This is a genomic window from Leptolyngbya sp. FACHB-8 (genome assembly GCF_014695575.1).
In the GTDB taxonomy this organism is placed as follows: domain Bacteria; phylum Cyanobacteriota; class Cyanobacteriia; order Elainellales; family Elainellaceae; genus Vacuolonema.
In genome coordinates this window covers 1-57,671 of record NZ_JACJOO010000009.1, presented here as the reverse complement: position 1 = coordinate 57,671, position 57,671 = coordinate 1, and the positions used below count along the sequence as shown (strand labels likewise).

Annotated in this window: 46 protein-coding genes and 1 tRNA gene (1 of these 47 running past the window's edge); 23 read left to right on the top strand and 24 right to left on the bottom strand. The window is 51.6% G+C overall.

All coding sequences use genetic code 11. The features are described from left to right. The 6 genes from H6F91_RS01785 to trmB form a co-directional block, all read left to right on the top strand. Positions 1–59: the end of an ATP-binding protein gene (locus tag H6F91_RS01785; protein WP_190770430.1), read on the top strand. The gene continues 2,251 nt to the left of window position 1, outside the view; the window shows 59 of its 2,310 coding nt (coding positions 2,252–2,310); its start codon lies beyond the left edge, outside the window; it ends in the stop codon at positions 57–59. Then, positions 13–483, top strand: coding sequence for a response regulator (locus H6F91_RS01780; RefSeq protein WP_190770416.1), 471 nt, complete (start codon positions 13–15; stop codon positions 481–483). The genes H6F91_RS01785 and H6F91_RS01780 overlap by 47 nt, the downstream gene beginning before the upstream one ends. Then, a complete protein-coding gene (locus tag H6F91_RS01775) occupies positions 480–2,531 on the top strand; it encodes a response regulator (protein WP_190770415.1) in 2,052 nt (683 codons plus the stop codon). The genes H6F91_RS01780 and H6F91_RS01775 overlap by 4 nt, the downstream gene beginning before the upstream one ends. Positions 2,532–2,995: 464 nt before the next feature. Then, positions 2,996–3,307, top strand: a complete 312-nt coding sequence (locus H6F91_RS01770) for a hypothetical protein (RefSeq protein ID WP_190770414.1) — start codon at positions 2,996–2,998, stop codon at positions 3,305–3,307. A gap of 207 nt (positions 3,308–3,514) precedes the next feature. Beyond that, a complete protein-coding gene (locus H6F91_RS01765; RefSeq protein WP_190770413.1) occupies positions 3,515–4,141 on the top strand; it encodes a DUF1294 domain-containing protein in 627 nt (208 codons plus the stop codon). Between the two features lie 263 nt (positions 4,142–4,404). Continuing rightward, a complete protein-coding gene (gene trmB, locus H6F91_RS01760; protein WP_190770412.1) occupies positions 4,405–5,049 on the top strand; it encodes a tRNA (guanosine(46)-N7)-methyltransferase TrmB in 645 nt (214 codons plus the stop codon). Between the two features lie 84 nt (positions 5,050–5,133). Here trmB and H6F91_RS01755 read toward each other — a convergent pair whose 3' ends face one another. Further along, positions 5,134–5,949, bottom strand: a complete 816-nt coding sequence (locus H6F91_RS01755; RefSeq protein ID WP_190770411.1) for an ADP-ribosylglycohydrolase family protein — start codon at positions 5,947–5,949, stop codon at positions 5,134–5,136. Positions 5,950–6,585: 636 nt separating this feature from the next. Further along, positions 6,586–6,762: a DUF4278 domain-containing protein gene (locus H6F91_RS01745; RefSeq protein ID WP_190770409.1), complete on the bottom strand. Its 177-nt coding sequence runs from the start codon at positions 6,760–6,762 to the stop codon at positions 6,586–6,588. 376 nt (positions 6,763–7,138) lie between these two features. On the opposite strand from H6F91_RS01745, the gene H6F91_RS01740 reads away from it, so the two are divergent. Then, complete coding sequence (locus tag H6F91_RS01740; RefSeq protein ID WP_190770408.1) at positions 7,139–7,384, top strand: hypothetical protein; 246 nt, start codon at positions 7,139–7,141, stop codon at positions 7,382–7,384. An 83-nt stretch (positions 7,385–7,467) separates the two neighbouring features. On the opposite strand, the gene H6F91_RS01735 is transcribed toward H6F91_RS01740, so the two are convergent. After that, positions 7,468–8,382 (bottom strand): M23 family metallopeptidase, encoded by a 915-nt coding sequence (locus H6F91_RS01735; protein ID WP_190770407.1) that lies wholly within the window; start codon positions 8,380–8,382, stop codon positions 7,468–7,470. A gap of 281 nt (positions 8,383–8,663) precedes the next feature. Here H6F91_RS01735 and H6F91_RS01730 point away from each other — a divergent pair, with 281 nt between their 5' ends. Further along, a complete protein-coding gene (locus tag H6F91_RS01730) occupies positions 8,664–9,875 on the top strand; it encodes an HhoA/HhoB/HtrA family serine endopeptidase (protein ID WP_190770406.1) in 1,212 nt (403 codons plus the stop codon). Positions 9,876–10,044: 169 nt separating this feature from the next. Here the strand turns inward: H6F91_RS01730 and H6F91_RS01720 are convergent, their stop codons facing one another. Beyond that, positions 10,045–10,407, bottom strand: a complete 363-nt coding sequence (locus H6F91_RS01720; RefSeq protein WP_190770404.1) for a DUF760 domain-containing protein — start codon at positions 10,405–10,407, stop codon at positions 10,045–10,047. A 326-nt stretch (positions 10,408–10,733) separates the two neighbouring features. On the opposite strand from H6F91_RS01720, the gene H6F91_RS01715 reads away from it, so the two are divergent. Both H6F91_RS01715 and H6F91_RS01710 read left to right on the top strand, forming a co-directional pair. Next, positions 10,734–11,558: an SWIM zinc finger family protein gene (locus H6F91_RS01715; protein ID WP_190770403.1), complete on the top strand. Its 825-nt coding sequence runs from the start codon at positions 10,734–10,736 to the stop codon at positions 11,556–11,558. 116 nt (positions 11,559–11,674) lie between these two features. Continuing rightward, complete coding sequence (locus H6F91_RS01710; protein WP_190770402.1) at positions 11,675–14,863, top strand: GAF domain-containing protein; 3,189 nt, start codon at positions 11,675–11,677, stop codon at positions 14,861–14,863. Between the two features lie 116 nt (positions 14,864–14,979). Here the strand turns inward: H6F91_RS01710 and H6F91_RS01705 are convergent, their stop codons facing one another. Continuing rightward, the gene (locus H6F91_RS01705; RefSeq protein ID WP_190770401.1) at positions 14,980–15,726 is read right to left on the bottom strand and encodes a sucrose-phosphate phosphatase; all 747 of its coding nucleotides are present in this window, start codon (positions 15,724–15,726) and stop codon (positions 14,980–14,982) included. Positions 15,727–16,228: 502 nt separating this feature from the next. Between H6F91_RS01705 and H6F91_RS01700 the strand changes: the two genes are divergently transcribed. Then, a complete protein-coding gene (locus tag H6F91_RS01700; RefSeq protein WP_190770400.1) occupies positions 16,229–18,670 on the top strand; it encodes a sucrose synthase in 2,442 nt (813 codons plus the stop codon). Positions 18,671–18,717: 47 nt separating this feature from the next. On the opposite strand, the gene pyrE is transcribed toward H6F91_RS01700, so the two are convergent. Next, on the bottom strand, positions 18,718–19,314 hold the full coding sequence (pyrE, locus tag H6F91_RS01695) for an orotate phosphoribosyltransferase (RefSeq protein ID WP_190770399.1): 597 nt from the start codon (positions 19,312–19,314) through the stop codon (positions 18,718–18,720). Positions 19,315–19,801: 487 nt separating this feature from the next. Between pyrE and H6F91_RS01690 the strand changes: the two genes are divergently transcribed. Further along, entirely contained in the window at positions 19,802–21,496 is a 1,695-nt protein-coding gene (locus H6F91_RS01690; protein WP_190770398.1) for a hypothetical protein, read from the top strand. A gap of 81 nt (positions 21,497–21,577) precedes the next feature. Here the strand turns inward: H6F91_RS01690 and H6F91_RS01685 are convergent, their stop codons facing one another. Together H6F91_RS01685 and H6F91_RS01680 are read right to left on the bottom strand one after the other, a co-directional pair. After that, positions 21,578–22,993 carry a hemolysin family protein gene (locus H6F91_RS01685; RefSeq protein ID WP_190770397.1) on the bottom strand — a complete coding sequence of 472 codons (1,416 nt, stop codon included), beginning with the start codon at positions 22,991–22,993 and terminating at the stop codon, positions 21,578–21,580. 165 nt (positions 22,994–23,158) lie between these two features. Further along, the gene (locus tag H6F91_RS01680) at positions 23,159–23,443 is read right to left on the bottom strand and encodes a hypothetical protein (RefSeq protein ID WP_190770431.1); all 285 of its coding nucleotides are present in this window, start codon (positions 23,441–23,443) and stop codon (positions 23,159–23,161) included. Between the two features lie 87 nt (positions 23,444–23,530). Here H6F91_RS01680 and H6F91_RS01675 point away from each other — a divergent pair. Next, positions 23,531–23,603: transfer RNA gene (locus H6F91_RS01675), tRNA-Ile, on the top strand. 239 nt (positions 23,604–23,842) lie between these two features. Here the strand turns inward: H6F91_RS01675 and H6F91_RS01670 are convergent. Further along, positions 23,843–24,301, bottom strand: a complete 459-nt coding sequence (locus H6F91_RS01670) for an EVE domain-containing protein (RefSeq protein ID WP_190770396.1) — start codon at positions 24,299–24,301, stop codon at positions 23,843–23,845. Between the two features lie 862 nt (positions 24,302–25,163). Between H6F91_RS01670 and H6F91_RS01665 the strand changes: the two genes are divergently transcribed. Further along, positions 25,164–27,584 carry a right-handed parallel beta-helix repeat-containing protein gene (locus tag H6F91_RS01665; protein ID WP_190770395.1) on the top strand — a complete coding sequence of 807 codons (2,421 nt, stop codon included), beginning with the start codon at positions 25,164–25,166 and terminating at the stop codon, positions 27,582–27,584. Between the two features lie 355 nt (positions 27,585–27,939). Next, positions 27,940–29,547 carry a right-handed parallel beta-helix repeat-containing protein gene (locus H6F91_RS01660; RefSeq protein ID WP_190770394.1) on the top strand — a complete coding sequence of 536 codons (1,608 nt, stop codon included), beginning with the start codon at positions 27,940–27,942 and terminating at the stop codon, positions 29,545–29,547. 117 nt (positions 29,548–29,664) lie between these two features. On the opposite strand, the gene H6F91_RS01655 is transcribed toward H6F91_RS01660, so the two are convergent. Continuing rightward, positions 29,665–30,612, bottom strand: a complete 948-nt coding sequence (locus tag H6F91_RS01655; protein WP_190770393.1) for a glycosyltransferase family A protein — start codon at positions 30,610–30,612, stop codon at positions 29,665–29,667. A 232-nt stretch (positions 30,613–30,844) separates the two neighbouring features. Here H6F91_RS01655 and H6F91_RS01650 point away from each other — a divergent pair, with 232 nt between their 5' ends. Together H6F91_RS01650 and pgsA are read left to right on the top strand one after the other, a co-directional pair. Further along, entirely contained in the window at positions 30,845–31,657 is an 813-nt protein-coding gene (locus H6F91_RS01650) for a WecB/TagA/CpsF family glycosyltransferase (protein ID WP_190770392.1), read from the top strand. 110 nt (positions 31,658–31,767) lie between these two features. Continuing rightward, on the top strand, positions 31,768–32,289 hold the full coding sequence (pgsA, locus tag H6F91_RS01645; protein ID WP_190770391.1) for a CDP-diacylglycerol--glycerol-3-phosphate 3-phosphatidyltransferase: 522 nt from the start codon (positions 31,768–31,770) through the stop codon (positions 32,287–32,289). 171 nt (positions 32,290–32,460) lie between these two features. Here pgsA and H6F91_RS28190 read toward each other — a convergent pair whose 3' ends face one another. Further along, positions 32,461–32,586 carry a hypothetical protein gene (locus H6F91_RS28190; RefSeq protein ID WP_277874352.1) on the bottom strand — a complete coding sequence of 42 codons (126 nt, stop codon included), beginning with the start codon at positions 32,584–32,586 and terminating at the stop codon, positions 32,461–32,463. Here H6F91_RS28190 and H6F91_RS01640 point away from each other — a divergent pair. Then, complete coding sequence (locus tag H6F91_RS01640; RefSeq protein WP_190770390.1) at positions 32,585–33,046, top strand: YbhB/YbcL family Raf kinase inhibitor-like protein; 462 nt, start codon at positions 32,585–32,587, stop codon at positions 33,044–33,046. The two genes, H6F91_RS28190 and H6F91_RS01640, sit on opposite strands and share 2 nt — an antisense overlap. A 153-nt stretch (positions 33,047–33,199) precedes the next feature. Here H6F91_RS01640 and H6F91_RS01635 read toward each other — a convergent pair whose 3' ends face one another. Both H6F91_RS01635 and H6F91_RS01630 read right to left on the bottom strand, forming a co-directional pair. Next, the gene (locus H6F91_RS01635; protein WP_190770389.1) at positions 33,200–35,041 is read right to left on the bottom strand and encodes an N-acetylmuramoyl-L-alanine amidase; all 1,842 of its coding nucleotides are present in this window, start codon (positions 35,039–35,041) and stop codon (positions 33,200–33,202) included. Positions 35,042–35,253: 212 nt separating this feature from the next. Next, on the bottom strand, positions 35,254–35,850 hold the full coding sequence (locus tag H6F91_RS01630; protein WP_190770388.1) for a DUF1997 domain-containing protein: 597 nt from the start codon (positions 35,848–35,850) through the stop codon (positions 35,254–35,256). Positions 35,851–36,179: 329 nt separating this feature from the next. Between H6F91_RS01630 and pheA the strand changes: the two genes are divergently transcribed. Next, the gene (pheA, locus tag H6F91_RS01625; RefSeq protein WP_190770387.1) at positions 36,180–37,031 is read left to right on the top strand and encodes a prephenate dehydratase; all 852 of its coding nucleotides are present in this window, start codon (positions 36,180–36,182) and stop codon (positions 37,029–37,031) included. Between the two features lie 374 nt (positions 37,032–37,405). Here the strand turns inward: pheA and H6F91_RS01620 are convergent, their stop codons facing one another. The 9 genes from H6F91_RS01620 to H6F91_RS01580 form a co-directional block, all read right to left on the bottom strand. Continuing rightward, positions 37,406–38,068, bottom strand: a complete 663-nt coding sequence (locus tag H6F91_RS01620; RefSeq protein WP_190770386.1) for an LON peptidase substrate-binding domain-containing protein — start codon at positions 38,066–38,068, stop codon at positions 37,406–37,408. A 203-nt stretch (positions 38,069–38,271) separates the two neighbouring features. Further along, entirely contained in the window at positions 38,272–38,589 is a 318-nt protein-coding gene (rpsJ, locus tag H6F91_RS01615; RefSeq protein WP_018399487.1) for a 30S ribosomal protein S10, read from the bottom strand. A 148-nt stretch (positions 38,590–38,737) separates the two neighbouring features. Continuing rightward, positions 38,738–39,967: an elongation factor Tu gene (gene tuf / locus H6F91_RS01610; RefSeq protein WP_190770385.1), complete on the bottom strand. Its 1,230-nt coding sequence runs from the start codon at positions 39,965–39,967 to the stop codon at positions 38,738–38,740. A gap of 22 nt (positions 39,968–39,989) precedes the next feature. Then, a complete protein-coding gene (gene fusA, locus H6F91_RS01605) occupies positions 39,990–42,110 on the bottom strand; it encodes an elongation factor G (RefSeq protein WP_190770384.1) in 2,121 nt (706 codons plus the stop codon). A 126-nt stretch (positions 42,111–42,236) separates the two neighbouring features. Continuing rightward, positions 42,237–42,707 (bottom strand): 30S ribosomal protein S7, encoded by a 471-nt coding sequence (rpsG, locus tag H6F91_RS01600; RefSeq protein WP_190770383.1) that lies wholly within the window; start codon positions 42,705–42,707, stop codon positions 42,237–42,239. Between the two features lie 152 nt (positions 42,708–42,859). Continuing rightward, positions 42,860–43,237, bottom strand: a complete 378-nt coding sequence (gene rpsL, locus H6F91_RS01595; protein WP_190770382.1) for a 30S ribosomal protein S12 — start codon at positions 43,235–43,237, stop codon at positions 42,860–42,862. 140 nt (positions 43,238–43,377) lie between these two features. After that, positions 43,378–43,752 (bottom strand): iron-sulfur cluster assembly accessory protein, encoded by a 375-nt coding sequence (locus H6F91_RS01590; RefSeq protein WP_190770381.1) that lies wholly within the window; start codon positions 43,750–43,752, stop codon positions 43,378–43,380. Positions 43,753–43,977: 225 nt separating this feature from the next. Then, positions 43,978–44,391 (bottom strand): cupin domain-containing protein, encoded by a 414-nt coding sequence (locus H6F91_RS01585; RefSeq protein ID WP_190770380.1) that lies wholly within the window; start codon positions 44,389–44,391, stop codon positions 43,978–43,980. Positions 44,392–44,689: 298 nt separating this feature from the next. Beyond that, on the bottom strand, positions 44,690–46,576 hold the full coding sequence (locus H6F91_RS01580) for a phosphodiester glycosidase family protein (RefSeq protein ID WP_199307584.1): 1,887 nt from the start codon (positions 46,574–46,576) through the stop codon (positions 44,690–44,692). A gap of 704 nt (positions 46,577–47,280) precedes the next feature. On the opposite strand from H6F91_RS01580, the gene gltB reads away from it, so the two are divergent. Continuing rightward, on the top strand, positions 47,281–51,945 hold the full coding sequence (gene gltB / locus H6F91_RS01575) for a glutamate synthase large subunit (protein WP_190770379.1): 4,665 nt from the start codon (positions 47,281–47,283) through the stop codon (positions 51,943–51,945). A gap of 111 nt (positions 51,946–52,056) precedes the next feature. On the opposite strand, the gene H6F91_RS01570 is transcribed toward gltB, so the two are convergent. Continuing rightward, complete coding sequence (locus tag H6F91_RS01570) at positions 52,057–54,210, bottom strand: polyribonucleotide nucleotidyltransferase (protein ID WP_190770378.1); 2,154 nt, start codon at positions 54,208–54,210, stop codon at positions 52,057–52,059. 331 nt (positions 54,211–54,541) lie between these two features. On the opposite strand from H6F91_RS01570, the gene H6F91_RS01565 reads away from it, so the two are divergent. The 3 genes from H6F91_RS01565 to H6F91_RS01555 all read left to right on the top strand — a co-directional run bounded on the left by H6F91_RS01565 (position 54,542) and on the right by H6F91_RS01555 (position 57,036). Beyond that, on the top strand, positions 54,542–54,925 hold the full coding sequence (locus H6F91_RS01565) for a DUF2358 domain-containing protein (RefSeq protein ID WP_190770377.1): 384 nt from the start codon (positions 54,542–54,544) through the stop codon (positions 54,923–54,925). 408 nt (positions 54,926–55,333) lie between these two features. Then, entirely contained in the window at positions 55,334–56,515 is a 1,182-nt protein-coding gene (locus tag H6F91_RS01560) for a TRC40/GET3/ArsA family transport-energizing ATPase (RefSeq protein ID WP_190789195.1), read from the top strand. Further along, on the top strand, positions 56,512–57,036 hold the full coding sequence (locus H6F91_RS01555) for a hypothetical protein (protein ID WP_190770375.1): 525 nt from the start codon (positions 56,512–56,514) through the stop codon (positions 57,034–57,036). The genes H6F91_RS01560 and H6F91_RS01555 overlap by 4 nt, the downstream gene beginning before the upstream one ends. Before the next feature lie 3 nt (positions 57,037–57,039). On the opposite strand, the gene H6F91_RS01550 is transcribed toward H6F91_RS01555, so the two are convergent. Further along, positions 57,040–57,540, bottom strand: coding sequence for a glutathione S-transferase family protein (locus H6F91_RS01550; RefSeq protein ID WP_347279998.1), 501 nt, complete (start codon positions 57,538–57,540; stop codon positions 57,040–57,042). Between the last annotated feature and the right edge of the window lie 131 nt (positions 57,541–57,671).

The window sequence follows — 57,671 nt, the reverse complement described above, 5'->3', positions numbered from 1 at the left end:
GCGATCGCAACCATGCAAACGGACGCACGGCTCAAAACTATCCTTTTAGTCGAAGATAACCGGGGCGACATCCGCCTTATTCAGGAAGCGCTGAAGAGTACGTCAGCCGCCTGTGAGGTGGTGGTAACCCGTGATGGGATGGAGGCGATGACCTATCTGCGGCAGGATGGGGAGTACGAGGCGGCTATCCGCCCCGACCTCATCCTGCTGGATTTGAACTTGCCTAAAAAAGATGGCCGGGAGGTACTGGCAGAGATTAAAGCAGACCCGGATTTACAGCACATTCCCATCATTGTGCTGACTACCTCGCGCAGTGAAGAGGATATTTTCAAAAGCTACGATTTGCACGTCAACTGCTACATCTCTAAATCACGCAACCTGGCCCAGTTATTCAAGATTGTCCGGGGGATTGAGGAATTTTGGTTAGAAACAGCGATACTGCCCCCACCCGATCTGCCGCTGAGTCATGGGGAGCAGCAATGAATTCGATGGGGCCAAATCCAGCGGGGGTTAACGTTCTGCTGGTAGAAGACAACATTGCAGAAGCTCGCATGCTTCAGGAAACCCTGAAAGGCACGCTGCACCAGCGGTTTACTTCAACTCATGTGAAGCGATTAGGGGAGGCGATCGCCCACCTCCAAGCCGAACCCGTGGATGTGGCTCTCCTGGACCTGACCCTGCCGGACAGTACGGGCCTGGATTCGTTGGATACTTTAATCCAGGCCAGGCCCAGCCTTCCCATCGTGGTGCTGACCAATACTAACGATGAGGACTTGGCCTTAGAAGCAGTGCGGCGCGGCGCGCAAGATTATCTGCTGAAGCGCCAGGTGAACCAGGAGTTGTTGGTGCGATCGCTCCGGTATGCCATCCAACGTAAACAGGCAGCCGAAGCCCTGCGGGAAGCCAACGAAGTCTTAGAAAACCGAGTACAGGAACGTACAGCAGAGTTAAAAGAGGCCAACGACCAACTACGCCAGCAAGTAGAGCAGCGGCAACGCATTCAGGAACGCCTGGAGCTTGCTCAGAAGGCTGGAAAAATCGGCACCTTTGAGTGGGACTTGGAAACCGATACCTTCATCTGGAGCCGTGATCCTCATTCCCTGGGGCCAATGCGTCCTGGTTCTTTTGCTGGTTCTTATCACACCTGGTTGCAAAGCCTTCACCCAGAGGATTGCGATCGCACTAACGAAGAACTGTGGCGAACGGTTAACCACGGCCAGGTGCTTGATACCGAATTCCGTATGGTGGGCGAGAAGGGCGATACTCGTTGGATTGCCATCAAAGGTAGCGCCTTTCATGATGAAGCGGGATGCCCCCGGCGAATGATGGGTATCCACATGGACATCACCGAGAAGAAACAATTAGAGGCCCAATTTCTTCGTGCTCAGCGCTTAGAGAGCTTGGGAACTCTGGCCAGCGGGATTGCCCATGACCTTAACAACATCCTGACACCCATGCTGGTAGTGTCACAGTTGCTACCCATGAAGCTTCCTGCGTTGAACGACGACACCCGACGCATTTTGGAGACTCTGGAGACCAGTGCCCATCGGGGAGCTAATCTAGTAAAACAAATTCTGTCCTTTGCCCGTGGGGTTGAGGGCCAGCGGGTCAGCCTCCAGCTCAATTACTTACTGGATGAGGTGACGCAAATTTTGGAGCAGACGCTCCCCAAGTCGATCATTATTCGCAACGAAATCGACCCAAGTCTCTGGAGCCTGTTGGGGGATGCGACCCAACTGCATCAGGTGTTCATGAATCTCTGTGTCAATGCCCGAGATGCAATGCCTCAAGGCGGCACATTAGAGATTACGGCCCAAAATCTGTGGTTAGATGACCGTCAGGCTCGTCGTTATTTAGATGGATCGGCAGGGGCCTATGTCGTGGTTTCGGTATCAGACACCGGCACTGGCATGACATCCGATGTTCTCCATCGAATTTTTGACCCATTTTTCACCACTAAGGAATTAGGGCAGGGCACCGGGCTAGGATTGTCGGCTGTACTGGGCATTGTTAAAAGCCATGAGGGCTTTGTGGATGTTCGGAGCCAGGTCAATCACGGCAGCGAGTTTAAAGTGTTTTTGCCAGCCTGTGATGTGGAACCCACTCAGATGGAGAATGCTCTAGATTTGCTCTTCGGCCAGCAGGAGTTAATTTTAATCGTTGATGATGAAGAAGCCATTCGCGAAATTACGCGAACGACCCTGGAAACCTACAATTACCGCGTTCTTACAGCCCATAACGGAGAGGCTGCGATCGCCCTTTTTAACGAGCACTACAACGAGATTCACTGCGTCTTAATGGATGTAATGATGCCCTTAATGGATGGTCTGGCAACCATTCCTATCCTGAAATCTATACACCCCGAAGTTTATGCTATTGCGATGAGTGGATTGAGTTCCGTGGATGCGATCGCTGAAGCAGAACGTGCTGGTTTTAGTCGCTTTCTGGCTAAGCCCTTTACAACAGAAGACTTGCTCCACGCTCTCCAGCAGAAACCTCAAAATGTTTCGGCTCCTGCATCACAGTCCTGAACGCGATCGCAGCAGTTTTTGCTTCCCAGCTTCAATGCGATCTCCGGTTAAAGAACCATAATGTGTAATGGTTTTTTAACCAGCTTTGATATTTGCTATAAGTTGCTATAAACAATACTCTGCACAGTTTTTCTGAAACCCTTGATTTTGCGTGCGCTTCGCACACGCAAAATCAAGGGTTTCAGAAAAACCGTCCGAACTAATGTATAAAAAAACATTTGGGTTGAGCTTACTTATACCGGTTCAATATGAAGCTGCACAGGCAGAATGTAGATAAGGTCCAGCTTATGTTGAAATTGAGATTGGAAAGGCTTACATCACCTTTGAGCCTTAGCCTGAGGCAATCTCACAAATCATTTCGGACTGTGACAGCCCGATAAAGACTGATGTAAGTATGAAGATAAGTATGAGCGAGGCCGATCATCAGGTCTGTAATACGTTGCAATTTATCTCATCCTGATCCTATGCAGCTCACAGCAAACGAGGCGGGACAACAAGCACTTGCTTTTCTCCTGGACGCCTGGAGCCTTTCGCTTGAGTATCAAGAATGGTTTACCATTCGCAGCGCTCGCCCCCTAGGAGAGGACTGGTACGTTGTCGAAATTGGCTTTGAAGGTTTACCCGATGAGTGGATTATTCAGGTGTATGACTCCGGCGAATGCGAACCGTCCTACACCTTCCGCTCCCCAATCCTTCCTTCCAATGGCTACACCGATCTGGACAGCATTCCCGAAAATCTAGCAGATGTGCTGATTGCTGAACGCAACGCTCGTTAAAGAGATGATTTTACAGGCAAGATCTACTATCAAAATCGAGCTCTCAAAAGCTATTTGAAAAGATTGATTTTCTGTGCCCTTCAATCACGAAAATTGGTCTTGTCAAAAGAATATTGTTGGAATGAATTACGACAAAAAGAAAGAGTTTTAGATATTTTTTTAGGCTAGGGAAACCTACAGTAAGGAGTATAGCCGTGAAGGTGTGCTATGTCTGTTCTCCAGAAGGGACAACTGACAGCCTGGAAAGATGCAAAGGGTTTTGGATTTATTCGCCCTGCTGATGGCAGCCAGGATGTTTTTCTGCATATTTCTGAATTAAAAGATTCAACACGTCGACCGCAAGTTGGAGACGTCATCTATTACTATTCAACGCTTCAAGAAGGTAAGCTTCGTGCACAAAATGCCTTTATTCAAGGGGCACGGTGTAAGCCGTCTCCAGAATCTTCTCGACACCCGCCTAAATTCTCTTTTCCTGTAGTCGAGCTCTTGCTGCTTTCCATTCTGCCGCTGGCGGGGTCCCTACATTTTGCCTGGTTGACCATGAACATGTTGCCCCTCCTGCTCTATCCCGGAATGAGCTTGTTAACCTTTGCCTGCTATGCCAACGATAAATCCTCTGCCAAACGAAGAACCCGGAGAATTCCAGAAAGAACATTGCATGTTCTAGAATTCGCGGGTGGATGGGTAGGAGGCTTCGTTGCCCAGCGAAAACTTCGCCATAAAAGCAGAAAAGAGTCCTATCAGATTGAATTTTGGGCCATTGTTATCCTTCACCAACTCTTTTGGATTGTGTGGTTAGGTTGGGCACTTTCCGGCCGGTTTGAAGTCAGTTAAATCAACATTTCTGCGTTCTCATTTTGGCATCCAACCCGAAAACCGCTCGCTCCACGCGAGCAGTTCGGGCTTCAACGCCAAGAGTTCGTGCCCGTAAGGCACGAACTCTTGGCGTTGAAGCCCACAATGAGAATTGCTGGAAAGGGTTATAGCTATGTAGGGTGTATCCCACTTTTGTAAAAGTGGGATACACCCGCTATATATAGGTGTCAGAAAATTGCTGTAGCCTGGAAAAGGCTTATTTTCAACAGGAGTGATGAAATTTGTCAATCGTTCGAGTACGGCAGCACGTAAACCCTCTTAGTCAGAAATATCAGACTCCGATTCAGCCACCGAATTGGTCACAAATCTATGCCTCGCCCCAACAGCCGCTGCTGCTTGACATTGGTTGTGCACGGGGTAGCTTCCTTTTAGAAATGGCGGCCCAACAACCTGACTGGAACTTCCTGGGGCTGGAAATTCGTGAACCTTTGGTTATCCGGGCTAACGATGCATGTCAAGAAGCCGGTCTGAAAAACTTGCATTACCTCTTTTGCAACGCCAATAATGCTCTACACCCCCTACTAAGTTCACTACCAGTCGGGGTGTTCCAAAAGGTCGCTGTACAGTTTCCTGACCCCTGGTTTAAAAAGCGCCACCAGAAGCGCCGAGTTATTCAACCTGAAGTTGTGGGGGCGATCGCCCAATTCCTCATCCCCAGCGGCGAAGTCTTTTTACAATCTGATGTGGAGGAAGTGTTACTGGAAATGGGCGATCGCTTCCACGAACACCCCATCTTCCAGCGCGAGACCGGCATTCCTGAACAAACTCCCAACCCATTTCCAGTCATGACCGAACGAGAAATATTCACATTGGAGCAAGATAAGCCTGTCTATCGAATGCGGTTTCGTAAGAAGGCAGAGGGGTAGGCCATAGAAGGTAGAAGGCCAAGGGCGAAGCATTCAGAGCAAACATTTCACGATTGTCTAAAGGTTTATTCCGAATGCTTTGCCTCACACAGCCCATCCGTTTCTGTTATTGGATTGACGAGGCATCCGAGTCCCGAACTGCTGCCGGAATGTTTCTGTTTTCTGACGCAGGAAGGGATCAAGCCGATCAAGAATGGCCTGGGCGATCGCCTCCGGCACCCCATAAAACGCCTCGGCAACACCGCCCGTAATGCAGGTTAACGTATCGCTATCCCCACCTAGAGATACTGCATTACGCAGGGCATCCTCGAAATCCGTTGCTTCCAGAAATGCAATCAGCGCTTCGGGGACGGTTTCCTGGCACGATTCATTAAACCGATACACCGGACGAATGTCATCCAGCTTACGGCTCAGGTCGTAACCAAAAATTGTTTCAACATGAACCTTGATGTCTGCTTTAGACGCCCCCTGGCGTGCTAGGAAAATGGCAGTTGCAGTTGCTTGTGCCCCTTTAATTCCTTCAGGATGGTTGTGGGTAACGGCAGCACTTCGCTCTGCCTCGTGTAGCACCGCCTCCAGGGTATCTAGAGCAAACCCGATGGGGCTGACCCGCATCGCTGAGCCATTTCCCCAACTGTTGTAGGGTTCGGGTGTGCTGGAGGCCGCCCATTGAGCAAAGCGAGCACCATAGCTGCCACAGGGGTTGGGATAGCGTTGGTAATACTGCTTGAAGGCAGTGACATAGTCCACGCCTGTGAGCAGCGCATCTGCAACGGCAACCGTCAGGATCGTGTCATCCGTAAAGGTGGAGGTCGCCTGGAGAAGCGAAAAGTCTTTGGAACGGTAATTATTAAATTCATAAACGGAGCCAACAACGTCTCCGGCGATCGCCCCTAACATGCTTGCTGTCCCCGCCAGAAAAGAAGCAGACCCACCAGTATAGAGGGCAATACAATTAAAGTAACCACCACTGGAGCACCGCTTGGCCAGGTAACCAGGGGGGCTCCATAACGAATGGCGATTGCCAAAAGGGCAGAAATTCCTACCACTTTGCCAATCATCCTAATGTCTTCTGTCATAAAAAAAATTGAGCTTCAAACGTTCCAGCATTCTATCGCCATTTGTTCAGGCCGTTTTTTGAAAGAGCCAAATTCAGCAGTTTGAACCAGCAATTCTCATTTTGAAATCAGGCCCGAAAACCGCGCGCCTTTGGCGCGCGGTTTTCGGGTATCAAAGCCAAGAGTTCACGCCCCTAGGGCGTGAACTCTTGGCTTTGATACCCATACTGAGAATTGCTGAGTTTGAATGAAGGGCGTTTTCGAATGTCACGCCATATGCGGCGCTCGAAAACGCCCTTCTTGGCGTGTGCTGCGCACATGCCAAAATGGACACTTCAGCTTGCCCAAACTGAGCCTATATTGGCATTCGAAGAAAATTAGCCTAAAGAAAAACACCCCTCTCGGGGTGTTGAGTTCGCTACATCCACAAAACTATAGGCAGAGACTTTAGGGAAAACTTCAAAATCTCTCAAGAGATTTACTGTACCCAGGCCCCGCGATATTTCATCCGGGGTTTGGCTGTTTCACTGGGGGCATTGTTAAGCCGGTGAGCTTTCAACGCCGCTCCCCGATATTGGCCAATAACATCACCTTCAGAAAATTCCACTCCTGTGTCTGGAGCACTGTAAGCCGCGCCGCGATAGTGAAGTTCCATAGTCACCTCTTAAGAAACGAAAACAAATCCTTGGGAACCAACCTGGATGAAGAGAGGACAACGACTCATTGTAGAAAAGCAGGACCAAAAGGGCTTACTACAGATGACGAGCCAGGCTTTAGGCAAGAAAGAAAAATGCTTTCTGTATTTAATGTTACCGTTTTGCCAATTTTTGTCAAATGAATTTCTGTAAAGTTGGGCTCGGCTGAATCTTAGTGTCGCCATGGGGCCGCAATTGGGCAGAACCGAAAACTAAGAGTTGTGTAAATTCTTTAGAAAATCTCTCTTGCCGGATTGAGAGAACTTGTGAATAATAAGTTCAAATGTACTATTTGTGATGCAAGATAGTTCAGGTTGAGCATATAAGGGGTTTAAGATGCACCCAAGTCCTTGCTTTTCTACAGAACTGGTTGATGGATGTTGTCTAGGACGGCTTCATGTCCCCTTTTCTGAGATTGCCGATTGGCTCAATTTTTTGATCATGCCGCACTATCAGGTCGACATCTTGGCCGTGGAACAAGCTGTCGATCACATTAGTATTTCCTTTCAGGCCAATGAAGGGGTTTATCTTTATCTCGAACGTTTCCTGAATGCCTCATCCGACATGGCACTTGCCTCGTAGTTTTTTGACTCTGGCCTAAAAAGAAAGGTGCGTGGAACCAAAAGCTCCATGCACCTTTCCTTACTGGCTGGGGTTGTAATCGTTCAGCGTCCTACTTCCATGCTGGGAAAGAATTGGGTGGGGCTTTCGGCTACCCAGCCTAGGCTAGAGTTAGAGCGAACCTCAAAATGCAGGTGAGGAGTGGAGGCATCCCCCGTTTGCCCGACCGTACCCAGGCGATCGCCTCTTCTAACCGTTTGTCCCACTGCAACATCAATCGTCGCCAGTTGGGCATAGCGGGTTTGTAGTCCGCCTGCATGATTGAGCACCACTAAATTGCCATAGTTCCCCTGGGTTGAGGCGAAGGCGACGGTGCCATCTTGGGCGGCCAACACTGGGGTTCCTGCAGCCGCCTGTAAATCTACCCCACTGTGGAAGGCCATCTGACTGGTCAAGAAATTAACTTGCCAACCGTAACCTGTGACGACCTCCGCCTCATTGGGCAGCGGGTAGCGGGACAACGTTGGGTTAGATTCAACCACCTGAGCTACAGGTGTCGGAGCCCAGTTGATCCCTGGAATGAAAACAACCCTGGGGGCGTTTTGGGTACAGCCATTCACCTCAAAGAGGACATCCGCTCGTACCCCGTAAGCTGCTGCTACGTCCCGCCAGGTGCTTCCTGCTGGAACTTCTACGCGGATGCCGTTGTAGGGAGGAATCACAATTTCTGTCCCGACCGGGGCGTTGCCGTTGCGCAGAACAGGGTTGAAACCCATCAGTGTTGCGGGAATCAGATCGTACTGCTGAGCCAGAGAGGTCAGAGTTTCTCCGGTGGCAATGCGGTGGCGGCGCAGACGAGAGAGTGCGGCTTCTGGGCAAAGAGCGCCGTTCGGTGAAGAAGCTTGGGCGACTCGTTGGGAGCCGGGTATGGCTATTGCCTCCAGTGGCAGTGCCAGCAGCCCAGTCCCTAAGGTAACCAGACCGAATGCAAGTGAAACAAACCGGGGAAGCAAAGTCATAGATCGTTCAGAGGTGAGTCAGAATAGACGGGGGCCACAATTAAACCAGGTGAGCTATGGGCTAGCGCTCCTGGTTATGAGTTAGATCACTCCAAACTATGGACCGAACCATCAGGAAAAGAAGGATGTTCGTTACCATTAGGAGGAAACTATCTTGGGGAAGTAAAAGCTCTTCTGTAGAGCTACCTCAATGGTTTCAGTCTAGCGGACCCTTCTACAAACCGTGATTAGAAGCAAACGTTCAATTTATCCGCAACTTTATCCACCCCTTCCATTGCTTTATGAAACAAGTGGCACTATACCTGACCCTTCTTTCCGCGGGTATCGCAACTGGATTGGTAGGTGGATATCGGCTTTACGCGCTGCGACAACCAGAACAGCCTATGGCTCTAAGCCCAAAGCCAGTAGCACGCGCTATTACGAGCCAGACTGATATAACGCTGCCATCGTTGCCAGCTGCATCTGCTCCACAAAGCCGCAATTTTATAGCGGAGGCTGTAGAACGGGTTGGCCCGGCTGTGGTGCGGATTGACTCCTCACGTAAGGTTGGCGGCAACGGACCGGGTGAACTTGAAAACCCCTTTTTCCGCCGCTTTTTCGGGGAGCAGGAGATGCCCATGCCCGAGCGGATTGAACAGGGCACTGGTTCAGGCTTCATTGTTAGCAAAGAAGGCCACATCATCACCAATGCCCATGTGGTGCAAGGGGCTGATAAGGTGCAGGTAACGCTGAAGGATGGACGGGTGCTGGAAGGCCAAGTGGTTGGGGTTGACCCGGTGACGGATGTGGCGGCAGTAAAAATTGATGCGACAAATCTTCCAACCGTGACCCTGGGTAGCTCCGAAGCGCTGATTCCGGGGCAGTGGGCGATCGCCATCGGCAACCCTTTGGGCCTCGACAATACCGTCACTGCGGGCATTATCAGCGCCACAGGTCGCAGTAGCTCTCAGGTAGGGGTGCCCGATCGCCGCGTGCGGTTCATTCAGACTGACGCGGCCATCAACCCTGGTAATTCGGGAGGACCGCTACTGAATGACCGGGGTGAAGTCATTGGAATTAACACGGCCATTCGGGCCAACGCTCAGGGATTGGGGTTTGCCATTCCCATCGAAACGGCCCAGCGTATTTCAGAGCAGCTCTTTTCTAACGGCAATGCCCAGCATCCCTATTTAGGGATACAAATGATTGATTTGACTCCCGACATCAAGCGCCGCGTGGCAGAGGAAACTGAGATTACCGCCAAGATTGAAGTGGATGAAGGCGTGCTGATTGTACAAGTGATGGAGCAAACACCAGCTCAGGAAGCCGGGCTCCAAGCGGGAGATGTAATTGTAAAGATTAATGGGGTCGACGTAAAAACCTCAACAGAGGTTCAGGAACAGGTGGAAAGCGTACGAGTGGGCGATCGCCTTCAGCTAGAAGTAAACCGAGAAGGCCGAGTTCTCTCGATTACAGTACGGCCTACGGCCTTCCCAGTGGATCAGATGGGTTAGAGCTTAGGAGATTTCCAACAATGAAATTACCCCCAGGATGTTGGTGCTTTGCCCGCGAAGCGGGCAAAGCACCAACATCCTGGGTAGATTCTTATGCAGAAACCTCCTTAGAGCCCGTTTCCGTTACATTTTTCGTGGGCTCTGTGCCCAAATTAACCCTTGACCTAATTTAGTCAGGACGATTGTCATCATCATCGCGAAGGGAAAAGGAACTAGCCATGCTAGATTCCAACTCCATTCGCTGTTCCATCCGTCGCAGAAAGTATCCAGTCATCATGGCCGAAGCCAACAGCCCTGCAAGATTTTCTCGGTCGGTGGTGATTTGCATGTTGAAGGCTTCCGACGGAAGCATTCCCACCAATCCCTGTACGTTTTGGGAGATGATTTCCTTGATTTCAGGGCTGACCGAGCGGGCGACTCGTCCTAGCATTTCTGGAGATTGGTGCTGGAGGTATTGCAGCAGTTGGTTGGCCTGCCGCTCCTCCCTGCTGCCGCTCGCAAAGAATTCTGTTCCGTCAGAGTTAAAGATCATAAGGTAAATCTGACCCAAGACATATTTCTAATTGGATCCATTGTTACATTTATGTTCACAACTATGCACAGAACGTGCATGGGAAAATTTGCGGATACCTGGAGGAAACACTGGGAAAGCGGTTTCTGGGGCATAAGGTTGAAGGGGCACGTGTTCAGCGCCTATCTCGCTAACCTTAGACCTGATTTTTCTCAGGGTAATTACGGCAAAGATTGATGACAATTTTTAGCAGTCCTGTTCTTTTCCCGTTGAAAATCCTGAGGAATCGCGTTTGAGTAGTGATAGAGGTTTGTAGATGCAGAATTAAATGTCATGGGTATGGCTGCATGACTGAGGCAGGGGTTCAATCCAATCGGGAATGGTGGGCACAACGATGGGTCGATGTGTTGGAATCCTTTGGCTGGGTGCGACGCCTAGCCCGAGCCCGCAACTATGCCCGGGAAGGCCACGTACTGAAAATTGAGTTTCGGGGTTACAAGGTGCATGCGCTGGTGCAGGGGACCGCCCCAGAACCCTACAAGGTGGTGCTTCACCTGGATTCCTTCGACGACGAACAGTGGGGATATATTATCGAATCACTCTCTCAGCAAGCGTTTTATACGGCAAAGCTGTTGGCTGGGGAAATGCCTCACAATATTGAAGACGTGTTTACGGCCAACGGGTTAAGTTTGTTTCCCTTTACAAAATTTGATATTCATAGCCGTTGCACCTGTCCGGATCCGGCGAACCCCTGTAAGCACATCGGTGCGGTCTACTATACCTTGGGCGATCGCTTTAGCGAAGATCCTTTTGTTCTGTTTCAACTGCGAGGGCGTACCAAAGAGCAACTGCTGAGCGCTTTACGAGAGCTGCGCCAGGGGCAGAGCGCAGATACAGCGGAACCTGAAACGGCTTCGACCCAGTCTCTACCTGAAATGGATCTGGCTCAGTTCTGGCAATATCACCATCAACTTGAGCCTTCCCTGGTTGTTATTGCTCCCAACCCAGGAAGCGAAACAGTTCTAGATTTATTGGGTACATTACCTTTAACGCCAGAGTTGTTAGGGACTGTTAGCGGTGTTTCGCCACAGGTTGTCATGAGCTACCTCAAAACGATTTACGAGCGAGTGAGCCAGGAAGCGGTAATCCAGGCTATGACCTCAGGGAGCTAAGCCATTGGTGGCGCTGAGCGGGTGTGTTCTGTCTTGGAGGGGTATGTCTGCATCTTCGGCGTAGACGGGATTGTTGGACAGATTGAACGTGGATTACTGTCGAACTCAGGAATAGGATGGCTCAAGTCTCTACCATAGGTGAGGATGAGTTCGCTGCATTTCCTCCCTTATATGGGTGGGTGTCGGTGTACGGAACCGGGGCGGATGTAATCGCTCAGATGCAGCAGGGGGTGGAATGTATTCTGGTGGGGGAGCCCAAGGGGTTGCTCGGGTTAATTACTGCAGCGGATATGCTGCGGGCAATAGCTGGAGGGCAGGAAGCCAACAGTCTTTCTGTGCGATCGCTGATGCAGGTTTCAGTCCCAACCCTGCCATGGGAGCAACGACTGAATATTCCTTTACTGGTAACCCTCTTTCGACAAAACCGGGTGCAATACTTGCCCGTGATTGCCGCTGACGGCACAGTGCTGGAGGTGTTGACCCCTGCGGATGTTCTAGGTGAAGTGAGCCTTGAGCAGCAGTGGAAGGTGGAGGGTGCTTCCCTGGAAGATGCCTCCGATTCAGTTAGCTTGAGGCAGGAGAACACGACGCTACAACGGCCATGGCTGCGTGTCTTGGAGGAGCCTGCCCTGGAGGATTATGGGCACCGGGAAGAGTTTTTGGGGTTGACCCCCGACTTTTCTTCAAAATTCCTCTGCTCGCTGGCATTGCATTACTCTAGACAAGCGGTTGAACGCTCGCCCAATGCGATTTTTCTCATTGATTTGGATGGGAATGTGCTGTTCTGGAATGCAGCCTGTGAATCGTTACTTGGCTACAGTTCCGATATTTGCGGTCAACCAGTCTGGTCATTGCTGGCCCACACCATGGATCAGTCGGCCATTACTGAACGAATCAGGGCTGCGCTTAATGGCAAAGCGGTGACAGATCTGGAAATGACGTACCGCCGTTCAGATGGCACGGCATTGCATACGTTGTCGCGGATCTTTGCCATTTTTGACTCTCAGGGAAAAGCGATCGCCTGTATTTTTGCCAATACCGACATCTCCAAACAAAAACAGACTGAGGAACATCTCCGGCAGTGCGAGCAAACCCTCATCCGGACCCAACGACTCGCCCAAATTGGCGATTGGTCTCTGGATTTGACTTCTCGGCAACTGACTGCTTCCCAAGAAACGCTGCGGATTTTAGGGTTGCCCCATCAAGCTGTCACGTTTTCCTTTGAAACTTTGGTACAGCGAGTACATCCCCAGGATCAGGCCACTCTGCAAGCCTGGATTGAGGAGGCGATCGGCTTTGCCTCTCCCTGTAACCTGGAGTTTCGGTTGTTGTTGCCGGACGGCTCGGTGAGCCATGCTGTGATGAACGGCCAACTCGTGCAGGGTAACTCCTCACAACCCCGGTATCTTTTTGGCACCCTACAGGATATTACGACCCGCAAAGAAATTGAATATCTACAACAGAAGCAAGCCCATCGTCATCAGGTCATGTTGCATGTTACCCAGCGCATCCGGCAGTCTCTCGAGCTGGATGACGTGTTGCAGACTACGGTGGATGAAGTACGGGACTTATTTCAGGCCGATCGGGTAATTGTGTACCGCTTTGAGCCGAACTGGAGTGGCATTTTTCGGGTGGAGTCGGTGTTGCGGCCTGAATATAGCATTCTGTCGCAGACCTACGATGACCCTTGCTTCCGCGTATCGTATGTAGAGCAATACCGACAGGGCCGCTGCTCTGGTATTCAGGATGTAGAACTGGCTGCGATCGCCCCCTGCCATCGGCAACTTTTACGACAGTTCAACGTTCGAGCCAATTTGGTAGTCCCCATTCTGGCTGGGCAAGAGTTGTGGGGGTTGCTGATTGTCCATCAGTGTCAGGCTCCCCGGCAGTGGCAAGCCTGGGAACAGGAGTTTCTGCAACAACTGGGCATTCAAGTGGGCATTGCCGTTCAGCAGTCGGAACTCTATGCCTGGGCACAGCGGCTGAATGTGGAACTAGAAACCATGGTGCAGCAACGCACTGAGCGGTTGCAACAGGCCAATGCTTTTGAGGCTCTCCTGAAAGGCATCACCGACAAGGTGCGGGATAGTCTGGATGAGCAGCAGATTCTCCAAAAAGTGGTGCGAGAGCTAACGACAGAGCTGCGCATTAGCTCCTGTGATACCAGTGTGTATGACCTGGAGCGGCAGACTTCTACCATCCAATACGAGTACCTGGCGGAGGGGGGACCCTCTGCCCGTGCGCCTGTCATTTACCTGCAAGACTTCCCCGAAATTTATGCTCAACTGATGCAGGGCAGAACGGTGCATTTTTGCTGGAGGGCTCTTGATAATGAGCCGCTGGCAAACCTGTATGACGGAGAACGGCATTACAGTGTGTTGGCCTGCCCCTTAATTGATAGCCACATTGTGATGGGAGACCTATGGCTGTACCGAGCGGGGCCGGAACCGTTTGACGAACTGGAGGTTCGCCTGGTGGAGCAGATTGCTAATCAGTGTGCGATCGCCATTCGCCAAGCCCGCCTTTATGAAGCAGCCCAGGCTCAGGTGAAGGATCTGGCTCACCTCAATCGGTTGAAGGATGAGTTTCTCAGTAGTGTGTCCCATGAGTTGCGGACGCCGATGGCGAACGTCAAAATGGCGACCGAAATGCTCGAAGTCAAGCTCATGGAGATGGGGCTTTTGCAGGGAGGCCAGTCTCCCAGCTTTCTGCGGTATTTCCAAATTTTGAAGGATGAATGCCACCGCGAGCTGAAGCTGATTAATGACTTGCTGGATCTATCGCGCCTGGATGCCGAGTCTGAGCCCCTGCTGCTCACTACGATGGATTTGGGAGATTGGCTGCATCATCTGTCAGAACCGTTTATCGAGCGCACTCGTGCCCGCTCCCAAACGCTCACCGTTGATATCCCTGCGGCACTGCCGCCGCTGACCTGTGACTTTATGTATCTGGGGCGGATTGTGGGGGAGTTGCTAAACAATGCGTGTAAGTACACGCCCATTCAGGGGGAGATCCAGATAGCCGTTTTTTCACGGTCTGATTTCTTACAAATCCAGGTCTGCAATTCGGGTATCGAAATTCCGGCAGAGGAGCAGGAGCGAATTTTTGAGCGGTTCTATCGAATTCCTTCCAATGACCCCTGGTTGCATGAGGGGACGGGACTCGGGTTGGCGCTGGTACAGAAGCTGGCAGAGCAGTTAGGTGGGACGGTAACAGTCGATAGCCGGGATGGGTGGACCATGTTTACGGTGTACTTGTTTCCGAAGTTGTTAGCGATCGCAGCAGATTCTCAGGCTGAGTTGTAGAGTACTTTTCTAGATACCCTCCATAAAGAGCTTTGCAGAGTCAGCTTTGCACCAGACCAGGCTCCCAGTTTTTACAACAATAGGAGCCTGGTTCTATCAATTCGCTTTAAAGGGCTCTAAATCAGCCCAAAGTGGTTCAGCCCTTCCAGGATGCCTGCGGCGTAAGAAGCTTGGGCTAAGTAACGGTGAGGAGAGGGATTCGCGTGATGCCACTCCAGGAGTTCCTGCATCGCATTACCGACGATAATGCCCCGTTCGTCCTGACGTTCGAAAAAGGCGCGATCGTTCCCGGAGTCGCCGCAGGCTACCGTTGTGTTGGAGGGCACCTGCCAAAGTTCCTGCAGGTAGGACATTGCTAGCCCTTTGTTGGCCTGGATGGGGAGAATATCCAGGTCGAGGCTACCACTATAGATGATGGTGACCGTGAACCCGGCTGCTTTAAGTTGGCGCTCCAGTTCGGGTACGAGGGTAGGAGCGATTTCGGGTGATAAGAAGAAACTGATTTTGAACGGATTTTGTTCACTGGCAGGCTGAGGTGTGAGGTCTGAAAAGTGGGCGGTGATAGCCTGGATGCGATCGCGATCCCATCCCTCTTGTAACCGTTCTGACCAGGGGGTATGGGGCTTCTCCTGCTCACCAATGTAGAGGGCCGTACCTACACCATTGACAACAGCATCCGGGGGAATCAGACCCTTTTCCTGATAGAGGGCTTCGTAAGAGGTGCGCGATCGCCCGGTCGAGTAGACAATTTGAGTACCGTAGGTGTCTCGGTGATGCAGCAATTTCGCATTGAGCTGCTTCATCGCGGCATCGTCTCCGACCAGAGTATTGTCCAGATCGGTAATAAATAGAAATTGGGCCATAGTTAATACTCCGGTTCATTTGGTTGCGGCAAAGAGAGAGCTTGGTGTTGAGCCCACGGTTCTCTCTTTGCCGCAACCAAATTGAACAGACTCAGATCTTGCAGAACCCTGAACGGAGATTTTTCTGCCACTTCGCAACAGAAAAATCTCCACTCGGAGCTTTGGTTTGATCAAGGTACAAGCGAGCATAACTATCGACGTTATAAATAACACTCGTTATCATACTGGACTGACCTGAATTTCCAATATTTCCGATATTTCTAAGAGGTAATTTAAAGAAGTTTGACAGGGTGGATTTTTATGAACTATGTGCACAAAAAATCAACTTTTCAAATAGCCTCCACGCTTCGCCTCTCTATCAAATGGATTATATCGAGCGATAGAGCCTGACGAATTGCATACAAAACTATCTCCGTCTAGAAGCGAATTTTAAGCAAAAAATACTACCCATTCCCAATATCGTGCGTTAGCCTAGCCCTAGCAAAATTACCCGGTGATGCCTATGTTTGAACCGCTGCACGCCGTTCTAGAAAGTTCTGAAAAAACTGCTCTACGAGAGTTTTTATACCAGCTCCACCAGGGAGATAAGCGCTACTACCTGCGGAATGAAGTTCTGCTGGCATTTCATCAATTTTGCAATGGGCATACGGCTCAGAAATCTTCTCAAGGCAACGAGCTGGACTGCAATCAACTAGAGCTTTTAAATCATTTGATTCAAAAAATTCAGGAAGTTATTTTTGAAAATCATACAGCCTGCATAATTGTTCGGCCAGGAATTGCTTCTGAAGAAGCTTACTGGCTTTTTGAGGATGGAACTGCGGAGCAGACAGCCCCGAAAGAACTATTGGAATTGCGCGATCGCCTCGTCAATCACTACCATCCCGACGAGGGCGATTTATTAGAAATTGATGTGCAATCGTTTTACGATTACTCTCCTCTCATTCGCGACCCTAAAAATATTGGTCGAGGAGTGGAATTTCTAAATCGCTACTTGTCGAGTAAGCTGTTTCAGTACTCACAGCAATGGCAACAAGTCCTCTTTCAATTTCTGCAATTACACTCCCATCAAGGGATGCAGTTGCTATTAAATCAGCGTGTAGAATCACCCACTCATCTTTCCGCGCAGGTTAAAAGAGCCCTCGAATTTTTGAAGCGCTATCAACCTGACGAATCCTACTCGAAATTTCGGTTTGATCTGCAATCCTTAGGGTTTGAGCCAGGTTGGGGTAATACTGTGGGACGGGTATGCGAGTCCCTTGAGTTGCTGGATGAACTACTCGATTCCCCAGATCCAAAAGCGCTGGAATCGTTCCTTTCCCGCATTCCAATGATCTTTCGGATTGTGCTGGTTTCGGTGCATGGTTGGTTTGGGCAGGAGGGCGTACTGGGACGACCTGATACTGGCGGCCAGGTTGTTTATGTGCTGGATCAAGCCCGTAGCCTGGAAAAGCAACTGAAGGAAGATATGGAGCTGGCGGGGCTGACCCCAGATGAGGCCCTGCCGAAGGTGATCATCCTGTCCCGCCTAATTCCTAACAGCGATGGAACACGTTGCGATCAACCTCGTGAAAAGGTACATGGTACCGACAATGTCTGGATTGTGCGGGTGCCCTTCCGCGACTTCAACCCCAACCTGTCACAAAACTGGATTTCCCGCTTTGAAATCTGGAGCTTCCTGGAAACCTTCGCGGTCGATTCTGAGAAGGTACTGCTGGCAGAGTTCCAGGGACGGCCTGATCTCATTCTGGGTAACTACACCGACGGTAACCTGGTGGCCTTTCTACTATCCCGCCGCTTGAAGGTAACCAACGGCATCATCGCCCATGCCCTAGAAAAATCGAAGTACCTGTTCAGCAACCTGTACTGGCAGGAAATGGAGGATCAGTATCACTTCTCCCTGCAATTTACAGCGGATCTGATCGCCATGAACGCGGCAGATTTCGTCATCAGCAGCACCTACCAGGAAATTGTGGGAACCGCAGAAACCCGTGGTCAGTATGAGTCTTACCGCACGTTTACCATGCCTGACTTGTACCACGTTATGCATGGGGTGCAGTTGGCGAGCCCGAAGTTCAACGTGGTGCCGCCTGGGGTGAATGAGAGTTATTTCTTCCCTTATACGAAGGGGAGCGATCGCCACGCAGGGGAAATCGAACGGCTCACCGAACTGCTGTTTACTCGTCAAGAACCCGACAGCATCGTAGGGCAACTGGACGACCCCAGTAAGCCTCCTATCTTTTCTATGGCCCGACTGGATCGGATTAAAAATCTCACCGGGTTAGTAGAAGCCTTCGGCCAGAGCCCCGAACTACAGGCACGCTGCAATCTGATTATCATTGCGGGCAAAACCCGTACCGAGGAAACCAGCGACGCTGAGGAAGCTGACGAAATCGTCAAAATGCACAACCTGATTCAGCAGCACAACCTCTGGGGTAAAATTCGCTGGCTGGGGGTACGTCTCTCGAAAACTGATTCTGGCGAAGTGTACCGCATTATTGCCGACCACCACGGGGTCTTCGTGCAGCCTGCCCTGTTTGAAGCCTTTGGCCTAACGGTATTGGAGGCCATGATTTCCGGCCTTCCCACCTTTGCGACGGAGTTCGGTGGCCCTCTGGAGATTATTCACAACGGTTCGAATGGGTTCTACATCAACCCCACCCAACCTCAACAGATGGCCGATGTTATGCTCGACTTCTTCTCGAAGTGTGAGCAGCAACCCGACCTCTGGCAACAGGTTTCAGAGCGGGCGATCGATCGCGTCTACTCTACGTACACCTGGCGCATTCATACCAGTAAACTCCTTTCCCTGGCCCGCATCTACGGCTTCTGGGACTACACCTCCCAGGACAACCGCGAGGATCTCCTGCGGTACATGGAAACTCTGTTCCAACTCCTGTTTAAGCCTCGGGCTAAGGCCTTGCTGGAGCAGCAACGGTATCGGTAAGGATTTTTGAGAGTAACTGAGCGGCGCTTTGCGCCGCTCAGTTACGATTAGGAGTTCTGCGATCGCCACTCCCCCTGAATATCCTGAATCGTAAAGAGCGAGTGAAAGGTTAATCCACGTTCCTGATATAGCTCTGCTCCACCCTGCTGGCGATCCACCAGAGCTAAAATGTGCGAAACCTTATAACCGGCTGCTTCCAATCGATCTACGGCTTTGAGGGCAGACTGGCCTGTTGTCACCACATCCTCTAACACCGCCACAGAACTACCCGGGGGAAGCGTGGGGCCTTCAATATAGGCCTGGGTACCGTGGCCCTTTGCTTCCTTGCGTACGATGAGAGCGGTGAGCGATCGCCCCTCATAGGCCGCTGCCACACTGGTTGCTGTGACCAGAGGATCCGCTCCCAGGGTTAAACCGGCAACGGCGATCGCCTCCTCAGGCACCTGGGCTAACAGCAGTCGCCCCACAGCCAGACCTCCCCACGCATGGAGCGTGACCTGTTTGCCATTGATGTAATAGGAGCTGGTCTGCCCAGAGGATAGGGTAAATTCCCCCTCCTTGTAGGCAACCTCAGCGAAGAGGGTGAGCACTTTTTGACGCAGGGTTGGCAGATCCAGGGTTGCCAGGGAAGCAAGGTCAGACATGATTGAGAATTGATTGAAGCCAATGGTGATAGTAGCACTCTGGGCACCCGGATCTTGCAGCGATCGCCATTTTTCGGAGTAACTGCATCCTCCCCGAAGGCAGGACTGACATAACCTCAGCGTGGCCCAAGGGCGTTTTCAAGTGCTGTGCAAGACAGCAATTCTCATTTTGGAATCCAACCCGAAAATAGCCCGCCTTCGGCGGGCTATTTTCGGGCTTCAAAGCTGAGAGTTCGTGCCCGAAGGGCAGGAACTCTCAGCTTTGAAGCTCATACTGAAAATTGCTGTGTGCAAGACGTGACCCTTGAAAACATCCACTTTTGCGTGCGTGTCGCGCCTACAAAGATGAGCACTTCGGCTTATTCCGAAGTGGGGTGATGTAATCCCTGAAAGGGCAGAAAGAGAGGGGATTTCCTCCTGAAGCTAGTTCCAGAGAGCGTTTCCAGTTTTCGAAAATAGGATTGAGTTTGTGGTATCGGATGGGCTTATGTCACCGCTGAAATCTGAAATGCTGGAACCAGCCAAGAATTTAGATCTGGAGGCGATCGCCCACCTGATCAACCAGCGTCTTGTTCAAGCATCGCCAGAGTGCGAATTTTTAACGAAAGCCACTCTGAAAGGAACGTGTCTCTACCTGCGAATTGAGGCTGTGAAGGCACCAGAGCTAAAGGGGGCGATCGCCACTGTTCAATCGGTTCTGGTAGACCTGGCCCTCACCGATATTCGACAAGCTCGTATTTACGGATGGGTGAAAGGCGAAGACTTCCCCGCCTGGCAGGAGGAACTGAAGCTGCCTAAGACATTTTCTAGCGCTCATCACACCTGGTTAGATGCAGTGCGTAACTCACTCCCTAAACTTCCACACCTTGGTAAAACTCATGCCTCACAGCCTGCTACGCCCTCGACTGGCCGGGAAGCCGAGGATGCAGCGACGGCTCAACTTGAGTTAGCACAGGAGGCCCAGACCACATCCTGGTGGGACTCGGTGACAGGGGTGGTATCCGGTGCTGTGGGTACCGTTGGTGAGTTAGCAAATCATAGTGGAAAAGCGATTACCACATCAGTCAGTGGGGCCGCTGAGGCAGTGGGTCATGCAGCCCAGCAAACGGGAAAAGTGGTCAGCGGTACCGTGACTGGCGCGGCAGGGGCCGTTGGTCAAGCCGCTCAGCAAACGGGAAAAGTCCTGGCGAATACGACCCATGGAGCGATGAGTGCGGTGGGATATGCCACGGATACCGTTGGCGAGGTCGTCGACCAGATGGATTGGTTGGTTCCTGTTCTGGATCGGGTGGATATTGTCAAAGCGGAGGAAAGCGTGCGACGGCTTCAGGCCAAGCATCCCAATGAACCGCCTCGAGCGATCGCCCACCGCATCATGATGCAGAAAGCCCTCCTGGTTAGCGGGACTGGGGCTGCCAGTAGCTTTATTCCGGGCATGGTGGCTCTGGATCTGGCGGCGACCACGGTGCTTCAGGCGGAAATGGGATACCAGATCGCAGGAGCCTATGGGTTGGATCTTCGGGACCCGGCTCGGAAAGGGGAAATTTTGGCCATCTTTGGGTTGGCCCTGGGTGGCAGCTATGCGTTGCGGGCCGGGTTGGGCATGATGCGCCTTGTCCCTGTGGCAGGGGCCGTAGTGGGGGCCAGTACGAATGCAGTGGCGCTCTACACCGTGGGGCATGTGGCCTGCCAGTTCTACGAAGCTCGGGCGGAGGATACAGCGCCGAAAACCCTGGTGGATGCGGCTCAGCAGGAACGGGATGCGTATTTGCAGGAGGCGATCGCCCAGCAAATTGCCATGGATCAAATCCTTGCCCACATGGTTCGTGCCAGCGCACCAAACCTAACCTGGCAGGAAACCCTTCCAGAACTGCAACGGCTCAATTTCAGCCCTGTCTCCCTAAAAGTGATTACCGACAATCACAGCCATCCCACTCCCCTGGAAACGCTTTTAGTAGAGATTAATCAGGATTTTGCGGTACCCCTGCTGGCCCAATGCCGGCAGATTGCTGAAGCCGACGGTATCGTTACCGAAGAAGAATCAAAAGTTCTTGACCAGATTACCCAAACCCTGGTGCAGGATAAGGACGTGGAGAATACAACGGAATCTGCCAAGGAGTCAGTGCAGACAGTGAAGCGGGGCTTGTTCAATTTCTGGAAGCGATCGGGTAAGCCGTCTTAAGCAATGCCATAACAGTTACGGCAGGAATGTTTCGCGAAACGTCCCTGCCGTAACTGTTATGGTCAGTGGGATGGGCTATGGCTAATTAGACTCGTTACGGTCGTGGTGGGCGATTGCCTCCCCTTCCAACGGTTCAGTCGGGTGCACAGGATCCGGCAACCGTTGAATACGAATTTGATGGAGACGAGGGCCAACGACGGAGGCCACCGTGATGTCAAGGTTGTTGTACCGCAGGTTTTCACCCTGCGCTGGAATTTTTTGCAATTGGTGAATCATGAACCCACCCAGGGTTTGATAAGCCTCGGTAGTGGGGAGGTCAAGTTCCAGTAACTCGTTGACCTCATCCAGGTTCATCTGAGCCTGCACTAACATCGTGCCATCTTCCAAAATTTGAATGGGAGATTCTTCTGTCGAATTTGGGGACTCTTCGGCGTACCCGATGATCTGCTCCGTGACATCCTCCAACGTCACCAGGCCCGCGGTGCCACCAAATTCATCGGCTACCATCATCAACGTCAGCCCAGATTCCTGCATCAAATGGAGCAACTCGCTCAGTTGTAGATGTTCAGGGACAAAGCGTGTGGGCTGAAGCCAGTTAGAGATGGAGCTATCCAGGGTCGTAAAGGTATCAACCAGGGCACCGACGACATCCTTGAAATAAATCGTGCCAACAACATGGTCTAGCGACTCACCAATAACGGGGTAGCGGGAATAGCCAGCATCATTGACTTGATGGAGGAAATCCCGCAGGGTTGCATCCTGTGGGATGGCCACAATGCTAATGCGAGGAACCATCACTTCCCGGACGGTGACGTCAGCGAACTCCAGGACGTTCGTCAGCAGTTCACGCTCATCCTCCTCCAGTTCAGGAGACGCGCTGGAGGTTTGGATAATCAATTGCAGCTCTTCAGGGGTAACCCGGCTGGACCAGATTTGACCATCGCTGCGGATGCCAAAGAGCCGCAGTAACCAACGGGTGGATTGGTTCAAGACCCAGATAAAGGGGTTAAAGAAGCGAGCGATCGCCAAACTCGGGGGTCCCAAAAAACGGGCCACTTGCTCAGGGTAGAGCAGTGCCAGGGACTTAGGACACAGTTCTCCCAACACAATCTGTAGGTAGGCTACCAGCAAAAAGGCTACCGGAATGGAAACCATGTGCACGATAGTACCGTTCAGGGTTGCCGCCAGGAGAACGGCGACCGTTTTTTCACCAATCCAACCTAAAGCCAGGCTGGAGAGGGTAATACCCAATTGGGCTGTCGACAGCATGCGGTCGATGCTGCGCTGGAGATCCTGCACAGTACGAGCCTGTACATCTCCAGCTGAGGCCAATTGATTAATGCGCGACTGCCGTACCGAGACAATCGAAAACTCGGCGGCTACAAAGAAGGCATTAATGGCAATGAGGAGAAAAACTGACAGCAAGCGTAGGGCGATATCCGTTCCGCTGAGAACAAAGACAGCACCGGGAGGTTCCGCTTGGGCAAGGGCAATCATTATGGAACTGGTTAAATCACGTTGATGGCTACAGGGGGCAAGATCTACTGAAAATAGAAATTACCCCAACAAACCCGTTCTAGAAGGCTCTTAGAGTCTTGAAAAGGGTTAACGTGCGTAGGCATAACCTACGAACAATCAACGCTCAGGATACTCTCTAAACTGCTATACGGGTAAGTGTGACACAGAGGCTTCGGCTCCCTGGGCAGAACTCTGCATTTGGGTCTTCACTTCTTCTAAAATCTTTGACTCGGGAATAATTTCAAAGGCTTTACTTTTGGCTGTATTGCCTCCCTCCTCGCCGACAGTGGTGGGTCGAACATCGGGCTGCGTGACTCCTTTCAGGGCTTCACGGCCCATAGAATACCCCCAGGCGGCACTGACGACACCGGCACCAACCATCAAGGCCAGCAAAATTAATGTCAGGGCAACGGTCGAATTTACTTTCATTCCGTGGTTCCAAATAATTCTGGAGCAATAATGGGGTTGACTACCTGCAACCTCGATCTACAATTAAATCCTAAATTAAAAATTTAGCCAGGGTTGGCCGAGCGGTTTAGGCAGCGAACTCATAATTCGCCTCAGGCAGGTTCAACCCCTGCACCCTGGACTTTCATCAATTCCCGTTGAATCACACCCACATCCGGATCAAGATTTTGCCTGAAGCTTCTACCAGGCAAATCGGGTCCAGATTCGGACATGGCAGTTCAAAAGCTGGTGTTCCTGTAGAGCTGTAAAACTCTTAAGGAAGTTTTATAACCTGAGGGCTTAGGCATTCTTGTTGCATGTGGTGTGCTTAGAACATCACATGCAACAAGAATGCCTAAGCCCTGAGCTGAATGGTGATTTTTATGAGTGTCGGGCGATCGCCAAAATTTTCTCAGCAACAGGGTCATCTACAGGCATCACCGACAATCGGTTGCCACGTCGCACTACCCAGAGTTCATCCTCGCTAAAGGTTTGTCGTAGCTGTTCCAGAGGCACCATTGTGGGGAACTGCTCCAGGAATCGGAGTGTGACAGTTTGCCAGCGGGGATTGTCTTGGGTGGATTTGGGATCGTAATACTCGCTAGCCGGGTCGAACTGAGTGGGATCGGGAACTCCGCTCTGGGCCACGGTCATCAGCCCAACAACGCCAGGGGGTTGAGTGTTGGAGTGGTAAAAGAAGACCCAGTCACCGGGCTCCATCGACCGCATAAAATTGCGAGCCTGATAATTACGAACCCCGTCCCAAAGGGTTTCTTGGTCGCGTTCCAGGTCGTTAATACTGTAGACGTCGGGTTCCGATTTCATCAGCCAATAGCGCATAGAGCGGTCTCAAATGATTTTTGAAAAGGGGGGTGGGCTAGGCCCACCCCCCTTTTCAAAAATCATTTCATAAATCACCAGGCTACGCATAGCGATAGACCTGAAAAATTGAAGAACTGCAGACAGGGTCTGATGTTGCAGGTGTTAGGCCCGGAAAAATCGGGGCTCCTGTGCGATCTTATCCGTTGATCTACGGAGAGAGTCACCACTAAAAAAGAATCCTAATTCTAATTCCAGCGATCCTCGAAGAGGATCTCCGTGCCAATACAGAGATTTTGCTTTATTTCCGCCATCAGTCTTTATCAATTCCATGGTTTTACGGTGGTGCAGAGAAAAGGTAGAACTCCTTTAAAGAGACTGCGGAAAATACGTTGTGGAAAACCCATAGAAAAATCTATGTTTTGAAAAGACAAAAATAAAACACAACCTTAAAACTACTTACGAGAATTTTTCTTCAGCCTCAAGTGGATACGTCGATTATTCTTCGTCTGCTGTATTGAATTGCGGGAATTTTTTGGTAAGGGATTGTACTGAGAGAAGGCACTACAAGTTCTTAGATTTGCGTATATCTTTTGAGGCTGTATCTGTATGCTTCAAGCAAAAGTATTGAAATTTTATTTTTTAGAAGCTGAATACTTAAAACGGCTTTTCAAAGGTCATAACCATTTTCTAAAACGACCGTGTTAACGCCTAAGCAGCGTTTTTTTGAAAGTATGTATTTATTCTAATTCGGGTATTCCTGACGAAATATTTTTAGAATGAACATTCTCATTTGGTAAATGTCCTGTGGTTGATTCAGCTTCATGAAAGCTTTATTAGAAATCTCCAGGAACACCTGGATTTAGTTCAGAGGCTTGAGACTATGAATGCTGAAAATTGGGTTAATCAGAGTGATGTCAGTGCGCTGAGTCTTACCCAGACAAGCAACACAATTGTTCCAAATACAAATGAAACTGGAACAAGTAGTAGTAGTGGATTGGATTCAACTTGGAACCAACCATTAGCTCCTTTGGGTGTGTCTTCAACGATGGGAGATACATCATTAGAACAGCTGAATTCCACTGCTATGAGTGCTGAAACACTCACAGTCGCTTCCCCGTCTACTGGCAGTCAGTTGTTATTAGGAAATACCGAAAACACTCAATTGCTTAGCAGCGGTACTCAGGATGCATTAACCCAACAAACAAGCACCAGCAGCGCTCGCCTTCGCAGCGAGAGTACCTTACGGACGTTTGCCGCGACGACGGCCTTAGCCGCTCCCAGCCCCATTCGGGTTGAAGCAGAAAACATGCAGCTAAATACCTATCGCATTGAGTCCAGTACTTTGGCTTCGGGGGGGCGTCTGGTTGGCTTGAAGGGAGTCGCTACCAATGAAGTAGGAACGGCTTCAAGCAACTTCCAGGGAGCCTCGGGTACCTACAATATCAAGATTGGGTACTTTGACGAGAATGATGGGGCAGCCCGGATTGAAACCCGCGTCGGCGGCAGCATGGTGGCAACGACTACCCTGAATCAACAGCTGGGCAGCAACGCGATGACTAGTGGCAACCGGGTCGAGCGGATTGTTGCCAGTGGAGTAACAGTTCAGCAGGGCGATCGCATTGAGCTGCGTGGGTTAGAAAACAGCGAAGAACACGCCCGCGTTGACTATGTTGAATTTATCCCGGTGAGCGCACCCCCAGCTGATACTACGGCTCCAACGGCGGCTCTGACAGCATCCAACATAACCGCTGCTAGCTCTAACAGCAAAACCTTTACCGTCGCCTATAGCGACAATGCGGGCATTGATGCTTCGACGATTGATAATGCCGATGTCCGCGTAACCGGCCCCAATGGATTTAGCCAAACCGCGACCCTGGTTAGTGTCAATAGCACGACCGATGGTACTCCCCGCACGGCGACCTACCAGGTCAATGCGCCGGGTGGAAGCTGGGACAGTGCAGACAACGGAACCTACTCGGTCGCGATGCAAACCGGAGCTGTAAATGACACCAGCGACAATAGCGTCGCGGCGGGTAGCCTCGGCTCCTTCGATGTCGCTATTCCCACGTCCGGTGGCGGTGGTGCTATTACGCCGCCTCCAGCTCCTAGCCCCCTGGCCCCTCCCGCAGGATTTGGTGCCACTGGAACGAGCAGCGGACGAATTCTCTACGTGTCTACTACGGGGAACGATAACAACTCGGGTATTAGTGCAACATCTGCCTTCCGCACAGCCTCCAAAGCACTCTCAATGGTTCGCCCCGGTGAAACTATTGTCTTTGCCGCTGGTAACTACCCATCGCTGACCATTAGCGGCAAAAATGGAACCGCCAGCGCACCCATCACGATTAAGACCTCTGGTGCTGCGGTCTTTAGTTCAGGCAGCTATAGCTCAGGGGCAGGCGTTTCCATTCGAGATAGCTCCAATATTATTCTGGATGGCGTGGTAGCGAAGCGATCGCTCTTCGGCATCATGGGTGAGCGCATCACCAACACAACTATCCGTAACTCTGAAGTGTATGACATCGGCCAGGAAGGGATTCACGTTCGTGCTCAATCCAGCTATGTTCTGATTGCCCAGAACAAGATCCATGACACGGGTATGCGGGGCGGTACCTATGCCAATTACGGTGAAGGCGTCTATGTGGGCTTCGGTGCTGCGGGTGGCGAAAATGACGGAACTCACCACGTGGCGGTGCATAGAAACGAAATCTATCGCACCAGTGTGGAGGCGATCGACCTGAAGCGAGGGTTGCACAACATCATTGCCGAGTACAACAACATCCACGACATCAATACCAAAGTTCGAGCCATCATCAACGTCATGGATGGCCCAACGGGTACAGAGTACGGCTATGTGGTGCGGGGCAATACCATTCGCAATATTTCCGGTGAAACGTATAACAGTGATGGCGTTGGGATCCGGATCTTTGGGGGCGGCGTCGATGTTTACAACAACGTCATCTCCAACGCGGAGGATGCCGGAATCCGTAACCAGGCCAGTGTCGGCGGGCCTGTTCGGATCTACAACAACACTGTCTTTAACGGTGGCACCCGCGGCAATATCGTAGATGACACCGGGAAGGCTGATATCCGCAACAACATTGGTTCTACGAAAGCGGGGAATATTGCCTCCACTGCCTCTCTGTTCATGAATGCCACGGGCGGTGATCTCCGTCTGAGTTCGTCAGCCACGGCTGCCATTAACAAGGGGACTAGCATCAGCATGGTCAACATTGATGCGGTTGGCCGGGCCCGTCCTCAAGGTGGAATCTACGATATGGGTGCTTACGAGAGCCAGTAAGCCTAAGGGTTGATACGTCAACCGAAGTTAAATCGCTATTGCCAATAGCGTTAGAGCAACAGGGGACAGAGGCTTTGCCTCTGTCCCCTGTTACCTTGTGTCAGGGCTCAGTCCACAAGGTGCAGCTTCATGGGGAATGGGTATAAGTCGCTTAACTCAATTAAACCTAAACCCCAAAATCCTGTGCTGCCCACAAAGCGGCAGCACAGGATTTTGAGGTTTATTACAAGTTTAAGATGGGAGGTTGTGTAAAGATTGCCGGTTGTCAGCTCAATATACTATGCCTAAAAAAATGAGCAGGCTATCTTAGGGAGAACTTCGGAAGATATCCAAACATCGATGTGGGGGTAACAACATGAAGCGTTTTCAGGGGTTGTTAGCATTGGTCACGTTCCTGGCGATCGCCCTCGGCTGTAGCGCTACACCGGGGCAACTGCCATCTCTCGATTTGCAGGCAGAGCCGATTCGCCAGGAGAGCGCTAACCCCTATGTGTTTCAGGTTTCCTACGGTCAGGTCCAATCCGCTCCAAATCTGCCTGCTCTGACTGACAAACTACGAATAGAAGGTCCAAATGGTTTTGCGTCAGAGGCTCACAGGGTGTCGAGGAAGGGAAATACTCTACAGTTTCAGGTGCAAGCCCCGGGCGAGCGCTGGGATGTTCAGGATAACGGCACCTATACGGTTTCCCTGAGACAAGCGGAAACGACACTCCCAATTGGACGTTTTCGGGTGGCGATCGCTGAACCGAAATCGACATCATCCGAAAATGAGGCCTTGCAACCGCTACCAGACTTTGGAGCCACAGGTCGTAGCATAGGTTCCACTTACTATGTGTCACCTACCGGGGATGATGGCAACTCTGGCACCCGCTCCAATTCACCCTTTCGGACGGCTGAGAAGGCCTTATCGATGGTTGGCCCAGGAGATACGGTGCAGTTTGCCGCAGGCACCTATGAGGCGTTGCGGATTACGGGATTGCGGGGCGAGGCAGGCAAACCCATTACGTTGCGAGGCGATCGCGATGCCCTATTCACAGCAGGTAGCCACGAACGCGATGCTGGCATTTGGATCGAGGATAGCTCTCAGGTGATTCTCGATGGATTAACCGCGCGGCGTTCACTCTGGGGAATTATGGGGGAAAAGCTGCAGCATGTGACGATCCGCAATTGTCATGTTTATGACACTGGGCAGGAGGCCGTTCATGTGCGCGATCGCTCCAGCCATATCTTAATTGCAGAGAATTCCATTCACGATACGGGCCGTCGAGGAGGCGAGTATTCCCGCTATGGTGAGGGGATTTATGTGGGAGTTGGGGCCTCGGGTGGAGACGAGGATGGAACCCATCATGTGCTGCTACACCGCAACGAGATTTTTCGTACCAGTGCCGAGGCGATCGACCTGAAGCGGGGTCTCCATGACTTGATTGCTCAATACAACAGCATCCATGACATCAATACCGAGGTGCGAGCCGCTGTTAACGTGATGGATGGGCCAACGGGCCAGGAGCATGACTACGTTGTACGCGGCAATCAAATTTACAATATCAGCGGCAAACTGCACGATTCCGATGGGACAGGAATTCGAGTCTTTGGCGGTGGTGTTGAGGTTTATAACAACGTGGTTTACAACACCGAGGCGTACGGAATTCGGAGTGAGGGGGATAAGGGGGGCGATCGCAAGATTTACTACAACACCGTCTTTAACGGTGGCAGTGAAGGGGATATTGTGGATGACAGTGGTAAGGCCGACCTCCGCAATAATATCGGTGCCTCGGAAGGCGATAACATTCCATCGCGCCAGAGTTTGTTTGTCGATGCAAATCATGGAGATTTCCGCCTGTCGGAATCAGCTACCTCCGCAATTGACCAGGGGCATGCCCTTACGGACATCACGACCGACATTATGGGAGGCGCTCGCCCGTTAGGACGCGGCTATGACCTAGGAGCCTACGAGAACTGGTAGGGAATATTTCAAAGGTGTGGATGGGGTGTGTGGAAAGGGGCACTTCGTGCCCCTTTCCACACACCCCTAGTAGAAAGCGAGGCTGGCTCCGTCAGCCTCGCTTTCTGGGTGAGTTACTTATGAGGACATCAAAACCAGCCGATTCTCCTCCCAAACGGGGGCTTGTTGCTGATCTAACTCATAAGTCGCCTTCGTTTTGCCCTTAAATAGGCAATTCCAGTGATATCGGCGGATAAAACTGCGGAATTCGCGATCGCTATACCTTGGCTTCCCAGCCAACATACTGCTAAAAAAGCCCCACCACATCGCTAAACCGCCAATAATCAAAGGCGGATGGGCCAGACGATAGATAGAACTGGCGGTCATATAGGGCAGGCTGGTGCCCATGAAATACTGACCGTAGCCGTGACGCATACGACCAGCCAGAATACTTTTATGGCTGGAACCCATAGCCCGCAGGTGAATAAAACGAATTTCAGGCTCATCCCAGCTACAGGCAATCCAACCTTTCATGCGGCAGCGGTGGCAGTCGATAGTGTCCCACATGACTTCGCGCACAAAGCCACCAATCTGCTCAAAGCAGGCGCGGCGGTAGAACTTGATCATGCCAACGGCCGTCTCATCACCGCACTTTTCGCTAATCAGGTTTCCGTTCTCCCCATAAAAATAGGGCTTGCCACTACACACTCCAATCCGAGGGTTCGCCTCCATGCGCTGCAACATGGTTTCGAAGTAGGTAGATGGGATATCGAGATCCACGTCAATTTTGCAAATGTAGTTGTAGTTTTCGTCGGGCCGAATGCTGTCGTAACCGACGTAAAAGGCTTCAATGACGCCAGGGCCCACGGAACGGGCACCGCGATCGCGCCGGGTAATGACTTGAATAAAGGGGTATTTGCGAGCCGCTTCCGCCAAAATTTGTGGGGAAGCGTCCGTCGAGCCATCATCCACGATGATCCATTTTTTGGGAAGGACGGTTTGGGCACCGATGGAATCGATGGTTTTTTGCATGTAAGCCGCTTCGTCGCGGCAAGGACTGATCAGAATGTAATCTCTGGATGCCATGGAACTGCCCACCTAACGCGTCTGGGTCTCGAATTTATTTAAAGATTCGCCATGATAGCACCCGCAAATTAGCCCTGTTTCCACCGTCAAGACCATATTTTCACGGAGAATAGCCAGAAACTTTACAAGAAACTTATGAATTGTGAAGGGACCATGAGGAATCCCAGAAGCATTCCTGAAGTCGGCGATGAGATCGTTACTATCTTGCCAGATGCTGTAGGATGGTGCCCCTATGTGTGCGATCGCCACAAATGAACCTCAACGTGTCAGTATTTGCAATGTTGATATTGACCGCTATAGCTTTCAAGAAACCGTCGATCAGGTCATCGAAGCGGCGATCGCGGGAGGACCACCTCGCTATGTGGTCACCCCCAACGCCCACCATACGGTGATGTTGCAAGAAGACGCTTACTTCCGCGAGGTTTACAAACACGCTTATCTCTCGGTGCCCGATGGTGTTCCCCTCCTGTGGGCTGGGAAACTTTTGGGTCGACCTTTGAAAGGCCGGGTAAACGGTACCGATTTGTTTGAAGCCGTATGTGCTGCTGCCGCTTTACGAGGCTTACGCGTATTCCTATTGGGGGGCCGTCCAGGGGCGGCTGATGCGGCCGCAGATCTGCTGAAAACTCGCAACCCTGGTCTGACTATCGCCGGAACCTACTGCCCACCCTATGGGTTTGAGCGCGATCGCCAGGAACTCGAACATATCAACACCCTCATTCGCGAAGCTCAACCCCACATTCTTTTCGTTGGTTTGGGAGCCCCTAAGCAAGAAAACTGGATGTACGAGCAATACCAGGCGATTGGCGTGCCCATTTCTCTGGGCATTGGGGTCAGCTTCGAGCTTGTATCGGGCATGGTGCAGCGCGCTCCACGATGGATGCAGGTAACGGGCATGGAATGGTTGTTCCGCCTGTTTATGGAACCCCAACGTCTCTGGAAGCGCTACATCGTCGGCAACACCGTATTTTGCTGGCTAGTGCTGAAACAATACCTGGGCCTACTTAAACCTCCCACAACTCAAAGCAGCGCTCGGGCAAGCTAAGAAGAGGGATTTGGGCGGCACCGAGGGCCGACCAAATCCTTTGTTGGGCTTTATGTTTATGCGTCCGGAGTTGATATAAGGTTGAAGACGTTAGCTTGAGCTACGCGTCTATGAATTTACCGACCTGGATTACCGTTTCGCGGCTGCTGGGAGTTCCCTTCCTGCTGGTACTGTTGCATCAACCTACAGGACAAATGCGGTGGATTGCTGCCGTTCTCTTCCTTGTAGCAGCGGGAACAGATTGGCTGGATGGCTATCTCGCGCGACGCTTGAATCAGGTGACCGATCTGGGCAAATTTTTAGATCCCCTGGTAGATAAACTGCTGGTGTTGGCTCCCTTGCTCATGCTGATTGAGCTGGGTCAGATATCTGCCTGGGGCGTATTTTTAATACTGGCGCGAGAGTTGGCGATCGCCGGGTGGCGGGTCAGTCAACCCAAGGTTTCTGGGGCAAACATTTGGGGCAAGCTGAAAACGGTGACCCAAATTGCGGCGATCGCCCTTCTCATTGCACCTCCCACAGCCTCTAGCGTTCTGGCGCAGGGGATGTTTTGGGCGGCGATCGCCCTCACGCTGATTTCAGGCTTAATCTATCTGCTCCCTCCTGCTCCTGCAACATCTTCAAGTCCTTGAGGGGAAACGACAGCGGTTTTATTTCAAATCCGTGAATGCCAGGACGAAACGGGGCACGAAGTACCCCGTTTCGTCCTGGCATTCACGGATTTCGCTATGTATCTCTATTGGCAGAGGAGTGAGACCTGGCAATATGCGCCACCTGTGGGAGGAAAAGATTGGTCTAGCTGCTTAGGCTGATGGCATAGTCACGTTTACAACAGCTTGCATTGCCCGTCCCAGACGCCCTTTAACGAGATACTTCAGCGTTTGTCTGAGGGCGATCGCCAACCCATCACCCTTTGCCGTTACACCCATGCATCTGTATAGCTCAGAATTTTTAACAGGAACATCCATCCCGTTCAAATATACCTGTGATGGTGAAAACCAGTCCCCGCCTCTCAACTGGCAAGATCCACCGGCTGAAACTCAGAGTTTTGCCTTAATCGCCTATGATCACGATGCGCCTGAAGGCAAATTTACGCACTGGGTTCTCTACAACTTACCTGCAGATCAACGAGATTTAGCAGAAGGCGTTGCAAAGCAAGAAGCATTACATCACGGTGTGAAGCAAGGCAAAAATGACTTTGGCGAGATGGGTTTTGGTGGTCCTTGTCCGGCCAATGGCACTCATCGTTATTTCTTCAAGCTCTATGCCCTCGATCAACCTCTAGATTTGGCCTCAGGAGCAACCAAAGAGGAGGTTTTGCAGGCCATGGACGGGCATGTATTGGATGCAGCAGAGCTGATGGGTTTGTACGGTAGAGCGAGTTTCTAAGGCGATCGCTCTATTAATTGGGGTGGTCATTTCCCTGCGTTTCGCGCACGAAAATGACCACCCTTTCAGCAAGCTTTGAAGCAACGCCTTGATACGTGGGTCATCCATATGCGACCGAATAGATTTCATGCTAGCTCTGCTTGCCTGGCACCCTTAACGGGATCCATTTTCGAGTAGCCACTGGGTAATCCCATCGGCCAGCGTATCAGCGAGAGCCACCTGCTCTTCAGGATTTGTGATCCACTCAAACTCATTGGGGTTAATCATAAATCCCAGCTCCAGCAGGACAGCAGGAGCCACATAGGGACGGGTCAATGCCAGGTTGTTCCAGAACACCCCGTAGGAGGGGCGATCGCGCTCCTCCACGAGATAGTTGTGCAAAAACACGGCCAGGCTATGGCTTTGTGATTGATACCAAAACGTCCCAACCCCTGCTGTATTCTCCGCATCGCCCGCATCCGGCAGAGCGTTGTAATGAATGCTCAGAGCCAAATTTGGAGCCATGTCCTGAATCATTTGAGCCCGCTCATTCGGCCCCAAATCCACATCTGCATCGCGGGTCATGATAATGGAGGCTCCTCGTTGTTGCAGGCGATCGCGCAACAACCGCGTCACAGTCAATGCCACATCCTTTTCCGGCGTGCCATTCGGCCCCACAGACCCACTATCCTCTGGCCCACCATGCCCTGGATCGAGCAAAATCGTGATGCCGTTCAACGGCTGCTCTGAGTCAGGATAAACCCGAGGCGGATGTCGCAGTGCCAGCACTAACGTCGTACCCTCATACCGCAATCGGTATCCCCACTGCTGATCCGATTTTAGGGCAAATTGGTACTGTATCTGCTCGGGTGCTGGTTGCGTCCAATCCAACCGCTGGATCACTGGGTCATCATTCAGAGCAATGGTATCGGTCTGCGCAGTGGTGTTGTACAGGGTGAGGGTGAAGCGATCGCCCTCCTGAAACACCGCAAGGGGTACCGGCACCTGCAACGGAAACCTCACCTCTGTCCAATCCCCTGTATTACGAGACGTAATTCCCCGAATCAGACTTCGCGGCGGCACAGAGCCCGGAATGACTCGCACATCGGTATCCCGAATCCACGCCCCATAATCCATCTGATACCAGTTAGCCTCCCGTCCGATGACTGCGGCACGGGTACCCCGAGGCAGCGGCGTTAACCGAGAATAGTCGGTGCTGGGGCCAGTGCGGGCAGTACCCCCCTCAGCAGTGACTTCGATGATTTGTGGCAACTCCTGTTGCAGTACGCTAACCTGGCCTGGGCCTTGCTGAGTCACTTGCTGCCCATTCTGTTCCAGGGTGAATTGGGGGTAGCCAAGGGCGATCGCTTCTCCAGCTTGACCTGAACGAGGAGCTGTCGCACTTCCCATGAAACTACCAAGCACACCGCACCCCTCATAGGTTTGCGCAACGCTAGGGGCTGTCGGTTGGTTCTGATTCGTTAAAACGGCGGAATTAGGGGGTAGTTGAGTGGGTGCAGGTTGTGGCAGAAGAGTTACGGTACGGCTGCCCAATGTGACTGAGACTAGAGATGCAGGGGGGGCGACCGCCCCAAAACAAACCAGCGCATCCGGGAACTGAGCAACATCCTGGGCCGGGGTCAGGCTTCCCTCCGCAAACGCCGTTCCTTCGGGCAGCACAGGCTGATCTGTCTGCCGCACCACACGCAACGTTAAAGTTTCAGTGCCCTGCTGGAGGGTGAACACATTCTCTCCCACCTGTAGCGGAAAACTGGGAGCAAAATGCCCTGCAGGGCTACGAGCGATCGCTTCTCCATTTACCGTAATAGGCTGGTTCGGAGCCCCTGTACCGACAAGGAAAATCTGAGCCGCCGTGGTCTCATATCCATCGCTTGGATACACAACACGCAAAGGACTTTCAGCATAAGCCACAGCATGAACTCCAAAGGGAAGGATCAGGGCAACGGCTCCTGCAATCCAAGGCTTCCAACTTACCCTTTCCAAACGCTGAACCATGGTTCCCAACCCCAAGCCAATTTCTACGGTGCGTCCGATTTACGAACACGACCCTGGTTTATCCGAATCATCTTAATATCACCTGATACTGTTTTTATGTAAGGCTGCACAGAATGGGAGGTGTAATACTCACGCATTACACCTCCCATTCTGTGCAGCCTCATACTTTGTTTTGTATGAATTCAGGTTAAATGAGCGACCTATGGCAGGTTTTATATTGCTGAGCCTTTCGTAGAAAAAGGAGCAGGCAGAGAAGAATTGGCCGCAGGAGCCTCCTGCATCTGTGCTTCAACCCAATGCCGATAATCCTGTAATAACTGATGAGTCAGCCGCTGTTTGACCGTCATGAGAATACTCTTCAGCAACCCATTCCCGGTCGCCTCCAAAATTGGTTTGGGCGTCAGCCACAACATGGGTGGAACATCCACATGGACATGCAAATCTGCCAGGCCCTTTAGATGGGTTTTTCCATAAACTAGCTCTGGACGTAGTCGGCCCTCTAACGTTAACCGGAAGCGCTCATTAATATACTCAACCCCAAGGATTTCACAGCCCACAGAATGGAGGGCGATCGCCCCATTACCATCCACCTGCAATTCCAAATCAACAACCGGCTGAATATTCAGCATCAAAAAGTTTAACGGCCGCATCTTCAGCCGAAAACAATTCTCACTCAGTACTTCAACCCGGCTCGGGTCAACCAGTGCCTGCACTAACCGCTGAGGTTGCCGCAAATAATGCTGCACTGGAATTGATAATTCCGGTACGGACAAATCAACAGATTGAGAGGAGTGAAAGTGAACTTCCATGAGTGGGGAGGTAAATAGAAACTGAGTGAAAATTAAAGGTTGAAATGCTCTGAAGAAAGCTCTAATCTATTGAATTGTTCGAACGATGTGTAACTAAATTTTACAATTTTCTTCAAAACATAACCTCACCTTCAGGAAGTATACGGTTTTCTGGGAATATTCCTTCGCATTGCTTTATTGAATGTTGCAAACACGGTTGTTCTTCCCCTAGGAGCATCAGGGTATCGTAGGTCTGATAGACTGCTAAACCGTGGGCTTTCTGCCTAAAACATGCACTAATTTTTTGGTTGCTTAAGCACTCTTCTTGCTCTTTTCAGGGTCGATCCCCCATGAATTGTTCGATTGCTTACCTTGGTCCCGCTGGCACGAATGTTGAAGATGCGGCTCTCCGGTGGGCCAATGCCGTAGCTCAGCAAACAGGTCAAACCCCCGAGCTTCATCCGTATCCCACTATTGCTCAGGTACTAAAAGCGGCAGCTGATAGGCAGACTTTTTATGCGGTAGTGCCTGTCGAAAATTCCACGGAAGGTGGAGTAACGACTACACTCGATACCCTCTGGCAACTTCAGGGTCTTCAAATTCATTGTGCTCTGGTGCTTCCCATCGCTCATGCCCTGATTTCACGGCTCGAATCCATCCATGAAATTCGTACTGTCTATTCTCATCCCCAAGCGATCGCCCAATGCCAGGAATGGCTAGAACGTAACGTACCTAACGCAAAGCTAATTCCTACGCCTTCCACGAGTGAGGCGCTCCAACGTCTGGAACCAGGGGCTCCGGCAGCGGCGATCGCCTCCCAGCGTGCAGCAGCCCTTTACGACTTGCCCATCCGTGCCTTACCCATTAACGATCGCCCCGACAACTGTACTCGCTTCTGGGTCGTGTGCTTAGAACCGTCCCCTGGTGGCACTCATACGTCGATGGCCTTCAGCCTTCTGGCCAACTTGCCTGGAGCTCTGGTCAAACCACTGCAAGCTCTCGCCGCGCGCAATATCAACATGAGCCGGATTGAATCGCGCCCTACCAAAAAGTCTTTGGGAGACTACCTCTTCTTCATTGATATCGAAGCTGATGCGGACGAACCCTCTGTACAGGATGCTTTACAAGAACTGCAATCCTACACAGAAACTCTCAAAATATTCGGTAGTTATAAAATTCTTGCTGTTCCGCCAACCCAATAACATCCTTTCACGATGAAGCTGCGCCTTGGGTTCTACGTCCTAACGCATCAGGATACAGAACATACATAAGACGCAGCTTCATATAGACCTCCTGTGTGAATCGTTGAAGGCGAAGCCGTACAATGACTCACGCCTTCAAAAACCGATTCATTCAAGAGGTCTATTTAAACCTGAGTTCAGGTTAAGGGCGTTTTCGAGTGCCGCGCAACGCGCGGCACTCGAAAACGCTCATTTTGGCATGCGCTCTGCGCACGCCAAAATGAGCACTTCAGCTTATCCCGAACTCAGGTTATTTAATGGGCATAACTGGGTTGCTACTCAGCAAAAAGGGTGTGAAGCAATGCCTCACACCCTTTTTGTTTTAATAACTCAATTCAAGGCAATGCATCTTTGTGAAATGCATCTTTCAGAGCTGTACGCGCTGCCAGGCTGTTACGAGTCGATGAAAGAATTTCTGCTTCCCGTTCCAATCGGTCTGACGTACTCAGCATCTCCAGGAGAAGCTGTTGCTCCGTGGCCGCATCGTACAAATTGCGGGCTACCCAGTAAGACAGCTCTAAAGGAGTTGCCGGGATATCTTCAGGAAGCTCAATTTCCTGCCCCGTCAACTTTGCAGATAAATGGACAACATCTCGCAAAAGCTGGTCTACTTGAGTCGTTAACGGTTGCAAATTTTGATCAGTTGGTTGATCCTCAATCCATTCCACCAAACCAACCCGGTACGGCTTCTCCCGCACATAGTTCAGCACGCGAAAGCGTTGCTGCCCTACACTCATGACCTTCATCCGGTCATCTGGCAGGCGGTGGTGATTCACCAACTCGGCACAGCATCCAACCGTTGCAATGCTATTGTTATCCGCCGGATTGAGCATGAGTACTCCAAAACGGCGATCGCTCTCCAGAATGGTGTTCATCATCATCCGGTAGCGAAACTCAAAAATATGCAGAGGAAGCTTCTGCCCAGGAAACAGAACGACTTCGGGTAACGGAAAAAGGGGTAACTCGCGAACCGTAACCGAGGAGGAGGAAAAGGTCATCTGCGTTTCTGGAAAGGGATATCAAAAATGTTTCGGGAGTTTGCGAAAGTCAAGTACTTTCATAACAAATCTGAAACACTAGCCTCTTCCAGTTTATCGTATTGCATCGGGCTCCCCAAGGGAAGCCTGAACAATTCATCGATCTCAAGCTAGAAATGAATTAATTTTCCGTGCAGATTGCGCACGGAAAATTAATCGAGTTCTTACAGCTTCACTTCAATATCAACGCCAGCAGGAAGATCCAACTTCATCAAAGCGTCGATCGTCTTCGAGGAGGGTTGATAAATATCGATGATACGTCGGTGAGTACGGGTTTCAAAATGCTCACGAGAATCTTTGTCGACGTGAGGAGAACGCAGTACGCAATAAATCCGGCGCTTGGTGGGTAGAGGAATAGGGCCGATCGCCGTAGCGTTGGTGCGATTAGCTGTGTCTACAATCTTTTCACAGGATGTGTCGAGCAGACGCCGGTCGAAGGCTTTCAAACGAATTCGAATCTTTTGCTGTTGAATAGTAGCCATTAGAAATATCCAGATTTCAAGGTTCAGTACCGGACATTGCAAGACTCAAAGCGAGGCACTCCGGTATTACCTCAGAGCCATCATTCTCAAAACATTCCAGCAGCCAGCAAACCTGGCTGCTGGAAATGTTAATCAGGTAGGATAAATCCTACTTGAGGATCTTGGAAACAACACCAGCACCAATGGTGCGGCCACCTTCACGGATTGCGAAGCGCATCCCTTGTTCGATGGCGATCGCGTTTATCAGGGTAACGTTCATTTTGATACGGTCACCCGGCATAACCATTTCGGCATCGCTTCCGTCATCAGCAGTGAAGGATTCGATCGTTCCGGTTACGTCGGTGGTCCGAACGTAGAACTGAGGCTTGTAACCCTTGAAAAAGGGTGTCTTACGGCCACCTTCTTTGTCGGTCAAAATGTACACTTCACCTTCAAAGTTGGTGTGAGGCGTGATGGAACCGGGCTTCGCCAGTACCATCCCACGCTCGATGTCCGCCTTTTGAATACCCCGAAGTAGCAAACCAGCGTTGTCACCGGCCATCCCTTCTTCCAGAATCTTCTTGAACATCTCGATACCGGTTACGGTGGTGTTACGGGTGTCGCGGATACCTACGATTTCCACAGTGTCACCCACTTTCACCTTACCCCGCTCGATCCGACCGGTCGCAACGGTACCCCGGCCTGTAATCGAGAACACGTCTTCAACGGCCATCAGGAAGGGCTTGTCAATATCCCGCTCGGGGGTTGGGATATAGGAGTCAACGGCATCCATCAGGTCGTAGATCTTGTCAACCCACTCGTTGTCGCCGCGCGCAGTTTTAGGATTTTGCACCATAGCTTCCAGAGCCATCAGACCGGAGCCACGAACAAAAGGCATGTTATCGCCATCAAACTCGTAGCTGCTCAGCAGCTCACGCAGTTCCAGTTCAACCAACTCCAGCAGCTCTTCGTCGTCCACTTGGTCTACCTTGTTCAGGAACACCACCAGACTAGGAACCCCTACCTGACGAGCCAACAGAATGTGCTCCTTGGTCTGAGGCATGGCACCGTCGGTAGCGGCTACCACGAGGATAGCGCCGTCCATTTGAGCTGCACCGGTGATCATGTTCTTCACGTAGTCAGCGTGACCGGGGCAGTCCACGTGAGCATAGTGACGGGATTCCGTCTCGTATTCCACGTGAGCGGTATTGATGGTAATACCGCGAGCTTTCTCTTCGGGAGCCGCATCGATTTCATCGTATTTGCGAGCTGTAGCGTTACCCAGAGCGGCCAGGGTCATAGTAATTGCCGCAGTCAGGGTCGTTTTACCATGGTCAACGTGACCGATGGTACCGATGTTGACGTGGGGTTTATTCCGTTCAAATTTTGCGCGTGCCATGAATCTACTTGTCCCTAAATTACTAAGCGTTCCCTTTGCTCTTTGCAACAATTGTCTCAGCTACGTTACGAGGTACCTCGCTGTACTCGCTGAATTCCATCGAGAATATGCCACGACCCTGAGTCTTGGACCGAATATCAGTAGCATATCCAAACATCTCCGCCAGGGGAACCTTCGACATTACTTTTGCAATGCCCTGTTCCGTATCCTGACCTTCAATGTGGCCTCGACGAGAGTTAAGGTCACCAATGACAGTTCCAATGAAATCTTCAGGAACTTCCACCTCGACCTTCATCAAAGGCTCCAGAAGTACAGGAGATGCCTTCATAACAGCGCCCTTGACTGCCATAGAACCGGCAATCTTGAACGCCATTTCCGAGGAGTCGACCTCGTGGAACGATCCATCTGTCAGGGTAACCTTTAGATCGATCATTGGGTACCCGGCATAAATTCCCGTCTCGCAGGCTTCTTTGATCCCCTGCTCAACCGCCGGAATGTATTCCTTCGGGATCACGCCGCCCACAACCTTGGAGACGAACTCAAATCCCGAACCCGGTTCTCCTGGCTCAACCCGAATGACCACATGGCCATACTGGCCTTTACCGCCACTCTGACGAGCGTACTTACACTCCTCAACAGTTGCCTTACGGATGGTTTCCCGATAGGCCACCTGGGGAGCCCCCACATTAGCTTCCACCTTGAACTCACGCTTCATCCGGTCGACCAGAATATCCAGGTGAAGCTCACCCATCCCCGCAATTACGGTCTGGTTCGTCTCGGGATCAACGCTCACTCGGAAGGTTGGATCCTCCTCAGAGAGAGACTGGAGCGCTTTCGAGAGCTTCTCCATATCCTGCTTCGTCTTCGGCTCAACGGCCACCGAAATTACCGGCTCAGGAATAAAGAGAGATTCCAGGATAATGGGAGATGACTCATCACAGATAGTATCGCCTGTGAAGGTATCTTTCAGGCCTAATGCCGCACCCAAATCCCCGGCCCGCAGCTCATCGACATCCAGACGCTCATCCGCCTTCAGAATAATTAAGCGAGAAATTCGCTCTTTCTTCCCTTTGGCTGAGTTATAGACATAACTCCCTTTCTTCATGACCCCGGAGTAGACCCGTACAAAGGTCAAACGACCGTAGGGGTCTGCCATTAGCTTAAACGCCAGAGCCGATAATGGTGAGTCATCGTTGGCTGGGCGCTCGGCAGTGCTACCGTCGGGCAAGATCCCCTGAATAGGTGGAACCTCAAGGGGAGAGGGCAGGTAGTTAACAACAGCATCCAGCAAGATCTGCACGCCCTTGTTTTTGAACGCAGACCCACACAGCATGGGAACGAGCGTTCCATGAATCGTGCCCTGACGCAAAGCCGCTCGGATCTCGTCCTCCGTCAAATCTTGACCTTCCAGGTATTTCGCCATCAGGTCATCGCTGATTTCAGAAACGGATTCCACCAGCTTGATGCGATATTCCTCAGCCAGGTCTTGAACCTCTTCGGGAATCTCGGCTTCAAGAATGTCGGTGCCCAGGTCGTTCTGGTAGAGGTAGGCTCGCATGCGAACCAGGTCTACAATTCCCCGCAGATTATCTTCACTGCCAATGGGAATCTGAATAGGAACGGCGTTAGCCCGGAGGCGATCGCGCACCTGCCGATAGACCTTCAGAAAATCCGCACCCGTCCGATCCATCTTATTAACAAAGATGATCCGGGGAACTTTGTAGCGATCTGCCTGCCGCCATACTGTTTCCGTCTGAGGTTGAACGCCACCCACTGAATCCAAAACGGTAATTACACCGTCCAGAACTCGCATGGAGCGTTCTACCTCAATGGTGAAGTCTACGTGCCCAGGGGTATCAATAATATTGATCTTGTATTCCGGTTCCCCTGCCATAGGCTGGGTTGGAACTTTGGGATCACGACGAGTCCAAGCAGTACTAATGGCAGCAGCCGTAATAGTGATACCTCGCTCCCGTTCCTGCTCCATCCAATCGGTAACGGTGTTACCATCGTGGACTTCGCCAATCTTATGAACCACCCCGGAGTAGAAGAGGATCCGCTCTGTCGTGGTGGTTTTTCCGGCATCAATATGTGCCGCAATCCCAATATTACGAACAAGTTCAAGCGGAGTGGTGCGCGCCACAACTACCTCCTTAAGTCGCTACCGCAATTTTCGGTCACTACTGCTTCTGTAAAGATTCTATACGTTTGCTTCCTCTGATGGCAGAGATTCCTTACAAGGCATGGAATCTTACAGAAATCCCAGGCACTAGTAACGATAATGGGCAAACGCTTTGTTGGCTTCAGCCATCTTATGAGTTTCTTCCCGCTTACGGATTGCACTTCCGGTCTCGTTTGCTGCATCCATCAGCTCGTTAGCCAAGCGGCCAGACATCGTCTTACCCGCACGACTCCGGGAAAACTGGATCAGCCAACGCAAAGCAAGTGCAGTTCCACGATCGGAACGGACTTCCATGGGTACCTGATAGGTAGCACCCCCAACCCGGCGAGCTTTTACTTCCACCAGGGGAGTTGCGTTCTTCACAGCGCGTTCAAAAACTTCGAGGGGATCGTTTCCGGTCCGTTCCTGAATCGTCTTGAAGGCGTCGTAAACGATACTGTAGGCGATGGATCGCTTGCCCGAACGCATCATGCGTCTCACCAACATGCTAACAAGGCGGCTTCCATAAGTGGGGTCGGGCGGAACGGGGCGTTTTTGAATGGCTGTGCGACGAGACATAAGGCTAGTTCTGGCGATGAAGTTTTATGCTTAATGATTCGGTACTAAAGCGTCAGCAGGAAGAAGGTTAAGGGATTCAGTAGGCGCGGAAGATTTAGCTGCTCAAGGTTAATGATGGGCTATCGCCGCAGAGCAGACATCAACCAGTCAGCTTACTTAGCCTTAGGCCGCTTGGCTCCGTACTTGGAGCGCCCTTGCTTCCGGTCTTTAACCCCAGCGGTATCCAGGGTTCCACGAACGATGTGATAGCGTACACCTGGCAAATCTTTTACCCGGCCACCACGGATCATCACAACAGAGTGTTCTTGAAGGTTATGGCCAATCCCTGGGATGTAGGCCGTTACTTCAAAGCCCGAGGTCAGGCGAACACGAGCTACTTTCCGCAGAGCTGAGTTCGGCTTCTTGGGGGTCGTGGTGTATACGCGAGTACATACGCCACGCCGTTGCGGACAACTCTTTAGGGCTGGCGACTTGGTTTTTTGATTCGCTTTTTGGCGTTCACTACGAATGAGTTGCTGAATGGTCGGCATGGATGCTCTGCCTTGCGCCTCTCAATAAGGTCTGAAAGTTTTCACAGTCTACAATCATACCGATTTTCCGCAATTTGTGTCAACTTTTTAGTTGACAGTCCCGCTTCCTTGAAATAAGGGATTTCAGGTTGACGGCGATTTTAGAAATTAGGGGGTTCGGTACACGCAACATCTGAAATGGTTGTGGCTTCAAGCGAGAAGGAGGCTCCGCAGCCACAGGTGGCGATCGCATTGGGGTTATGAAACCGAAAGCCACCACCCATCAAATCTTCAGCATAGTCAAGGGTAGTACCGTCTATGGCGGGTAGGCTGTTTGGATCGACTACAATCGTCAACCCATCCCGTTCCCAGACCTGATCGTCTGGAGTGACACGGGTGGAGGGTTGGAGGGTGTAGTACAGATCAGCACAACCGCCCGGCTGTACTCCTACACGAAAGGAGAGATTTTCGGGTTGAGAACCCGTAGTCACCAAACGGCAAATTTCTTGAATTGCCAGCGGGCTGAGATGAATCATTCCGTGGACTGAATATTTAGGCCGGATTCAATTCTAGAGGATTCAGTCGCAGTCGTGATTGTATCTCCTGAAGTCACTGAAGCCTTTGTGGTAAGAATGTTGTACGTAACGTCCTTACCGCAAAGGTTTTAGCTCATAAAGCAAAAGCGAGATGCTGCATCGGCATCTCGCTTTTAAGCCCAGGTGAATTAATTTTCTTATCAATTTAATGCAAAGTGGACGGGATTACTTTTCGGTACGAGCGTAGTCATCCTGATAACGGACGATGTCGTCTTCGCCGAGGTATTCGCCATTTTGAACTTCGATCAGAATCAGGGGGATAACGCCAGGGTTCTCTAGGCGGTGGCTAGTGCAGGGGGGAACGTAGGTGGATTGATTGCAGAACAACAAGGTGTCCTGGTCGCCACAGATGACACGAGCCGTACCTGACACGACAATCCAGTGTTCACTACGGTGGTGGTGCATTTGTAGGCTGAGCCGATGACCAGGCTTGACCTCAATGCGCTTAATCTTATACCCAGTTCCTTCTTCCAGAACCGTGAATGAACCCCAGGGGCGAAGTTCAGTCGCAGCGACACCTTTGCCGACAGCGGGGGCAGATAAGACGGTTGGTTGAGCGACTTCCTTGGCTTGGACCACGGCACTTTCTCCTTAAAAGATAATACTCGTGTAAACGATGCAGTGGACTGAATGCGAAACAGGCAAGAGCGATATCTGATGGGTGAGGATAATGTTGCAAATTTTCCTCAAGGGTGGGACATCAAGCCACAGAGCTTTACAAGCTTTAGATTTAGCCCACTCAGCCACCATACAAGACCCACTGAATGAGTGTCATCCCTGTAGGGGCTCATTCACACAATCTAAACAACGGCTTTAACAAAGAACGAGCGCAACTTTACGTGGATACTTTGTGCTCTTGCTGAAAGGTTCTGTAACTTTACTGAGGTGGGGCCGCAAAGACCCCAATCCCGTTATGAACACGGGCTGCCGTGAGGGGAGATCGATTGATGAGGCGGCCTCCAAGATATAGAGACGTTGAGCTACCTCCGTCTAAGTTGAGGGCATCTGTGGCCCCAAGTTGCTGCATCAGTTGAGCCCACTCTAAAAGCGTGGGACCCCGACCTCCGATACGGTTTTGACCGGCAACTAAGAGGATGTTGCCGTCAGCCGTACGGGCGATCGCACTGCGAACGGCCCGTTGTTGAACAAATTGTGCTGTAAACTGCTCAGCTCCTCCATTCAAGACAACTCGGCGATTTTGAATCAGTAGTGGACCTGCTCCAAGTACTTGAGGAAAGGAATCGAACGCGGCTGGATTAGACCCCTGTTGAATTTGTAGAGTGGTGCCTGTAGGGAGAGTGTTGGCGATCGCCTCACTGCCCCTGGACACCAGCAAGTATCCATCCTGCGGAACTGGAAAACTGCCTTGTCCAGCCGTCGGAGCAAATCCCTGGCTAACAATTTGATCTCGTCGAACCGTAAAGATCGTTTCGTTAGCAAGAATGGGCGTATAGGCCGGCCCCCACTCCGGGGTGTAACGAGAAACACCCGTACCAACGTATCCACTATTTAGCGAGAAAATCGGTACAGTTGAGCCCTGACTCGTGCGAATCGTTTCACCGAGGGTCAGACGATCCAGAACGGCATCGCCGCGCTCATTCCAGCCGATCGCTCCTCGGTTCAAGATAGGACCTGAGAACCAGCGAGATTCCCGACGAATGGCTCCTAAAGGTAGCTGATTATTACGGTTGAAGAACCCAGCATTAATAGCTGCAGCCGCCTGATTCTGGCGAGCCATCGTCGTCAGGGGTGTAATGCCAGGTTGTCCGTTTGGATTGCCCCAGATGGGACGAACCCGAGTATCGCTTTGGCGAGGATTAATTTCTAGCCAAATGACGGGGAATGTACTATCGCCCAAATTTAAGAGTTGCGATCGCCACCGAATTCCTGGAGACCATTGGATGTCCCGGTTTGGAAAGACCTCTGAGCGCAAGTCGACAACCAAGCGATTGGGATTTGGAAGTGTAAAGGCTACAGGCCGAACACCGCTCGTTCCCTGAATCTGGATGACCGTCTTGGTGCCGCGCTGAGAAACCTGATAACCCTGGAAGGTATTACCGGAGCGAGTAGGGGTAGGCGGAGTCGCAGGGCTGTAGGCCCCATCTACGCTAATTTCAACCCCAGTGGTTTGCTCCGTCACTTGCCAGGTGGTTGGGCCTGCCAGGTCGATGACAAAGCGATCGCCCCAGGACTGTCGCCCCTGGCGCACATTTAACACTTGGGCTGTCGGTGTTTGGATTTGTAGAGAACCCCCTGACAGTGAAAAACGCCAGTTGAATGTGGTCGCAATGGAGCTCATATCCAGGTATCGGAACTGACCGTCGTTCCAGGCTCGCAGGATGAGGGGGGTAGCAACCGGGTCGGTAAACCAACGAACTGGTTGTTGCTGAGGGTCACGGGTGTCTAACAATTCCACTCCAACCAGTTGCATGAGGCCAACATCAGAGATACCGACTTGGCCATTCCAAATGGACCATTCGACAGGCAAGGTAGTGCCGTTCACCACAATTTGATTACCCCGTTGCGCGTCATTTCGCTGAGCTAACAGGGTGAGGTTCGTCGTGGCTTGAGCTTCTTGGAAACGAGAGGCCGCATTGGCCCGAATGTCAGGAAATTGAAACAAAAAAGCGACCCCGACCATGATGGCGAAAGCAAATCCAAAGCTATGCATGAGGGGCAGCGCAGGGGCTGAGGCAGATGTCTTTCGTCGTGCTAAGCGGCGGGATTTACGACGAGACGGGGAGCGGTTGGAACGTCGTGGCATGGATTCGATCTATCAAAAGAGGAGAGCTGTGGTACGAGAATACCCCCCCTTCGACAGAAGACGTTCCTTTATTAAGAACTGTGCCCAGGTACTCCAGAACAAGCTTTCCACGCTGAAAAACTGATTACGGCAGTAGACCGATTGTTTGAGATCTGGATCGGGATCTAGAAGGAAACCATTCTTGATACAATTCGTTAGGATTGAAACTCAATCGATCGATGAGCTACTCCTCAGAAGCAAGCTTCAAAACATGTGGATAACACCTAATTTGCAATTCCTCAAATCTTAAGGGATTGCAAAGTTTTTCAGGTTCCACTAATATGATCTTCTCTATTTGGCTTTTGGAAAGGCTCTCAGCGATCTCCTCCCCATGTTCCTGTAGGCGGGTCGGTTGTCGATAGGGCACGAAAATAGATCAACCGACTGCACTCAGGGCCTTGCCATTTGCGAGGATAGGGTCTGAGGCACCACTGAGCGAGTACTCACAGTATTGTTGAGTAGATTCACGAAACTGTGACAAACTTTGCGTTCTAGACTTATTTCTTCACCCTAGAGTGAAGAATAAGAGATTCAGTGTGCGAGGCTTGACTACCGATTGCGGCAGTCGGGTAGAGGGGGCGATTCAATCAGCTGCCGGGTGAACGTGAGTCTACTGGCGTGCCATGGCAGATCGATGAGTCAGGGACAGGTCAAACATTTACGTTATGGGTAATAAGGGCGTGAATACGAGCAACTCGATGAATCTGGCACAAACCGAAGGATACGCTGGCCAGCGGTGGTTGGTGGAGGAGCGCGACGCCTGTGGGGTTGGCTTTGTAGCCGACCAGCAGGGGCGGGCGAGCCACAGCCTGGTCTCGAAAGCTCTTGGTGCCCTGACCTGCCTGGAACACCGGGGCGGCTGTAACGCGGATATGGATTCTGGGGATGGGGCTGGGATTATGACCGCCCTGCCCTGGGGTATTTTGCGTCCCTGGTTAGAATCTCAAGGTATGACTGTCAGTCGGTTAGAAAATCTGGCTGTCGGTATGGTCTTTTTGCCTCAGGCGGAAAAGGCGGCAGCGATCGCCCGTCAAACTGCGCAGCAAGCCATTGAAGCGACAGGGCTGAAACTGTTGGGTTGGCGCTCAGTACCCGTGCGTCCAGAAACTCTTGGGGTATTGGCACGCGATAATCAGCCCACTATTGAGCAGGTTATTGTTCAGGCGAATGTTGAGGGAGATAGCCTGGAGCGCTTGCTGTTCCTGGCACGCAAGCGGATGCTGCGAAGCTTGAGTGCATCGGCTGGCCAGTCCCCAGATCATGCCCTGGCTTACCAGGAGTTTTACGTTTGCTCGTTTTCTAATCGCACCATTGTTTATAAGGGTATGGTGCGCTCAGCCGTATTGGCTGACTTCTATGAGGATTTGCAGAATCCTGCCTACGAAAGCACGTTTGCCGTCTATCATCGCCGCTTCAGTACTAATACGATGCCTCGCTGGCCGCTGGCTCAACCCATGCGCTTGCTGGGCCATAACGGTGAAATCAATACACTGTTGGGCAACATCAACTGGATGGTGGCTCGAGAAGCAGAACTGGCTCATGACTGCTGGGGAACTGAACTTCCCGATCTCATGCCCAGCGTAAATCCAGACAATAGTGACTCTGCCAACTTGGATAACGTGCTGGAATTGCTGGTGCGTTCTGGTCGCGATCCGTTGACGGCATTGATGATCATGGTGCCGGAGGCCTACAAGAATCAGCCTGATCTGGCCGATCATCCTGAGATTACTGACTTCTACGACTTCTACAGTGGTATTCAGGAGCCCTGGGATGGGCCTGCGCTATTGGTCTTTAGCGATGGTCGCACGGTAGGAGCTTGTCTGGACCGTAACGGTCTGCGTCCTGCTCGTTATGTGATTACCCACGATGGTTACATTGTCGTTTCTTCCGAAGCTGGGGTCGTGGATATTCCCGAAGCGGAGATTGTGGAGAAGGGGCGGTTAGGTCCTGGGCAGACGATCGCCATTAACCTCGAAAGCAGAGAAATTCTGAAAAATTGGGACATGAAGAAGCGGGTTGCATCCCAGAAGCCCTATGGTCAGTGGCTCAAGGAGCACCGCCAAACCCTGGAAGCTCAGCCCTTCCTCACAGCTTCCCAGATGGATAGCCCTACTCTGCTGCGGCAGCAGGTCGCCTTTGGCTACACCTCTGAAGATGTGGAGATGATCATTCAGGACATGGCATCCCGGGGTGGTGAGCCGACCTTCTGCATGGGTGACGACACGCCTTTGGCTGTGCTGTCTGACAAGCCTCACCTGCTTTATGACTACTTCAAGCAGCGGTTTGCTCAGGTAACGAACCCACCGATTGACCCTCTCCGGGAAAAACTGGTGATGTCCCTGCAAATGTACCTGGGAGAACGGCGCAACCTGCTGGGAGAAACGCCGGAGCATGCCCGTTTGCTGACGATTTCTTCCCCTGTTCTAAACGACGGGGAACTGGATGTTATTCGTCGGTCTAGCTTTGATACAGCAACGCTCTCGACCCTGTACTCTGTGTCAGCAGGGCCAGGCGGTTTGCAGCAAGCTGTAAATGACCTGTGCCAGGCTGCGGCTGCGGCTGTGCAGAATGGCAAGAAGGTATTGATTCTGAGCGATCGCTTTGCCACCGATGGTAGCCTTGCGACTCTCAACCCTGAGTTGACCTACGTTCCTCCACTACTGGCAGTGGGTGCTGTCCACCATCACCTGATTCGTCAAGGCTTGCGGATGCGGGCGTCCCTGGTTGTGGATACGGCTCAGTGCTGGAGCACCCATCACTTTGCCTGCTTAGTCGGTTATGGTGCAAGCGCTATCTGTCCCTACATGGCGTTGGAAACGGTGCGCCACTGGTACGCCGACCCGAAGACTCAGAGCCTAATGGAACGGGGCAAGCTGGATGCTATTTCTCTAGAGAAAGCGCAGCAGAACTACCGTAAGGCTGTTGAATCTGGCTTGCTAAAGATCCTCTCCAAGATGGGGATTTCGCTGATGGCTAGCTATCATGGCGCGCAAATTTTTGAAGCGATTGGGATTGGTGGGGATCTGTTGAGCCTGGGCTTCAAGGGAACTGCTTCTCGTTTGGGCGGCTTAAGTGTGACGGATCTGGCGAACGAAGTTATGTCCTTCCACAGCCGTGCCTTCCCCGAACTGAGCATCAAGAAGTTGCAGAACTATGGCTTCGTGCAGTATCGCCCTGGTGGGGAGTACCACATGAACAGCCCCGAAATGGCGAAGTATCTGCACAAGGCAGTCGAGCAGAAAAGCCCCGACCACTACGACCTGTACATGAAGTACTTGCAGGATCGTCCGGTAACGGCTCTGCGTGACTTGCTGGACTTCAAGAGCGATCGCCCCTCCATTCCTCTCGACCAGGTAGAATCTGCAACGGATATCGTGAAGCGCTTCTGCACAGGTGGTATGTCTCTGGGAGCCTTGTCGCGAGAGGCACATGAGACGTTGGCGATCGCCATGAACCGAATTGGTGGTAAGTCCAACTCCGGTGAAGGTGGTGAAGACCCCGTTCGCTTTAAAGTTCTGGATGACGTGGATGGGGAAGGGCTGTCGGGAACGCTACCCCACCTGAAGGGTCTCAAGAATGGGGATACGGCCAGCTCAGCCATTAAACAAATTGCCTCGGGCCGCTTCGGCGTTACCCCCGAGTATCTAATGAGCGCTCAGCAGCTTGAGATCAAGATGGCACAAGGTGCAAAGCCGGGTGAAGGTGGTCAGCTTCCGGGTAAGAAAGTGAGCCCCTACATTGCCATGCTGCGTCGCTCCAAGCCCGGTGTAACTCTGATTTCGCCACCACCGCATCACGATATCTATTCCATCGAGGACCTGGCTCAGCTCATCTTCGACCTGCACCAGATCAACCCACTGGCAAAGGTATCCGTGAAGCTGGTATCTGAGGTGGGTATTGGAACGATCGCCGCTGGGGTTGCCAAGGCCAACGCGGACATCATCCAGATTTCTGGTCATGATGGTGGTACTGGTGCTTCGCCTCTCAGTTCGATTAAGCATGCTGGAAGCCCCTGGGAATTGGGTCTGACGGAAGTGCATCGAGTGTTGATGGAGAACCAATTGCGCGATCGCGTCATCCTCCGGGTTGATGGCGGTATCAAGACCGGTTGGGATGTGGTGATGGGTGCCCTGATGGGTGCCGAAGAATTCGGTTTCGGCTCCATCGCTATGATTGCCGAAGGTTGCATCATGGCCCGCATCTGCCACACCAACAACTGTCCAGTCGGTGTTGCCAGCCAGCGTGAGGAACTGCGGAAGCGCTTCACTGGGATGCCGGAGCATGTGGTTAACTTCTTCATCTTTGTTGCTGAGGAAGTGCGATCGCTCCTGGCTCGCTTGGGCTATACCCACCTCAACGACATTATTGGTCGGGCTGACCTGCTGAAGCCTCGCCAAGGTGTCGGCCTCACCAAGACTCAGAGTTTGAACCTGGGTTGCCTGACCAATCTGCCCGATACTCGGGATAATCGTTCCTGGTTAGAGCATGGTGATGTTCACACCAACGGGCCTGTGTTGGATGATGAGCTGCTGCAGGATGGGGATATTCAATCAGCGATCGCACAGCACAGCAGTGTTACCAAGGAAATCAAAGTCGTCAACACCGACCGTACCCTCGGGGCACGAATTTCGGGGGCGATCGCCAAGCGCTATGGCGATAGTGGCTTCGAAGGGCAAATTACTCTTCAAGCTAAAGGCAGCGTTGGTCAGAGCTTTGGTGCCTTCAACCTGGTCGGTATGACCCTCGACCTGGAAGGGGAAGCCAATGACTATGTAGGTAAGGGCATGCATGGCGGGGAAATTATCATCCGTCCCCCTGCCAACGCCAACTATGACGCAGCTAAGAACGTCATTATTGGCAACACCTGCCTTTATGGCGCAACCGGGGGTCGCTTGTTTGCCAGTGGTCAGGCTGGTGAGCGGTTTGCAGTACGCAACTCCCGCGCCCATGCGGTGATTGAAGGAGCGGGCGATCACTGCTGCGAATACATGACCGGTGGTGTGGTGGTTGTCCTCGGACGCGTTGGCCGTAACGTAGGTGCCGGGATGACCGGCGGATTGGGATACTTTCTGGATGAGGATGGTGGGTTTAGCGATCGCGTGAACCCCGAAATTGTAAAACTTCAGCGGATTCAAAGCCCTGTTGGAGAACAGCAATTGAAGTCCTTGATTGAGGCTCACGTTGAACGGACGGGTAGCGCTAAAGGTAAGGCGGTCTTGGCAGATTGGGCGAACTATCTACCCAAGTTCTGGCAGGTAGTACCTCCCTCGGAAGCCGAAAGCCCTGAAGTTCAGGCTGAAGCTGAAAAGGTTTTGACTCCTGCTCCCTAGAGCTCGTTTAGTCTGAAAAAAAAAGCACCTGGAAGGTTCCAGGTGCTTTTTTAAGAAGTGCCCACAAAAAAGGGGCGAAATATTCGCCCCTCTCTGTGTTACAGCATTGAATTAGCTTGCTTCTGCGGCTGCTTTTGCAGCGGCGGCTTCATCGGGATGAATGCCCAGACGAGTCAGGTTGATCCGACCCCGTCCATCAATCTCTCGGACTTTCACAACGATTTCTTCACCCACCGAGACTTCATCTTCCACTTTGCCAACGCGATAGTCGGCGAGTTGGGAGATGTGGATCATGCCTTCTTTACCGGGAAGGAATTCTACAAAGGCACCGATAGGGATGATACGGGTGACTTTGCCTATATAAACATCCCCTGCCGACAACTTGCGGGTCATACCTTCGATGATGGCGCGAGCTTGTTGGGCTTTGATGCCATCGATGGAGGCGATCGTCACAGTACCATCGTCTTCGATGTCGATCTTGGCTCCGGTTTGTTCGGTGATGCTCTTGATCGTCTTACCGCCGGGGCCAATGACCATACCGATCATATCGGGATCGATCTTGATGGTAAGCAGTCGTGGCGCGAAAGGTGACAGTTCCTTGTTGGGCTCCGAGATGGCTTCCATCATCTTGCCCAGGATATGTAGACGAGCCGCACGAGCCTGCTTGATGGCATCGGCTACCACAGAAATTGGCAAGCCGTTGATTTTCATATCCATTTGCAGGGCGGTGATACCCGTGTCAGTTCCGGCCACCTTAAAGTCCATGTCGCCGAGGAAATCTTCGATTCCCTGGATGTCTGTCAAGATGCGAACTTCATCACCTTCCTTGATCAGACCCATGGCAGCACCGCTTACGGGCTTCTTGATGGGAACCCCAGCATCCATCAGGGCCAGGGTAGAACCACACACCGAACCCATGGAAGTGGAACCGTTGGAGGATAACACCTCGGAAACGACCCGTAGCACGTAGGGAAAGTCGATCTTTTCGGGTAGCACCGGCACCAGTGCCCGCTCTGCTAGAGCCCCATGACCAACTTCACGGCGACCGGGCGATCGCATCGGTTTCGTCTCACCCACCGAGTAGGGGGGGAAGTTGTAGTGATGCATATAGCGCTTCTGCTCATCGGGGTGCAGGTCGTCCAACTCCTGCGCTTCACCGGGTGTGCCTAGCGTTACTGCCGACAACACCTGGGTCAGTTCCCGTTGGAAGACCGCACTACCATGCACCCGCCGAGGCAACACCCCAGTGCGGCAGGAAATCTTACGGACTTCATCCAGTTTACGGCCATCCACTCGCACGCCGTCTTCGACAATTTGACGGCGCATCAGCTTCTTGGTAACGCTCTTGAAGACATTCGGCAGGGCCTTGCCGTCAGCCTCAGCGGCGACACGAACGGGGTCATCTTCAGCCAGTTCAGCGATCGCTGCTGCGACAGATGCTTTCACCTCGTCCAGCTTTTCGTCACGCTGGGGCTTGGTGTATTCGAAGTGAGCCAAAATTTCTTTAATGGAAGCGGTAGAACGCTCCGTAATGAAATCCTCCAACGTGGAATCGACCACGGGGGCTGCTTCCTGCACAATCTCTAGACCCAAATCGCTCATCAGGTCACGCTGGGCTTGGATCAGTTCCCGGACAGCCTCGTAACCAAAATCGATCGCTTCGATCATGTCTTGCTCAGGCAATTGATTCGCCCCGGCCTCGACCATGATCACACCCTCGGGCGATCCGGCAACCACCAGATCCAGATCTCCGACTTCAATTTCTTCGTAGGTGGGATTGATAATAAAATCGTCTCCGACCAGGCCAACGCGTACCGCTGCCATGGGGCCGTTGAATGGAATTTGCGCTAACAGGGTAGCAATGGAAGCCCCAGTTACCGCTAACACATCGGGAGGTACCCGCTCATCCATCGACATCGTCGTCGCCACAATCTGAATGTCATCCCGCAGCCATTGGGGAAATAGAGGCCGCATGGGGCGGTCAATCAAACGGCTAATCAGGGTTGCTTTCTCCGGTGGGCGACCTTCCCGCCGCAAGAAACCCCCAGGGATGCGTCCTGCCGCGTACAATCTCTCTTCGTAATCCACCAACAGCGGCAAAAAATCAATTCCTTCGCGGCCCGATGCTCGGGTCGCGGTCACCAATACGGCAGTGTCTTCTGACTCGACCAACACAGCACCGCCTGCCTGGGGTGCTAACAGACCAATCTTGAGCCGAATATCTCTTCCATCAAAGACTATCGACTTTTCTATTTCTCCGACCATCTATCGAATTGTCCTTCTTTCTCTCTTTCTTCTGTGGAAATCCTAACACCGAAATTCTGGAGTGTTTCAGATTTTGCAATCGTTCCGCAACTCCGGCTTCAGCCAATTGCCCAACGATTGGGCCTCTTAAGTCATGGCCCGCAACGTCCTGTTACAAACCAGAATGTGTCTCTCTACTCCTTATCGTAGACTGAGAACGATTCTCTGAACTTGTACCGGAAGAATATTTTCACCCATTTCTGAATGGTGGTATGAAATGGAATTAAGACTGTAGTTTGGCATCCCATTTCATACCCCCATTCAGAAACACCTATTTCAACTATTTTTTAAGATGGATATTCTTGAGGCGCTCAAAGCGGATTATCAAAATTTTCCTAAAGCTCAAACCTACAGTCTCTATGCTCCGGATGTGTACTTCAAAGACCCGATGACTCAGTTTCGGGGGTGCGATCGCTATCAAAAAATGATTAGATTCATCGACACCTGGTTTCGCGATCCCCGTCTTGAACTGCACGAAATTCAGCGCACCGGCAAACACATCCGTACTGACTGGACGCTTTACTGGACAACGCCCCTACCCTGGAATCCCCATATCCAAATTTCGGGTTGGAGCGAACTAAAGCTTAATGAGAACGATTTGATTATTTCTCATATTGATTACTGGCATTGTTCTCGCTTGGATGTGCTGAAGCAGCATTTTCCGGGGCAAGCCTAATCTAGGAATCTATTTTTCCGTATGTGCGTATAGAAGAAATACGTTGCCTGGTGCATCTGTGTTGTGTGCAAAGCACACAACACAGATGCGTAAGCCCTGCTCAGGTTCGGTTTAGGCTGAAGGGGGAAGGTTGTTCTATATAGCCCTTCGACACTGCAATGACTTAGGCTAAGGCTCGATTCCAGAGTTTTGAGAAGTATCTGTCCTACGACGATGTGACAGAGAATTTCTATTATTGCGGTTCTAAATGGCATTGAGAGAGCGATCGCTCTCTCCCATTCCTGGGCCTTGGTTGAATCAGATTTGGTGCGTCACACCTGATTCAACCAGATTTGATATAAATTTCCCAAAATCAAACTATTGCCGATACATTAAGGATAGATACAGTTCGTAATACTTAAGCTTTTTATGCGCGTAATCCTGATGACCGGAAAGGGAGGGGTTGGCAAAACCTCCGTGGCAGCGGCAACTGGCCTGCGTTGTGCCGAGCTGGGCCACAAAACCCTCGTGCTGAGCACTGACCCTGCCCATTCCCTGGCCGATAGCTTCGATATGGAGCTGGGGCATGACCCGCGTCAGGTGCGTCCCAACCTGTGGGGGGCAGAACTGGATGCCCTCATGGAGTTGGAAGGCAACTGGGGTGCAGTGAAGCGCTATATTACTCAAGTTTTACAGGCTCGTGGTTTGGAAGGTGTTGAAGCGGAAGAACTGGCTATCCTACCGGGTATGGATGAGATCTTCAGCCTGGTACGGATGAAGCGCCACTATGACGAAGGCGAGTTTGACGTATTAATTATTGACTCTGCACCAACCGGAACAGCTTTGCGGCTTCTCAGCTTGCCGGAGGTGGCGGGCTGGTACATGCGCCGCTTCTACAAACCACTTCAGGCCGTCTCTGCGGCATTGCGTCCTCTGGTAGAACCGATCTTCCGTCCGATCGCTGGCTTCTCTCTTCCCAACCAGGAAGTAATGGATGCGCCCTACGAGTTTTATGAGCAGATCGAGGCTTTGGAAAAGGTACTGACGGACAACACCAAAACCTCGGTGCGCCTGGTCACCAATCCCGAAAAGATGGTGATTAAGGAATCCTTGCGGGCACACGCTTATCTCAGCCTCTACAATGTGGCGACGGATATGGTGGTAGCGAACCGCATTATTCCCGATTCGGTATCTGATCCGTTCTTCACCCGTTGGAAGGAAAATCAGCAGCAGTATCGTCAGGAAATTCACGATAACTTCCAGCCGTTGCCCGTGAAGGAAGTGCCGCTGTTTTCTGAGGAACTGTGCGGTTTAGCGGCACTCGATCGCCTGAAAGATACGCTTTACGCCAATGAAGATCCCGCTCAGGTTTACTACAAAGAGACCACAATGCGGGTTGTACAGGAACAGAACCAGTACAGCCTTGAGCTGTATCTGCCAGGGATTCCGAAGGACAAGATTGAACTCAGCAAGTCTGCCGACGAACTTAATGTTCGCATTGGTAACCACCGTCGCAATCTGGTGCTACCCCAGGCACTTGCAGCCCTGCAACCTTCGGGGGCGAAGATGGAGGAAGATTACCTGAAAATTCGATTTGCTCAGCCTGCATGAGTATAGGATTGTGGCGATCGCTCCCTCCCTGGCTAACCTGGATCGTCCCCTACTGCACCTTTACTTTATCCATCGAGGCTCCCCTGCACCGAGTGTTGGGTAATTTGCAAACGCTCACCATGACAGGTATACGTCAGGGTGAGCGGGGAACTTTAGCAGGTTATGAATACAAGGTGCGATCGCAAGCCAAAGGTATCCGCATCTTGGGGCCTTATGGTAACCGACGATGGACTCTCGTAACCCACGTCACGATTCTTCCGAATTTGGAAGATGAGCGTTACACGCGCCTTGCGCTGACCTCGCGTATTGCCAGGCAAATCTGGATACAGTTGGGAATAGGGGTGATTGCTTTCGTCGGGTTATCCATTTTTATCTTTCGGGATACAGGAAACTGGGCGCAAATTGCTGCAACTTCTTTCCTGCAAATTGGAGCGATCGCCTACGTTTTGAGTTTGATTAGTCTCCGTCTTGAAACGAACACTTTGGTGAAACAGTTGAAGCAGCGGCTAGAGGCAAATTGAAGCTTACGCAGCTTGCTTTTCAGCTTCGAGAATTCGTTGCGACAAAATGCTATTGCGTTGCAACAGAAAGTTGTGGAGCAACTCAAAATAATTATCGGCAACAGCCTGTTGAACCGAAGGACGTTGCAGCAAAGTCTCGCTCCAGGCTCGTACTTTGGGTGTTTGGGCAAAGAAGCCAAAATTCTCGTAGCGTTCAAATGCTGCAAAGTAACGGAAGATGGGGCCATAAACCGCATCTACCAGGGAAAAGGTTGCTCCTGCAAAATAAGGTGCCGTTTGAAGTTGATTTTCTAAGATTTGAAAACTACTGATTAACGCCTGCCGTTTCACTTCGAAAGTTTCCTCATCCTTAGCAGCATAGAAACCTACAATTTTAGTTAGAATATCAGAGCCAAACTCAATCCAGGCACGATGTCTAGCTTTTGTGAGAGGATCTTGGGGATGTAGCGAATTAGGGGTGATTTCATCCAAATATTCACAAATCACAGCTGATTCAAACAACACTTCACTATCATTTACTAGTGGGTCATTTGACTCGAATATCGCCATTTTTTATAGGCGGCTGTCAAGATAGTAGGGAACCCTTGGGTGCCCTGCTATGACCCGTCGCCAAAAACATCCCCTGCGTGATCTGA

Coding starts and splice junctions, on each gene's coding strand:
- H6F91_RS01560 (WP_190789195.1), top strand. CDS start 55,334: ATGCGCGTAATCCTGATGACCGGAAAGGGAGGGGTTGGCAAAACCTCC.
- H6F91_RS01710 (WP_190770402.1), top strand. CDS start 11,675: ATGGCTCAAGTCTCTACCATAGGTGAGGATGAGTTCGCTGCATTTCCT.
- H6F91_RS01555 (WP_190770375.1), top strand. CDS start 56,512: ATGAGTATAGGATTGTGGCGATCGCTCCCTCCCTGGCTAACCTGGATC.
- H6F91_RS01665 (WP_190770395.1), top strand. CDS start 25,164: ATGAATGCTGAAAATTGGGTTAATCAGAGTGATGTCAGTGCGCTGAGT.
- pyrE (WP_190770399.1), bottom strand. CDS start 19,314: ATGTCTGACCTTGCTTCCCTGGCAACCCTGGATCTGCCAACCCTGCGT.
- H6F91_RS01755 (WP_190770411.1), bottom strand. CDS start 5,949: ATGTTAGGGGCGATCGCCGGAGACGTTGTTGGCTCCGTTTATGAATTT.
- rpsG (WP_190770383.1), bottom strand. CDS start 42,707: ATGTCTCGTCGCACAGCCATTCAAAAACGCCCCGTTCCGCCCGACCCC.
- gltB (WP_190770379.1), top strand. CDS start 47,281: ATGGGTAATAAGGGCGTGAATACGAGCAACTCGATGAATCTGGCACAA.
- H6F91_RS01730 (WP_190770406.1), top strand. CDS start 8,664: ATGAAACAAGTGGCACTATACCTGACCCTTCTTTCCGCGGGTATCGCA.
- H6F91_RS01745 (WP_190770409.1), bottom strand. CDS start 6,762: ATGGAACTTCACTATCGCGGCGCGGCTTACAGTGCTCCAGACACAGGA.
- pgsA (WP_190770391.1), top strand. CDS start 31,768: ATGAATTTACCGACCTGGATTACCGTTTCGCGGCTGCTGGGAGTTCCC.
- H6F91_RS01705 (WP_190770401.1), bottom strand. CDS start 15,726: ATGGCCCAATTTCTATTTATTACCGATCTGGACAATACTCTGGTCGGA.
- H6F91_RS01715 (WP_190770403.1), top strand. CDS start 10,734: ATGACTGAGGCAGGGGTTCAATCCAATCGGGAATGGTGGGCACAACGA.
- H6F91_RS01680 (WP_190770431.1), bottom strand. CDS start 23,443: ATGAAAGTAAATTCGACCGTTGCCCTGACATTAATTTTGCTGGCCTTG.
- H6F91_RS01640 (WP_190770390.1), top strand. CDS start 32,585: ATGCATCTGTATAGCTCAGAATTTTTAACAGGAACATCCATCCCGTTC.
- H6F91_RS01780 (WP_190770416.1), top strand. CDS start 13: ATGCAAACGGACGCACGGCTCAAAACTATCCTTTTAGTCGAAGATAAC.
- H6F91_RS01740 (WP_190770408.1), top strand. CDS start 7,139: ATGCACCCAAGTCCTTGCTTTTCTACAGAACTGGTTGATGGATGTTGT.
- H6F91_RS01655 (WP_190770393.1), bottom strand. CDS start 30,612: ATGGCATCCAGAGATTACATTCTGATCAGTCCTTGCCGCGACGAAGCG.
- H6F91_RS01720 (WP_190770404.1), bottom strand. CDS start 10,407: ATGATCTTTAACTCTGACGGAACAGAATTCTTTGCGAGCGGCAGCAGG.
- H6F91_RS01765 (WP_190770413.1), top strand. CDS start 3,515: ATGTCTGTTCTCCAGAAGGGACAACTGACAGCCTGGAAAGATGCAAAG.
- H6F91_RS01700 (WP_190770400.1), top strand. CDS start 16,229: ATGTTTGAACCGCTGCACGCCGTTCTAGAAAGTTCTGAAAAAACTGCT.
- rpsL (WP_190770382.1), bottom strand. CDS start 43,237: ATGCCGACCATTCAGCAACTCATTCGTAGTGAACGCCAAAAAGCGAAT.
- H6F91_RS01630 (WP_190770388.1), bottom strand. CDS start 35,850: ATGGAAGTTCACTTTCACTCCTCTCAATCTGTTGATTTGTCCGTACCG.
- tuf (WP_190770385.1), bottom strand. CDS start 39,967: ATGGCACGCGCAAAATTTGAACGGAATAAACCCCACGTCAACATCGGT.
- H6F91_RS01690 (WP_190770398.1), top strand. CDS start 19,802: ATGTCACCGCTGAAATCTGAAATGCTGGAACCAGCCAAGAATTTAGAT.
- pheA (WP_190770387.1), top strand. CDS start 36,180: ATGAATTGTTCGATTGCTTACCTTGGTCCCGCTGGCACGAATGTTGAA.
- H6F91_RS01685 (WP_190770397.1), bottom strand. CDS start 22,993: ATGATTGCCCTTGCCCAAGCGGAACCTCCCGGTGCTGTCTTTGTTCTC.
- H6F91_RS01590 (WP_190770381.1), bottom strand. CDS start 43,752: ATGATTCATCTCAGCCCGCTGGCAATTCAAGAAATTTGCCGTTTGGTG.
- H6F91_RS28190 (WP_277874352.1), bottom strand. CDS start 32,586: ATGGGTGTAACGGCAAAGGGTGATGGGTTGGCGATCGCCCTCAGACAA.
- H6F91_RS01580 (WP_199307584.1), bottom strand. CDS start 46,576: ATGCCACGACGTTCCAACCGCTCCCCGTCTCGTCGTAAATCCCGCCGC.
- H6F91_RS01670 (WP_190770396.1), bottom strand. CDS start 24,301: ATGCGCTATTGGCTGATGAAATCGGAACCCGACGTCTACAGTATTAAC.
- H6F91_RS01620 (WP_190770386.1), bottom strand. CDS start 38,068: ATGACCTTTTCCTCCTCCTCGGTTACGGTTCGCGAGTTACCCCTTTTT.
- H6F91_RS01735 (WP_190770407.1), bottom strand. CDS start 8,382: ATGACTTTGCTTCCCCGGTTTGTTTCACTTGCATTCGGTCTGGTTACC.
- H6F91_RS01770 (WP_190770414.1), top strand. CDS start 2,996: ATGCAGCTCACAGCAAACGAGGCGGGACAACAAGCACTTGCTTTTCTC.
- H6F91_RS01635 (WP_190770389.1), bottom strand. CDS start 35,041: ATGGTTCAGCGTTTGGAAAGGGTAAGTTGGAAGCCTTGGATTGCAGGA.
- rpsJ (WP_018399487.1), bottom strand. CDS start 38,589: ATGGCTACTATTCAACAGCAAAAGATTCGAATTCGTTTGAAAGCCTTC.
- H6F91_RS01570 (WP_190770378.1), bottom strand. CDS start 54,210: ATGGTCGGAGAAATAGAAAAGTCGATAGTCTTTGATGGAAGAGATATT.
- H6F91_RS01775 (WP_190770415.1), top strand. CDS start 480: ATGAATTCGATGGGGCCAAATCCAGCGGGGGTTAACGTTCTGCTGGTA.
- H6F91_RS01660 (WP_190770394.1), top strand. CDS start 27,940: ATGAAGCGTTTTCAGGGGTTGTTAGCATTGGTCACGTTCCTGGCGATC.
- H6F91_RS01650 (WP_190770392.1), top strand. CDS start 30,845: ATGTGTGCGATCGCCACAAATGAACCTCAACGTGTCAGTATTTGCAAT.
- H6F91_RS01565 (WP_190770377.1), top strand. CDS start 54,542: ATGGATATTCTTGAGGCGCTCAAAGCGGATTATCAAAATTTTCCTAAA.